A 52,512-nucleotide genomic window follows, 5' to 3' on the forward strand; every position below is an offset into this window, starting at 1 on the left:
TTCAAACGGCTTCCTCGAAGGAATCAACAGTCAGATCAAACGAATCAAAAATACAGCATACGGGTACAAGAACTGGATGAACTTCATCAACCGCATTTTCTTGGAGCGCGTCTGGTTCAAACCAAACAGCATCAAAAAGAGCGTCCGGACCAATTAAGGTCCAGACACTCTCATAAATCTGTATCAACTCCACTTGACGAAGAGCCCGGATTCTTTGATCTGGCAAACCCGTCGGCTTCTCCAAGTCGGCGGGTTTTTACGCGATTTTTACAAAACGCGCCTTAATTTTTACCTTACCGTGCAGAAAACGTTACATTGCGGCGCTATGGTGGGGGTGAAAACAGGAGGCGATGGCAATGCTGATGGGATGGCTGTTACTGGCGCTGGTGGGGCATGGCGTCACGCTGTGGGCGATGTGGGGCCGGGCCGACGCGCTGATTGCCAGGCACGGCGGCTCGCGCTGAGCATCAGGGCTTGATGTAGGCGTAGCCGGCGTGTTGGCGCAAGGCCAGCTCGAAGACGCCGGCAGGCACGACGGTCAGCCCCGGCTGAAGCGCCGCGGCGGTAATCGCGTGGCTTTTCATCGCGTTGGCGCAAACCGCCACGGTGACGCCGGCGGCGACCAGCGGAGCAAGCGGCTGGTCGCCGTCCTTAGTCGCGCCGAGGACGGCCGGGCCGTTGATCAAAAGCTCGACTTGCCCCACGCTGCCTTGCGCGGCCGCGGCCGTCAGGTAGTTGGTCACGTTGCCCAAGGCGATGGGCCACTTGCTCGGCTCATCGAGGTGAAAAATGACGTTCATGTGAAGACTCCTTTCGACAAATCGGTGGTCACCGCTATCTTAGCGCAGCCGGGGAGCGGGGGCAATCGCGAGTCGTGAGGCACAAAAAAAACGGAAAGTCGCGATGACTTTCCGTTTTTTACTGCAGAACTACTGTTATCACCCGTACGGGAGTCGAACCCGTGATTCTTGGCTGAGAACCAAGCGTCTTAACCACTTGACCAACGGGCAATGAATGCGCCTCAAGCACAAAAACTACTATACCGGGTTTTGGTGCTGGCGTCAACCGTTCTGCCAAAAAAAGTTTTACCGGCCTAAAACTAGTACTGCCCAAGCGCCGCCTTGAGCTCGGTCAAGGCAGCCGTGCCGTTCAGATTGCGGTAGGCTTGGTAGGCCTTGACCCAGTCGCCGGCCGCCACGGCCTCACGCACCCCCGCCAGCGACTGGTTGGCAAACAGCAAGGCGGAAGCCGCTTCGGCCTGCTCGCTGGACGCGCCGGTGGTCTGCTTCAAAAGCGCCGCCATGGCCGATTGGTCACCGGCCGCCTTGACGATGGTGGCCATTTTGGTGGCCTTCAGGGTGCTGGCTGCGGTGTCCAGTCGGGCGTCGACGTCGGCGTTCCCGGTTTTTTGGGCCTCGATCTGCTTGACCAGCTCGTTTTTCACCGCCGTGTCGGCGGGGGTGTCGTTGCCCGTGGTGTTGCGCCAGGTGTTGTTGATGGTGGGGAAGGCGACGACGAACACGACACCCAGCGCCACCAGCAGCAGCACAATGGCCATGACCACGCGCGGCCACTTTTTCTTTCGCTTCTTTCGCAATGCCTGTTGATGTTGTCGACGCATCTGCTCACTCCCTTTGAACCAAAAATAACACGCAATTGTGACTTTTTTAAGGCCGCCGCGACCGGACCCCGATGTGAATGACGCGGCTGAAGCGCAGGTAGGCGATGAAGTGGAAAACGACGCCGGCGACCAGCAGCAGCCCAGCCAGCGCGTTGGAGAAGCAGGTGGCGGCGGCGGAGGCCAGGTAAATCGCAACGCTGCGAGCCGGATCCAGGCGAATGCGGTTGTAGTGGCGCTCGATGCCCGTGAAGCTCTGCAGCTCGGGGTGGTGCTCGAGGTAGCGGTACACAATCAAAAACGACAGGGAAATCAAAAGCGCGACGGCGTCGTAGACGATGAAGGCCAGCTGAATGTCTCGGGCGTCGCCGTTGGTCAGCGCCTCAATCAAAAGGACCATCGCGTAGTTGACCAGCGTGACCGTGAACAAAATGAAAAGGTTCAGGATGTTCAGCGTGCGATTGGTGTGCTTGACGTACTGAAAGTAGTCGTGGTGAAACAGCCAGCTGGTGCCGACGTAAAAGTACGACAGCATGTACATCGCAAACAGCGGCGCCTGTTGCGCAACGACCTGGCCCAGCTGGCCCGGGTGGATCGTGGCCGGTTGAAACTCCAGAATCAAAATCGTCAGCAGAATCGCGAACACCCCGTCGCTCAGTGCATTGACCCGTGCCTTGCTCAATTGAATCCCTCCCAGTGGAATGTGGCCCCATTATCGTTGTTTCCGTGGTGAAAGGCAAGCGTGGAGGCTTGCGGCACGAAAAAGCCGCCTCGGTCAAAACCGAGACGGCTGAATGATTGGGTAGATAGGGATCGAACCTATGATTATGGATTCAGAGTCCACTGCGTTACCACTTCGCTACTACCCAATGACTTAACGAACGAGTATTAGTTTACGAGAAAATGGGGACGTTGTCAACGCCTGAGTCACACTTTCTCGATTTTTTTGAATCGAAGGTGTAAGAATAAAAAAATCCGCGCCAGCCGGCACGGAATGATTGGGTAGATAGGGATCGAACCTATGATTATGGATTCAGAGTCCACTGCGTTACCACTTCGCTACTACCCAATAACTTATCGAACGTTTATTAGTTTAGGTGAAAAAGGCGCGGCTGTCAACGCCTAACGCAAATTTTTTTCGGGCGGGTTCGGTTTTCTTTTCCTAGGTGAATGGCGTACACTGAAGTTACACTTTGGAAAAGAGGGGCTCACAAATGAAGAAAGAAACCGCCTGCACATCGATCTTAGTTGGGAAGGCCGCAAGCATTGATGGCAGCACCATGATCGCGCGCAACGATGACACCTTCCACGTGCTTGCACCGCACCGCTTTTACATGCACCCGGCCTGGCGGGGTGAAAAGGGGCTGAGCGTCAAGTCGCCGCTCAATGGTTTCACCGCACCGCTGCCGGAGAATGGCTACCGCTACAACGCGGTACCAAACGTCGACACGGCCAAGTTCGGCGATTACGAGGAAAGCGGCATTAACGCCAAGAACGTGGCGATGTCGGCGACGGAAAGCACCTACGGCAACGAACGCACCCTGGCCTTTGACCCCTTGGTTGAAGACGGCTTGGATGAGGATCTGATCGTCAACATGACGCTGCCGTTCGTCGAGTCGGCCCGTCACGCCGTGGAGTACCTCGGCCAGCTGATCAAGCAGTACGGCTCACCGGCCGGCAATTCCGTGCTTTTCTCCGACAAGGACAATGTCTGGTACATGGAAATCGTGACCGGACACCACTGGGTTGCCCAGCGCATTCCCGATGACGCCTACGCGATTGCGGCCAACCAGGTGGCGATTCAGCAGGTGGACTTCGACGATGCGGACAACTTCATCTGGAGCGAGGGGATTCGTGAGTTCGTCGAGGCGCATCACCTCAACCCGGACCAAAGCGGGTGGAACTTCCGCCACATTTTCGGCACGATGAACGAGAAAGACCGCCATTACAACACCCCACGGGTCTGGTACGGTCACCACATTTTGAACCCCGAGGTCCCGGAAGAGCCGGAATCCGCGGAGTTGCCGTTCATCATGCACACCGACCACAAAATCACGCGCGAGGACATTGCGCAGATTCTGGGCAGCCATTACAACGAGACGCGCTTTGATCCGTTCGGCCACGGGGCGGCGGCCGATCGCCTGCGCTACCGGCCGATTGGCTTGAACCGGACGCAAAACTCGCACATCCTGCAGCTGCGCGGTGAGGCCGACTTCGGCCACGTCGCCATCATGTGGCTGAACCTTGGAATGCCGACGTACAGCCCTTACGTGCCGTTTTACTGCAACGCCGACGACACCGACCCAAGCTACGCCAACACCCCGGAGACGCTGACTTACGGCGCCGATTCGGCCTACTGGCTGCACCGTTCCCTGGGGGCGCTGGTTGAAAGTCATTACAGCAAGTTCATCCAGCAAAACCGCGACTACCTGACGGAGCTGTCCCGTCAGTTCCGGATTCACATCGCCGAAACCGACGCGGCGACCCAAGACCTCACCGGCCAGGCGCTGACCGACGCTTTGACCCAGGCCAACTACAAGATTGTGGCGCAGGTCAAGCAGGCCACGCAGCACCAGATCGAGAGTTTGCTGATGCAGAGCATGGAGCTGTCGCGGCTGACGTTCAACATGGACAAGAACCTGTAACCGCGGCTCGGGCACCCTCACATGGGGTGCCTTTTTTGATGCCGGCGGTGCAAAAAAGGCGCCACCTTCGACCCTGAATCGAAGGTGGCGCCTGAAAATTGTCTGTCGTCGCGATAATCGTTAGCACTGATAACACAAGACAAGGGATATTATAGCGTGTATGCGGTTTCCTGTCTAGTGTAATCGGATTCTTTTTTGCCGCCTGCGCCAGCCCCACCAGCCGACTGCCCCGACGGCGACCGCAAGCAGTGCGGCCAGTCGGGTCCAGGCCCAGGTGGTGGCGGCCGCGGCCCCTCGACTTGCGGTTTGAGCCGCCGAGGTCGCCGATGCGACGCGGTGAGCGGTCACGAGCAGTCGCTTGGAGTTGATCATGTAAGGGGTACAGGTCAACAACGTGACCAGCTCGCGGCCGGGTTCGATGCGCAGCGTGTCGGTTTGATCAGGTGCAACGACCAGCCGCCGCTCGACGGCGTAGGTGCGAGCCGTGGTGCCGATCGTGACGACGAAGCGGTCGCCAATCGTCAGCCGGTCGAGGTGGGTGAACAGCTCCTTGCCCAGCAGGCCGTTGTGAGCGGCAATCACGGCGTGGGTGTTGGGATCGCCACTGGGAAAGCTGGTGCCCGGTACAATCACGGCACCTTCCTGCAACAACGCCGGACTGCTGGTGTCAAACAGGGGAACGACCAGCGCCAATTTGGGAATGGTGACCTGACCGACCAGATGGGCGGCCGCGTCACCGGTGCCTTGGCCGGTGGCGAACACATCGACATTGGGCAGCAAACCCGTGCTAGCCAGCAGGCGATTTTGGGCCGCCTTCTCTGCCTTCTCGGCGGCGGCAGTGGCCTGCAGCTGATTTTGGGCCATGGTCAAGGCGCGTTGGGTCCAAAGCGCGTTGACCGCCGGGGCCGCAAAGGCGATGGTGAGCAGCAAGAGCCCGAGTGCAATCGCGAGGCGACCGCGCTTACGCCGACGCATGGCGACGGCGGTGCAGTCCCCAGCCGGTCAATAGGGTACCCGCGATCAGCAGCACCAGCAGGCTGAGACCGCCGGTGGCCGGCAGAATACCGGTGAGTGGCGTCTGAAACACCGTTTTCACCGCGTTTTCGGCGGTGCCGGGCTGACCGGATGCGACGGTGAACGGCGTGAGTGGCGCGACGAAGCGATAGCCGTCTGCCGCGGCAAGCTGCTCAAGCTGGTAAGCGCCGGCGGCCAGGCCGGTCACGGCGAAGCTGCCATCCGCCGCGGCGCTAAAGGTCGTGGCCGCTGCCGGGTCACTGACCCAGGTCAGCGTGGTGTCTGAAAACTTGGCGTATTGCGCCGGTGTGGTGTCGGCCTTAGCGACGACGAAGGCACCCCCGGCCACGCCGTCCTTGGAGAAGGGATTGATGGCTTCGAAGCGCTGACCGCCGGTTTCAACCGCGGCGCTATCGGCGGTCAAGACACTGGGCTCGCCGCTGCCGCCCCAGGTCACGGTCAAGGTGTTCGCGAGGTCGGCCGTGGGTTGGGGATCAACGACCTGGCGCTGGTAAGTGACCGTGATGGTCTGGCCGGCCAGCGCAGCCAGGGCGTCTTTGGCTGGTTGGGGCAGGGCGGCCAGGGTGATCGGCGTATCCAGCGTGAGCCAATCAGTTGCAACGGGCTGGCCGGCGACCGTTACAGCGAGGCTGTCGGCCACGGCCTGGGTGCCGGCGGCCGACATTGCCGAGGCGACGGTCAGGCTGGTGAAGGTGCCTGAGGAGTTGGTGAGGCTTGCCGCGATGTCTGACGGAATGGTGAACTTCGCGGCGTAAGTCAAAATGGTCCCGCGGGGAACGCTGGCCACCAGGGCGGAATCAATCGGTTCTCCCGCGACGCTCACCGTCAGGCTGGCGCCGGTGCTCTTGGGATACAGTACGTAATCGCGGTCGGTGCCATCAAGCCCAAGCACCGTGGGTTGCGGTTTCAATAGCCCCGTGGGACCGGCGGTTTGGGTGAAGAGATAGACGCGGTCCAGGCTGTCTTGCGTGGTGGGCAGGTCCTCGAAGGTCACGCTGTCGTTGGTCGCCGTCGCCGTGGCGACCGGTGTGTAGCCGACCCCCAGCTGCTCCCAGTTGCTGGCGATGCTCGCCTGGGCCGCTGCGTTGCTCTGGTTGCGGCGGGTCTCGTTGAACAAGGTGGTGATGTCATAGGCGCTGTAGGTCACATCGGCTACCGCCGGCAGGGTCGCCAGCTCGGGCATTTCGGCGCCGGTGTTGGGAACGTTCAGGTTGTCAATCACCTGCCGGGGGTGTAGCACCACCGTAGTGGCGGCCTGGGCCGGCTGCGGTGACTGAATAAGCCAGAGTCCAAAAATTGCCAGTAGTGCGAGCCAGTACTTCTTCATGCGTGGTTCCTCCTTTGGATGAGACCCAAGCCGAGCAGCGACAGGCCGCCGAGAATCGCGAAGCCGCCAGCCCCGCCGGTTTCGGGCAAAACGGGGGTTGAAGCCGAACTCGGGACTTGGGTTAAGTGCAGCTGATTGGGTGCGGCACCGGTGGTCAGGGTGGCCGCAACGCTCAACGCACCGTGGTTGGTCACACTGCCGGCTTTGTCAATTGTGAAGGTGCCGCTGGTTGTCCCAATGGTGAGGACGTAGGTGCCGGGGGTCAGGCCGCCGAAGCCATCCGCGGTGGCCGCCAGCACTTTGCCGGCCGTCGTCAGCGTGGCTTGCGACCAATCTGTGTCACCGGTGAGGGTGAAGGGTTTCAAAGACACGGTGAGAGCAGCAGGCAAGGCGGCCGGGGACTGGGTCAGTTCGCTGATTTTAGTTTGCCCGGTCAGCGTGAAGAACTGGGAGGGGCCAACAAAACCGGGCGGTCCCGCGGCTGACAGCTGATAGCGACCGGCCGGCAAAGCGACGGTGAGATGGCCTGCGACCGGTTCAAAACTACGGATCAGCCGCTCATTACGAGTGATAGTGACGGGTGCGTTGCTGCCATCAGGGAGCTTGGGAACCTCCCAGCTCAGCGTAGCCAGTTTGGGGATGATTGTCGCGGTAATTCTGGGCTCAAGCAGTCCTTCGCCTATGGTTGTCGGCGTTAGCACAATGAGGTAATCGTTTTGATCACTGGCGGAAATTCTGTATTCGATTGGCCGTGTATTCTCATACGGCGCAAGACCGACCGCGGTGAAGACGTTGGTGCCTGCTGGCTTGAATGCCTGCGCCTCCCCGATTGCTCCGCTGGCCATGACGGTTCGAAAATAGTAGCTGACCGGCGGAACCGGCATCCCCCACTCGTCCAATAGTGGGGACGCGGCCTGGGTGAGCGTGAGGGTGGCCGAGACAGTTTGGGTCCTGGCCGCCACTGGCGCGTAGTACAGCGACCAGGGCGCGGGTTGGGGAATCGTCAGTTCGGTGCCGGTGTTGATGAGGTGCAAGAGATTGTCTTTGTAGGGTGGTGTGACGTCTACCGTGTACGTCACACGAACGCCATCGCGGTAAGTTGGGGTGCTGGCAAGCGTGAGATCGGGTGCAGTCAGTGTTGACCCGACGGTGGTAAGCGTCGCAGCGCTGTAGCTCGGCGGCTGCCGTGGTTGCGTCACGCCGTTGGCATCGACGCGAAGCCAGGTCAAGGTCGGTGCCGGCACGGTGAGACCTGTGATAATGCTGAAGGCCGGCGTCAGTTGGTCGTGCCAGGTCGCGTTGATGATCGGTGCAAAGGCTGGGGCGAGTAGTTGGTTCACAGCATTGCGCAACGCGTCACTGTCAGACGCAATCAGCCTTTCACCACCGCCGCCGCTCAGCCCAAGGGCGCTGGCACCGTGCAGCGCCACTACGTCGCGGCGAGGTAGTTCTGGCGTAAGCATCGGGTCGCGTTCAAGCGGTTGAGCGGCGCTGGCGCCGTTCGTGATTGGCGGCCCCGCCCGAATGCCGGTGGCTACGTCTGTCAGTGTGAGGATGCGCTTGGCTGCTAGGGGGCGAGCCCCGAGCGTCTCATCTTTCAGCAGCACCGCCGCGGCCTGAAAGGCGCTGTCGACCGCCGGCGTCTGGTTGATTGGCAGTGAAATGGCCTTCAAGGCGGCCGGACTGGCCGTGAATGTCTGACCATCGCCGGCCGTCAATCGGGTCGTGGTGAGTGTGCTAGCGTCGCTTTGCTGGCTGCTCAACACAGCCACTTGGTTGTTGGTTGTGGCTGTGAGCAGTCCATCAGCCACCTGGGCGAGTGTCGCGGCCGCCAGTTCGCGATTGCCAGGGCTGACCGCCACCACTAGGACAATGTCTTGCGGCCCGGTGGAAGCGACGGTGCCAGCCACGGTTTCGGTGGTGACTTTGAAGTGGGAACCGTCTTTCTCAACGGTGCGACGGGTCAGGCCACTCCCTACTAGTCCAGCGAACGTGTGGTAGGTGGTTGGCCCCAGAGAGGTGAGCGGAATACCTAGGCTCGCCTGCATCGACATGTTCCAGGAATCTACATTGCCGCTGGGCTTAACTGCCACGAACGGATCGTCGGCTGCCGCCCGAACCGACAGCGGTGCGACCAGCCAAAACCCGGCAGCCGCCGCAACGAGTCGTTGCCATCTTTTCGTCATGAGCACCTCCTTTGCCCGTCTCTAAAGATTACGCCGGCTCCCAACGGATACCCTCGCCACACTAAAAAAGTCCCGTTGGAAGCGAGTCTTTAAACTGGCACGTTGTCAGGTTTGGCGTATAATCTGAAGAAAACGGAGGCGACACATGGAGACCCCTACAATCAATGCCTTGCTGCGCCCGGCCTGGCAGCACTTCACCCAATCGACAGATTACCGGCGGATTGTCACCGGCTACGGCGCGGATCAAATTGAGGCCGTGGTTGCGCTGCTGGGCAACGCCCTGGCCGGGACATCGCCGCGGCCGCTTGCGCAGTGGCACGGCCTGGAGCTCTCAAAAGGCCTGGCGCGACTCGACCGCTTTCTCGCTTCGGCCGTGGTCGATGAAGAACCGGTGACCATTGCACTGGAAATTTCAGTATATTTTTTGCTGTTTGCCTGCGCGAAACGGCACATGACAGTTCCCCCCGACGAAGTCATCGCCATGTTCGATGAGCGCTTCGCCGCGCTAGCCGAGGCGACCGATGAACCGGCGCTGCCCGGCTCGCTTGACATTGAGGAGGGGGCGGGGATGCCGGCGTTTCACGAAACGACGTACCGCAAGCTCATGCAAGACGCCGAGTCGTGGACCGACCAGTTTCTCGCCACCGCTGCCGGCCAGAACACGCCACTGACGCCGGCGCTCTGTCAGCTGGCGCTGGTGACGCTGGTTGAGGCGGTGTACAAATGGCACCGCAAGACGCCCAAGACCTGGACGCAGCAGGCATTCAAGGCGACGATGATCACATTGTATGGCTGTGAACTGCCGCTGGAGCCGGCTGCTTTGACGGCGCTGACGCCGCTTGTGGCAGACTTTTTGACGTTTGGCGGGGCCAATGGCTGGCTGAAGGCGGCCACTGCGGCGGGCTGTTGCCGTGCCGTAGCGGCGGCGGCACCCGAAATGCTTGAGGCGGCCGGAGACCCGACGCGTTGGCGCGAGAACAAGCGGATGTTGATTGCGATGGGGGAAAGCGGGATCGCGCCCGATGACGAGGCGGGGCTTCGGGCCTTCATGCTGGACTACGCCGAGCAGCAGGCGGTTCGCGCCGCGTGGTTTCAGCCGGGGCTGACGCCATCACCCCTGGTTTTTGAACCAGACGCGCGGTACCTGCAGCTGGTCCATGTGACCGAGTGCGACGGCCGCAAGTGGCGCAAGGCCAATGCGACGCGACTGCACAACGCCGCGGTTGCGGTGGCGCGCGAGATCTGGAGCGATTCGGCCAACGCGCCGCTGCGGCGCCAGGTCGCCCAGGCGACCGCGGTGCTGACCGTGGCGGCCTGGTACGACGGTTTGTACGCCAGCGCCTTGCAGACGCCCAAGCGCTGGACCGTAGAAGCGGCGGCCCCGGTGCTGGCCGCACTGCAGAATCAGGGCGATTTTGCGGCGGGGCGGCTTATGCTGCAGGCGCTGATTCAGCACTTGGCCGCCGCCTCGGTACTGACGCCGGAGCAGGCCGAAGCGCTGGCCGCGCTGCTGGGTCGGGCTGAGGGCAACGCGCAATCGAAGGTCATCTCCTTGGCGGCCGCCCGAGCCGCCCGAGTTGGCGGGTGATTGTGGTCAGGCACGGCGATAGGCAAAACAAAACCGGCACGTTCTCCGCGAGGGAAAACGTGCCGGTTTTGGTGTCGGCTGGATTGTAACAGTCAGACGCTGGCGCTAGTAGACGCGATCCGAATCGCCGGTAGGACCGTCGGCGTCGGTGTTCGCGTTGTTATCGTAAACCTTGGTCATGGCCGGCACGATTTGGCCCTTGCTGGTCGTGGTCTTCATGCCGGTAATCTTGTAGGTCGGATCACCATAGTCGTCCTTGCCGGCCGACTTCACGGTCAAATCGCCGGTGAAGGTCTGAACGCGCTCGTCTTTTTCGGAATCGGTGTAATCGACGGTGTAGGTCATGTCGAAGGTCACGTCCCATTCGTCGGCATCCGTCCGACTCACCTTAACCGCGCGACCGCCGAAGCCGGAGTAGGAGACATCGTCGCGCTTGGCGTAGCTGGTGCCGACGTCGTGGAAGAACTTGTAGGCGTTGTTGGATGTGTCGGTGAAGTAGTCGGCCAGGTCTGAATCGCTGTCCGAAGACAGGCTTTGCACCCCGCTCAAGACGTTGTAGACCATGTTGTCGGCGGTGTCTTCGTCCAGGGTGCCGCTGCTGTTGAGCGTCACTTCTGCGTTGATGTTGGCACTGGTGTCGGCTTCATCCGCCGGGTTGTACTTCTGGGTGGTGACGGTGCCGGACTTGAAGGCCTTGGTGACGAAGAACTTCAGCCCTTTGACGTAGACAACCGGCCCGATTTTGGCCGTGCCGTCCTTGATGGTGCCGAGCTTGTCACCGTTGGTGTCGGTGACTTGGCCGCCTTCAAGATCCGAGGTGACGTCCAGCTTCACCGTGTTGAAGTCAAAGGCCACCGGCGCCTGGTCGCCGTTGCTGTCAACGGTGACCAGCAGCTTGGCCGTCGTTTTGGTGCCCGCAACCTGGCCGGTGGCCGAGAAGCGGTACTGACCAGGCAGAAGCGGACCGGCCTTGAGCGACTTGCTGCTGGCGCTGGTGGTGCCCAGTCGCTTGCCGTCCTGCAAAAGCGTGACGCCCTTGCGCCTGGATGTCAGCTCGACATAAGTCGGGGTGTCTGCGGCCAGCACGTACTTAGGAAAAAGCAGCCATTGCTTGCCGCGTGTGGTGAGCTTCACGCCGTAGCGCGAGGTGGCGCCACTTTGCAAGGTGCGGGTGAAGTTGGCCAGGCGTTCCTTGTCGGCTCGCAGGTAGGTGACGAACGGCCCGACCGTGGCCTGGTTGAGCTTCAGCCCGGGGTCGGTGGTCGCCATCGCCTTGGCGAAGCTGGCCTTGCTGCCGCTGGTGACCGTGGTCATCAGGCGGCTGACCTGCCGCGCCGGCGCGTAGTAGGTTTTCAGACCGAAGTAGCCGCCCAAAAGCACGACGGCGACGCCGATGCCGAGGCCGAGCTTGATCTTGCCCTGGCGACTCATCGGCTTGGCCTGCTGGCTGCGCGTGGCGGTCGGGGTGGCTGGCGCGATCGGGGGTTGGGCCGAATTTGGGGTGGCCGCAGCCGGATTGCTGGCCGACTGCGGTGCGGCGGGTTGTGGCGCCGGCGTAGGCCTTGGCGTCTCAGCCGCGGCGGCGGCCTTTGGGGCCACTTTTGGCGTCAAATCGAAGCCGCAGTTAGGACAAAAGCGGTCGTTGGCCGTGACCTTGGTTCCGCAGTTAGGACAAAACTGGGTGGCGGCACCGGCCCCGTTGTCGGCTTGAAGAAAGAACAATTGCGTCATGGAATCCTCCTAGAACAGGTGCTGCACCATGTCGACCAGCGAGCTGCCGAACACGGTGATGATGAGCAGGTTAACAACCGTCATGCCGACGTTGATCAAAACCAGGGTGTAAACGGGATCCATCCCGCCCTTTTGCGGGGTACCCAGGGCAACTTGGTAGAAGGCGACGGTTTGGAAGACAAAGTTCAGGCTGATGATCAGCGCGATCACCGTGATGGTGGCGGCGCCGGCGAAGAGGCCGAGTACGGCCGCTGCGAAGCTCAAAAAGACGCTGATGCCCACGCGCTGCTGGTAGCGGGTCATCAAGCCCCAGAAGTCGCTGGGTTGACCGGTGATGGCGCGGCGACCCAGAAAGGCACCGAGAAAGAGCACGAAGTCAACGCAGATCAGCAGAATGAACAGCCGGAAGCCGGCACCCCAGATTGCGCTGTTGGCGGTGCTGGAAACGGCACTGGACACGCTTTCGCCGAAAATGTTGGCCGCCGAGCTGACCGTGTTGGCTGCCGAAAACATCGGCTTGACGATCGACACGGTGGTGAAAAAGGCGATGAGCAGCAGGGAGACCAAGCCGTAGTACCGGCCACCGGTGAGGTCGCTTGCGGTCGGTCGCTTGACGCTAGCAATCAACCAGCTCCAGTAGTTGAGGCCGGCCTGCTTGGCGTTGGCCAGGGAATCGGATTGCGGCTGGGCTGGCTGCGGGGCAGGGGTTGGTTGCGGGGTCGGCTGTTGCGGCGCCTGCGGCCGAGCCTGCTCTGGTTGAGCCTGCGCCGGTTGGGCCTGAACCGGTGTTGGTTCGGCCGGCTGCTGGGCGGCCTGCGCAAAGTTAAAGCCGCAGTTGGTGCAGAACTTGGCGCTTTCCTCTTGTTGGGCGCCGCATTGTGGACATGTTTTCATAGGATGACTTCCTTTCGTGGGACCGAATTTTCAAAATAATGACATTATAACATTCTAGATGATACGGCAAACCCGTCGTCACCGCAATCGTTGTGTGATAAAAAAACGCTTGCGGTCAGTTTTCTCGCCGTGACGCGTCATTTTGGTTCGTTGCTAAAAATGGCACAGAACGGTCAAACTGTGCTAGAATGGGAACGCATTCAAGACTGGCATCGCCATTACTTTGAGGAGGCACACATGATTAAGATTCCAGGGGGTACGTATCAAATCGGCACCAACGACCGGACCAAGGGGTTTTTCCAGGACAACGAGACACCCAAGGTCACGGTAACCGTTCCGGACTTTGAAATCGGCGCAACGACGGTGACCAACGCCGAATTCGCCGCCTTCGTCGCCGCCACGGGCTACAAGACAGACGCGGAACGCTTTGGCGACAGCTTCGTGTTCCACCTGCTGGCCAGCCCCAAGACCTTGGCGGCTAGTCGCCAGGTTCCGGGGGTGCCGTGGTGGTACGCGGTGGCCGGTGCGGATTGGGCCCATCCCTTCGGCCCCGACTCGGATGTGTCGCAGCTAGGCGATCACCCGGTCGTTCACGTCTCGCGCGATGACGCACTGGCCTATTGCCGCTGGACTCAGGCGACGTTACCGACCGAGGTCGAGTGGGAGGTGGCGGCTCGCGGCGGTAGCACGAACGACCACTGGTACTGGGGAGATTCTTTGACCGCAGGGGACCAGTTTCACTGCAACACCTTCCAGGGGGACTTTCCCAACACGAACACCGCCGCGGATGGCTTCGTCGGGACCGCACCGGTTCGCAGCTTTGCGCCCAACGGTTACGGCCTTTTCCAGCCGATCGGTAACGTCTGGGAGTGGTGCCTCAATCCCGCTCGCATCCCGCTGACGAGCCTGGCCATGCTTTCGGCCAAGGATTTTGCGACGATGGATCAGCTGGCACCGGATCAGGTCTTCGCCACCCGCGGCGGGTCATTCCTCTGCCACGAGTCGTACTGCAAACGGTACCGACTGAGTGCTCGCAACGGCGAGGCGGGGCAGTCCGCGGCCTCAAACCTCGGCTTCCGCTGCGTTCGGCATGCCCAAGACCGGGTGACCGGTCCTGGTGAAAAGGCGACGCGGCAGACCCAGCCGATGGATTGCTGCTTGCCCCGTCGCTAGTACAGAACGTGACTGCCTAATGATACAAAAAAGATAGATTGGAGTGTGCCTACCTCTGCGGCAGCGGCGTATACTGCACTTAGCGAATCGTGCAGGAATGAGCCTGCGGATTGCGAAAGGAGTGGGAAAATGAATCAGACTTTTCTTGATGTGTTAAACCGCGAGGGGCCGGTCACCATCATTACGGTCAATGCAGCCCCGGCCCATGTGGTGAACACATGGATGTCATACGTGACACTGCAGGACGGTGAGCTGTGGATTCCGGCAGCCGGGATGCACAGCATCGAGGCCGATTTTCCAACGGATAACCGCGTCACCCTGACCTTCGGTAGCAAGGACATCACCGGAACGGTGGGCCCTGGCGCCGGGTTTCACGTCCATGGGCGGGGCCGCTTCGTCGCTTCGGGTCCGGCCTTTGACGCCAAGAAGGCGCAGTTCCCGTGGCTGACGCGGCTGTTGATTGTGACCATCGATGACGTTGAACAAAAAATCTAGCGACGGCAAAATGCCTCGCGTCACCGCAGTTGCGGTGGTGCGAGGCATTTATTTGTTTACGCGCGGCGAATCAAGGCGTCGATGTCCTGGTGCGTCAGCAGTCGCCGGGTCGCCCAGACGAAGGCCAACCAGATCAGGCCGATGGTGATCGCCGCCGTGGCCAGGCCGAAGGTCGGCCACAGGTAGACGGGGTGATCTGGGGTGCCTTGCCACAGCAGCATGCACAGGCCGTAGCTGACGCCGGCCCCCAACGCGCCACCGTAAAGCAGTCCCTGGCCCATCAAAAAGGCGTACTCCAGGCTCTTGACCGCGGTCAGCTGGCCCGGCGTCGTGCCGATTGATTGCATCATCGCGAGGCTTTGGCGCGAGGCCATCAGATCGGCGAAGGTGTGATTGACGATCGTTGCGAGGCTGACCAGCGCCAGCAGGGCGACAAAGCCGCTCATCAACACGCGCATCATGGTGGTGATGGCGTAGTTCTCCTGATCGGCCGCGACGGCGTCAGTCACGTTGACCCCGCTGACGCGGGCCTTCACGGCGGCGGCAACCTGCTTGTGCGTGTTAGCATCGTGCAGCTTGACGGCGGCGACACTAGTGGTGTTGGAAGTCTTTAACCCAAGCTTTTGTTGCCAGTGCTTGAACTGAGCCCGTGAGATGAACAGGCCGACTTCGCCGTTGGAATCCACCACCAGTGCCTCGGGCGTGTTCGCGCGGTGCGACACGATGGTTGGCGAGACGGTCACGCTTTTTTTCGACACCGGGTCGCGCAGTGTGAGCGGTCGGTGGTAGCCAGCCGGCACGGTGTCGGTCATCACCGTGCGACCCTCACTGTCCTCGGTTTGCACCCGGGTGTTCACCAGAAAAGGCAGGGGGTGCTCGAGCTGGCGAGCCAAGGGTGCATCCACCGCGTAAATCGACAGGTCAAAGCCTTTCAAAAACAGCGGCCCCTGCTTGACGTCTAGGCCGAAGTGCTGAGCGACCAGTTGCTGCTCGACGGCGCCGGTGGCTTCAAGCGTCCGGCTCATCGCCTTCAGCTGGTTGCCGCCGGTGGTCGCCGTGATGTCGGCGCCGTCGGTGGTGCCGTAATCGCGCAGGAAGTTGGCGGTGAAGCCGGTCAGGCCGACGAACAGCGCGACGGTCGCCACCAGCGTGACCATCATCGTCGCCTTGCGGTCGGTGCGGCGGTAGTTGCGCAGGGCCAGCCGCAGCGTCGGCCGCTTGACGTGACGCAGCCAAAAGCCAGGGCGCAGCCGGCGCTTGGAGATCTTGGGCGAGGCCGCCTGGGCACGAATGGCCGCAATCGGGGAGACGCGGCTGGCTCGCCAGGCCGGGCGAGCGGCGGCGACTAAGGTGACGGTGGCCATGAAGACGGCGGCCACGGTGAGCGGCAGCCAGTCGACGGTCAGGTGCAGCGCAAAGGCGAAGTCGCTGTGGGCGAACAGCCGGTTCAGCCAGCCTAGGGTCACCGCCATGCCGCCGATGCCAAAGCCAAAGCCCAGCAGCAGGGCCGGTGCCAAAAGCATCAGCGCTTCGCTCAGCACAATGTGGCGCAGCTGCTTGGGCGTGGTGCCCAGCGACCGCAGCAGGCCGTAGCGGGTGCGGTAAGCCTGCACCGTCAAGTTGATGCTGGTGTAGATGAGCAGCAAGGCGGCCACGCTGATCACGGCCAGCACTCCGGCCACCGTGCCGATGATAATCAGGCGCGTCTGCCGCTTGTTGGCTTCCCCCATCACCGCTAAGGCGTCGTCGTTCAGCTGGTAGTGTGTTGCCTTCACGCCGGCCTTGGTTGCCAGCGCCGCCACGCGAGCCCGGGCGTTGCGGGTGACAGTGAGGTCGGCCAAAAGTCCGTAACGTCCCGCGGGCAAGCGGGACTGCTGCTGAAGCAGGCCGCCGGTGGTCAGGTAACTGCGGTTGTAAGGGCTCATCGTGCCGACCACGTGAACCCGCCGGCGCTGGCCGTTTTGGCTGACCGTCAGCCAGTCGCCAAGCTTCGCGTGGCCGTCCAGCCAGTTGTCCGCCAACAGCGCCTCTGTTGCGCGTCGCGGCAAGCGGCCGCTGCTCAGCAAGGCGGGGCCCAGCTGCCGCATGGTCGCAGGGGTGACCACGACGGCCGGCAGCTTGTTTTTGCCTAGCCGCGCGGTGCCGGTGGTGACGAACTGGTGCTGGTGAACCAGCTCGGCGGAGGTGGTCAGGGACTGATACTGCTTGTCGGTCAGGTCGCTGAAGCCGACCAGCGCCTGGGTCTGATCGCGCTGGTAGCTGAACAGACTGCTCTGGGCGCTTCTCAGGCCGACCAACGAGGCGACGGCAAGCGTGGCGGCGACGCCCATGGCCAGAATGGTCAGCAGGGTGCGAGCCGGCGTCTGCCGCAGGTTTTGCCAGCTGATTTTGGCGATAATCATGACTGCGCCTTCGTCAACCGGCCGTCTTCGATGGTCAAAACGCGCTGGGCCTGGGCGGCAATTTGCGGATCGTGGGTGATAACAATCACGGTTTGCCCCTGCTTGATGTTGGCGTAGTGCAGCAGGTCCATAATTTCCTGCGAGTTGCGCTGGTCGAGGTTGCCGGTCGGCTCGTCGGCCAGCACGATCGCCGGTTGGTTAATCAGCGCCCGACCAATCGCCACGCGCTGTTGCTGGCCGCCCGACAGTTGACTCGGCAGGGCGTGGGCCTTGGCGGTCAGGCCGAGTGCCGCCAGCATCTCGGTCAGCTCCGCGTCGGGGATGTGCTTGCCGTCCAGCTCGGCCGGCAGCGTGATGTTTTCACCCACCGTCAGTGTCGGCATCAGGTTGTAAAACTGGTAGATCAGCCCTACTTGACGCCGGCGGAAAATCGCGAGTTGAGTTTCGTTCAGGCTGCCGAGGTCGGTGTCGTAAAGCGCGACGTGGCCAGCGGTCGGCCGATCGACTCCCCCGAGCATGTGCAGGAGCGTCGACTTGCCGGAGCCACTGGGTCCGACAATGGCGACGAATTCGCCGGCCTCGATGCGCAAAGACACGTCTTGCAGCGCCGGGCGTTCCTCACCGGGGTATGTTTTGGTCAGATCGGTTGCGGTTAAAATTGACATGATGAACACCTCCACGCTTAAGATACCGACCCCAAGTGACAGGCGGGTGACAGTCAGTGAAAAAGCGTGACGGTGGTCAAAACACCGGGGTGCGTGTTCGCAAGCGTCACGCGCCCGTCTGCGGCGGCAATGACGCCATGCGCGATGGCCAGCCCGATGCCCAGGCTGTTGGCGACGCTTTGGCTGCCGCGGTAGAAGCGCTCAAAAACATGGGGCAGATCTGCGGCCGGCAGCGCCTCGCCGAAGTTTTGGATGGTGATTGTGGTACTCAGGGGGGTCTGAGTGGCACCGACAATCAAGCGGCTGCCGGCCGGCGCGTGTTCCGCCGCGTTCTTCAGTAGGTTGATGAACGCCTCTTGCATCAGGCGCGGATTGACCTCAATCGTGAGGGCGGCCGGCACCTGCCAGACGACCTCTAGGTTGGCCTCGGCGATTTGGTGTAACAGGAAGTTCAGGCTTTGGCGCAGCAAGGCGTCCAGGGAGACGCTTTGACGGTTTTGGCTCAGCGTGTGGGTGTCGACGCGAGCCAGCAGAATCAGCTGCTCGACCAGGGCCTGAAGCCGCGCGTTTTGCTGGGCCAGCTCCGCTGTGGTACCGATGTCTTCGGTGGCCAGCAGCTCGATCAGGTTGGCCTGGGTGGCAATCGGGGTTCGCAGCTGGTGGGCGATGTCTTGAATCGCCACGGCGAGTTGGGCCCGGTCCTGGGCCAAGGCGGCCTTGGCCGCTGAGCTTTGGCGAACGTAGTGGTATAAGTCGTTGTGAAGCGCCGAGAACAGCCCCTCGTCGTTTTGCGTCAGCGGGTAGCTCACCTCGCCGCGAGCGGCCTGGTGCAGCTGCGTGGCGATGGCTTCAAGCGCCGCCAGCACGTGGCGCAGCCAGCGGTTGCAAGACCAGGCAATCGCCGCGACGGCGATTGCGCCTAGGACCAAAAGCGGCAGCCGCGCCGCTGGGGCCAGCGCTGCGGCGATGCCGAAACCGCCGGCGGTGAGGCCGCTAAGCCCCAGCCCAAGCCACGCGATGGCCCGGGCCTCCGGGCGTGAGAAGGCGTTAAGTCTCAATGAAATACCCCATTCCTCGGATGGTGCGAATCAGGGCCGGATGGGCCGGATCCGCCTCCAGTTTCTCCCGCAGGCGCTTGACGGTCACGGTCAGTGTGTTGTCCGACACCATCTGGTCGCGGGCATCCCAAATCACCGCCAAGAGCTGGGCCCGGGTCAGCAGCTGTCCCTGATTTTGGGCAAAATACGCCACCAGGCGCCACTCGGTGGCCGACAAGGCGATGACCTGACCGTCGCGCGACAGCTCGGCGCGGCTCAGGTTGACGGTCATGTTGCCCAGCTTCAAGGCGGTTGGCGGCACCAGCTTGGCCAGCCGGGCGACCAAGACGCGCAGGCTGACCGGTTTGACCACGTAGTCTTCGGCCAGCGCAAGCCCGGTCAGCTCGGCCTGCTCCGCATCGTTGGCGGTCAGCACCAGCACCTTGGCGGCCAACAGCGGTCGCCACTGGGTGAGCCAGGCCAAGCCGTCGCCGTCCGGCAACGCGAGGTCCAAAATCACGGCGTCCGGCGGCCGGGCGGTGACCGCGGCGCTGGCGGCGGCCAGAGTACCCACGCAGGTGACCCGGGCCACCGGGGCCAAGTACGTGGCGTAGCTGGCCGCCAGCGGTTGGGAATCTTCGACAATCAGCAGTTCCATCTGGTCCACCTCCTCAGGCTATCATAGCCCAGGCGACGGATTCGGTCACGCCAAACGCAATAAATGCAGTAAGGACTCACTCGCACTGCTATAATAGGAGCATCGCAAGTCTTCTGTAGCAAAGTACGCTGAACAACTGTGTCACAAAAAGCGCAAATGCGCCTGAAACGGGCAGTTAGCTGTTCGTGAAAGCGTTTGTTTTGGCCGCTTGAATGACGTACAATGGAGACGAAAATCAACTGGAGGCGACACTGTGAGCACACTAGAAATCAAGAACCTGCATGTCAAAGTCAAAGACGAGCCCGAACACCCGGAAATTCTGCGCGGCGTCAACCTCACCATCCGCACCGGGGAAATTCACGCGCTGATGGGGCCCAACGGTAACGGTAAGTCGACGATGGCCGAGACCATCATGGGTAACCCGCGCTATCAGGTGACCGAAGGCGACATTTTGCTCGACGGCCAAAGCCTGCTGGACCAAGGCGTCGACGCCCGGGCCCGGGCCGGCCTGTTCCTGGGAATGCAGTATCCCGCCGAAATCGCCGGGGTCACCAACGCCGAGTTCATTCGCGCCGCGGTCAACGCCAGACGGTCGCAGGACGACCCGATTTCGATCATGAGCTTCCTCAAGGAACTGGACCAGACCATGACCACGCTTGAGATGCCGGAGGACATGGCCGACCGCTACTTGAACCAGGGCTTTTCCGGTGGCGAAAAAAAGCGCAACGAAATCTTGCAGCTGATGATGATCAAGCCTAAGTTCGCGCTGCTTGACGAAATCGACTCCGGACTTGACATCGACGCCTTGCGTATCGTGGCCAAGGGCGTCAACGCCCAGCGGGGGCCGGAATTTGGCAGCTTGATCATCACGCACTACCAGCGGCTGCTCGATTACATCGTGCCCGACTTCGTGCATGTCATGAAAGACGGCGAGATCATCGAAACCGGTGGGGCCGAGCTGGCCAAGTCGCTTGAAAAAACCGGTTACACACACCTGAAGGCGGGTGAAGCCGATGCGTGAGCTGCCCAGCACCCCTAAAATTGCGCTGGCCCGGGCCCTGAAACAGGCCCCGGCCGATGCGGTGCCGGTTGGCGTGACGGCTGACGCGGTAATCACGCAGGCGGCGGGTCTGCAGGTGGCGCCAACAGACGGTCTGGAGGACTGGCTGCAAGGTGCCGGTCAAACCGGCGTCACGCTGACGGTGCCGGCCGGCTACCAAGGCGAGCCGGTGTTCATCCAAGGCCCAGCCGCGGGCAGCGGCCTGGTGCATGTGGTGGTCGAGCCCGGCGCCACGGTGACGCTGCAGGATTCGTGGCAGAGCCACGGCGAGCACCTGGCAATCGGCGTGTGGCTCGAAGTCGGTGCCGACGCGACGGTCAACTGGCTGACCTACGACGCACTGGCGGCCGGATCGGCCGTTGCGCTGCGCAAGGCGACGCTTGCCGCCGGCGCTAGCCTGAACTGGACGGTTGCAGGCTTCTCCCACAACTCAGGCGCCAGCCTCATCACCTGTGACCTGGTCGGCGAAGGCGCCCGAGCGACGGTCAACGTCGGTGTTTTGGCCAGCGGCAGTCAGCACCTGGGCTACACCACGCGCATGACCAACTACGGCCGCAAAACCGGTGGCCACATCAATCAACGCGGGGTCATCACCGGTGCCGCCCACCTGATTTTCAACGGCATCGGCCACATCGTGCAAGGGGCTCAAGGCGCCGACAACCAGCAGGAAAACCGGGTGCTAATGCTGGCGCAAGAGGCCAGAGGTGACGCCAACCCGATTCTCTTGATCGACGAGAACGACGTCACCGCCGGCCACGCCGCCAGCGTGACGCGCATCGACCAGGCTCAGCTGTACTACCTGATGAGTCGCGGCCTGAGCAAGGCCTTGGCCTCGCGCCTGGTGATTCGCGGCTTCCTGGAGGCCGGCCTGGCCGAAATCAAGGACCCACAGCTGAAGCAGACGCTGTTTGACACAATCGATGAAACGCTGGTGAATGCAGATGCGTGAGCAATTTCCATTTTTCAAGCGCCACCCCGACCTAGTTTACCTGGACTCGGCGGCGACCAGCCAAAAGCCGCAGGTCGTGCTGGATGCGCTGAATGATTACTACGTCAACGACAACGCCAATGTTCATCGCGGCTTGTACCAGCTGGCCTACAACACCACCGAAGGCTACGAGGCGGCAAGGGGGCAAGTCGCCCGATTCCTGAACGCGGCTCAGGCGTCCGAAATCGTGTTCACACGCGGCACCACCGAGTCCTTGAACCTGGTGGCAGCCAGCTTCGGACCGCTGGTGGTGCATGAAGGCGACGAGATTCTGGTCAGCGCCGCCGAGCACCACAGCAACTTCATTCCCTGGCAGCAGCTTGCCGCGAAAACCGGGGCCCGGTTCGTCGTCGCACCGGTGACGCCGCTTGGCGAAACCGACCCGCAGGCGCTGGCCAAGTTGATCACGCCCAAGACCAAGATTTTGGCCGTCGCCCAAGTGACCAACGTCGCCGGTGGCCTGGTGCCGGTGCGGCAGCTGGCCGATGCGGTTCACGCCAACGGGGGCTTTGTCGTCGTCGACGGGGCCCAAAGCGCCCCGCACATGCCGGTCGATGTGCAGGCGATGGGGGCGGATTTCTTCGCCTTTTCCGGTCACAAAATCTACGGTCCGACCGGCATCGGCGCGTTGTACGGCCGGCAGGCGCTGCTCGAGCGGATGCCCCCGGTGCAGTTTGGCGGCGAGATGATCGACTCGGTCACCGACGCGCAATCCACCTGGGCGGAGGTGCCGCTGAAGTTCGAGGCGGGAACGCCCAACATCGCCGGCGCCTTCGGGCTGGCCGCCGCCATCGACTTCCTGCAAGCGCAGGACTGGTCGACGTTTCGCGCCAGGGAGGACCAGCTGGTGCGGCGGCTGCGAGCGGGGCTTTCGGCAACGCCCGGGGTGACCGTGTACGGCTCGGCCAACAGCCTGGGCATCGTGTCGTTCAACCTGGCCGGAGTGCATCCGCACGACCTCGCGACGTTTTTGGACGAACAGCAGATTGCCGTTCGGGCCGGTCACCACTGCGCCCAGCCGCTGATGGCGCGGCTGGGGGTCCCGGCGACGGTTCGCGCAAGCTTTGGGCTTTACAACACGGCTGACGATTGCGACCGGCTGGCCACCGCCGTCGCCGCGGCAAGGGGGTATTTTCTTGGCACTGACTAAACTCGATCAGCTGTACCGCCAGGTGATTCTGGACGAGGCGTATCACCCGCGCCACCACGGGACGCTGGCGGCGCCGACCCACCAGGTGACGGTCCGCAACCCGAGCTGCGGCGATGTCTTGACGCTGGCGCTCGAGGTGAAAGACGGTGTGATCAAGGACGCGGCCTTTTCCGGCAGCGGCTGCACGATTTCACAGGCCTCAGGCAGCCTGATGACCGACCGCATCATCGGCCAGACGCCGCAGCATGTGCTGAACCTGGTGGCGACGTTTTCCGACCTGGTGATCGACGGCCAGGTCAAAGACGAGGCGGCGCTGGGCGATGCGGCCATTCTCAAGGGCGTTCACCAATTCCCGGCCCGGGTCAAATGCGCGACCCTAGCCTGGAAGGCCGCGGCCCAGGCGCTGACGAAAGGAGCGGAACATGACTGAGACCAAAAACACCAAGAACAACGAGCAGGTGGCGGCGGCCGTCGATTTTCTGCCGGAAAGCAACCCGGCCGACTTCAAAGACGACATCGCGCCGGTGTTCACCACCGGCCGCGGCCTGACCGAAGACACCGTTCGCGCGATCTCCAAGGAGAAGCACGAGCCGCAGTGGATGCTGGATTATCGGCTCAAGGCCTACCACACCTACCTGCGGATGCCGGATCCGGCATTTGGCCCCGACCTGTCCGGCCTGGATCTGGCCAACATGCGCTACTTCCAAAAGGCGACGGATCGCACCTACCGCGACTGGGCGGATGTGCCGGATGACATCAAGAACACATTCGACCGGCTCGGGGTACCGCAGGCCGAGCGCAAGTACCTGGCCGGCGCCTCGGCACAGTACGAATCCGAGGTTGTGTACCACAACATGAAAGACGAGTTTGACAAGCTCGGTATCATTTTCATGGACATGGATTCTGCGCTGAAGGAGCATCCAGACCTCGTCAAGCAGTACTTCGGCACCCTGGTTCATCCCAACGACAACAAGTTCGCCGCCTTGAACTCGGCGGTGTGGTCCGGTGGCAGCTTCATCTACGTCCCGGCCGGCGTCCAAACCGACGTGCCGATTCAGTCGTACTTCCGGATCAACGCGGAAAACACCGGGCAGTTCGAACGCACCCTGATCATCGTCGGCCCCGGGGCACACATCAATTACGTCGAGGGCTGCACGGCCCCGAGCTACTCCAGCGACTCGCTTCACGCCGCGGTGGTCGAGGTCTTCGTGCAAGACGACGCCTACTGCCGTTACACCACCATTCAAAACTGGTCCAAAAACGTCTACAGCCTGGAAACCAAACGGGCCCAGGCGCTTCAAAACGCGACCATGGAGTGGGTCGACGGCAACCTCGGCTCCAAAACCACGATGAAGTACCCCAGTGTCTACCTGGACGGGGCGGGGGCTCACGGCACGATGCTGTCCATCGCCGTCGCCGGCTCCGGCGTCGACCAGGACAATGGGGCAAGAATGATTCACAACGCGCCGAACACCTCAAGCTCGATTGTCTCCAAATCCATCGCCAAAGACGGCGGTCGCGTCGACTACCGCGGCACCGTGCGGTTCACGGATAAGGCCGACAACGCCTTTTGCCACGTGGAGTGCGACACGATCCTGATGGATGAGCAAAGCAAGTCCGACACCATTCCGTACAACGAGATTCACAACCCCACGGTGGCGATGGAGCACGAGGCCAAGGTGTCCAAGGTCTCGGAGGTCCAGCTTTACTACCTGGAAAGCCGCGGCATCCCCGAGGCCAAGGCCACCGAGATGATCATCATGGGTTTCGTCGAGCCGTTCACCAAGGAACTGCCGATGGAATACGCGGTGGAGCTCAACCGGCTGATCGGCATGGAGATGGAGGGCAGCGTCGGCTGAAGCCGAAGCGACGCGCCTGGGTGGCACTTGCTGGGGGCGGTCGTGCCACAATGTTGCCACCTGAATCTGAATTGCGGCCAAAACAGGCCCTGCATCGTTTCGATGCAGGGCCTGTTGGCGCGGCGCCAGGGCTAAAAGTCCAGCGGGTCTTGCCCGTCGCCCAGAATCCGCGCCTTTTGCTGGTCGTACTCGGCCTGGGTGATCGCGCCGTCGTCCAGCAGTGCCTTGAAGCGGCGAATCTGCTCGACCTTGGTCTGCTCCGCCGCCTCACGCTTGGCGGTCGCCGCCGCCTGCCGGGCTTCTTCGGCCGCCGCCGCTTGGGCCTTGACCTGCTTTTGGTGAACGTAGTACCAAGTGGCCGCGCCCAGCACCGCCAAGGCAACGAACACGTACCAGTAGGTGACCAGCAGGCTGATGGCGATGGCGGCGACGATCAAGGCGCCGCAGCCCCAGTTGGACTTGGTTTGCTTCATCGTGACCTCCTTGGGTTAAAAGCCGGCCTTGATGTAGCCGGCCGCGCTGAGCTTTTGGCGCAGCTGCAGCACGGCGGTGTAGGTGGCCAGCACGTAGACCTTGTCTTCCTTGAAGCCGGCCACGGCGGTGATCACGTCGTCCAGGCTCGGCCGCTCAATCAGCTCGCTTTGCGGGACACCTGCGACTTGCATGCGGAAGGCGACGTCTTTTTCCCGCTCGCCCCCGACCAGGTAGGTCGTGGCCTGACCGCTTTGGACCAGCTGCTCGAAGTTGCCGTCCCATATCCAGCTGGTGTCGGTGCCGTCGGCGTAATTGGCGTTGAGCAGCATGGCAAAGCCGAATGGCTCGGGCTGGCGCTGGATCATGTCCAGCACCTCGTTGAGGCCGACCGGATTCTTGACCAGAATCAGCGTGATCTGCTTGTCGGCAATCGCGATTTCCTCTTGGCGGCCGAAGACCTTCTCGTCGTAGCTGAAGGCCTGGGTGATTTGTGTTGGGGTGATGCCGAACTCGGCGCCGACCGCGTAGGCGGCCAGGGCGTTGTAGATGTTGTAGGTGCCGCCGATGGCCAGCTGGTAGGGGTGGCCGTCGATGGCAAAGGCCGAGCGCGTCGGGGTCTGCTCGGTGATCGCGGTCACCGTGTGGGCGAGCACCGGCCGCTTGAAGCCGCAGTTGGGGCAAAAGAAGTCGCCGAGGTTGGCGTAGGTCAGCGCGTGGTAGTGCAGGATGTGCTCGCACACCGGGCACAAGACGCCATCGGTGTTCGGTGGGGCCACCACGTCGGCGCCGTCGTCTTGGCCGAGGTCAAAGCCGAAGTAGCGCAGCGGGTTTTGCAGTTCGCGCGAGGAGAAAATCGGTGCGTCGCCGTTGGCAATCACCGTCGCGGTAGGATTGGCCCGCACCCCGGCCAGAATCTTCTCGTAGGTGGTGTAGAATTCGCCGTAGCGGTCCATCTGGTCGCGAAAGATGTTGGTCATCACGAAGGCCTTGGGGTGCAAAGCGCGGGCGACCGGGGCCACGTTGGCCTCGTCGACCTCAAGCACCGCCAGCGGCCGCTTGGCGCCGGCCACCGGCTGATGGGCGAAAAAGGCGGTGGTGATGCCTTGGACCATGTTGGAGCCGGTGGGGTTGGTCAAGACGTCTTGGTACTTTTGGCGCAGCACCTTGACGATCAAGTTGGTGGTCAGCGTCTTGCCGTTGGTGCCGGTGACGATGATCACGTCGCGGTCTTGCCCCAAGGCGGCCATGACGTTGGGGTCGATGCGCAGCGCCAGCTTGCCCGGAAACGAGCTGCCGCCGCCGCGGAATTTGTGGAGGTACCAGTAACTGAGCCGGCCCAGCGCAATCGCCAAGCGAGCTCTTACGGTGATTTTCATTGTTCAACGCGCCTTTCTGTCACACTATCTGGTTAATGATAACACACAAGGCCGCGGCGGTCGGCGAAAAAATCGCGGTCGTCGGTGTCAATTGCGCCGGCGATTCGTTATACTGGGAAGGGTATTTTCATAAAAAGGAGTGTGCAGGATGGCGCAGCTGTTTTTCCGGTACGGCGCGATGAACTCGGGCAAGTCGATCGAGATTTTGAAGGTGGCCCACAACTACGAGGAGCAAAACAAGCAGGTGATCATCCTGACCTCTGCTTTGGACGACCGCTCCGGGGTGGGGGTGGTGGCCTCGCGCATCGGCTTGAGCCGCGAAGCGCATCCGATCGACGCGGCCACCAACGTTTTTGAGCTGGTAAAGGCCCAAAACGTCAACGCCGCCTGTGTGCTGATCGACGAGGCGCAGTTCTTGCAAAAGCACCACGTGTTCGAATGTGCCCAGGTGGTCGATGAGCTGCACATTCCGGTGATGGCCTTTGGGCTGAAGAACGACTTTCGCAACGAGCTGTTCGAAGGCTCCAAGTACCTGCTGCTCTACGCCGACAAAATCGAGGAAATGAAGACCATCTGCTGGTTCTGCGCCAAAAAGGCGATCATGAACCTGCGCGTCCACGATCATCACCCGGTTTATGCCGGCGAGCAAATTCAAATCGGCGGCAACGAGGCCTACTTCCCAGTGTGCCGCCACCACTACTACTTCCCGCCTGCGAACCTGCTGGGCGAGCAACCGACCAAATAAGGAGGAGCCATGGACAAGATTTTTGAACAATTAGACGGGCTGCTGGATCGCTACGACGAGTTGCAGGAGCTGATGTCCGACCCCGAGGTGCTGGCAGACACCAAGCGCTACCTGGCACTATCTAAGGAAGAAGGCAGCATGCGCGAGGTCGTCGCCGCCTATCGCCAGTACAAGCAGGTGAAGTCAGACATTGACGAGGCCGACGAAATGCTGCGCGAAAGCCACGACCCGGACATGGAAGAGCTGGCCAAAGAGGACCTGGCCACGTTGCGGCCGCAAGTCGGTCAACTCGAAGACCAGATCAAGATCTTGATGCTGCCGAAAGACCCCAATGACGACAAGAACATCATCATGGAAATTCGCGGTGCGGCCGGCGGCGACGAGGCCAGCCTGTTTGCCGCGGATCTGCTCAGCATGTACATGAAGTACGCCGAAAAGCAGGGCTGGACCACCGAGATCATCGATGAGAACCCCACCGAAGTCGGCGGCTACAAGGAAGTTTCCGTCCTCATTCAGGGCGACTCCGTGTACTCTAAGCTCAAGTACGAAAACGGCGCCCACCGCGTCCAGCGGGTGCCGGTGACCGAATCCGCCGGCCGGGTTCACACCAGCACCGCCACCGTCGGCGTGATGCCCGAGTACGACGAGGTCGACCTTGAAATCGACCCCAAGGACATCCGTACCGACGTCTACCGCTCCAGCGGTGCCGGTGGCCAGCACATCAACAAGACCAGCTCGGCGGTGCGGATGACCCACCTGCCGACCGGGATTGTCGTGACCATGCAAGATCAGCGCTCCCAGCAGCAAAACCGCGAAAAGGCGATGCAGATCCTTCGGGCCCGGGTCTACGACTTCTACGAAAGCCAAAACGCCTCCGAATACGCCGAGCAGCGCAAGACCGCCATCGGCTCGGGCGACCGCTCGGAGCGCATTCGCACCTACAACTACCCGCAAAACCGGGTGACCGACCACCGCATTGGCCTGACGCTTAACAAGCTGGACCGCATCATGAACGGCGAGCTCGATGACATCATTGCGGCCTTGATTGTGCAGGACCAAACCGCCAAGCTGGAATCGATCAATGACTAAGACTTACGATGAGGCGCTCCGCGGGGCGTCTTCTTTGCTCACCCAGGCGGGAGTTGACCCGGATGGGGCCCGGTACGTGCTGGAGCTGCGCGGCCACTTCACGCCAAGCGGCCTGCGCCTTCACGGCCGCGAGGCGATGCCTGAGGCCTTGGCCGCCCAGTTCGACCAAGACGTCGCCCGGCTCTTGCGCCACGAGCCGGCACAGTACATCGTCGGGCTGGCCCCGTTTTACGGCGATCTGTTTGCCGTCACGCCGGCGGTGCTGATTCCGCGCTTTGAAACCGAAGAGCTGGTGGCCTGGGCCGCAAGCGAGCAGCAGGAAGCGGCCACCGGGCTTGATTTGGGCACCGGCAGCGGCGCCATCGGGTTGACCCTGGCCAAGCAGCTGAAGGCGACGATGACCCTGAGCGATGTGTCGGAGGCGGCCCTTGAAGTGGCCCAGCACAACGCCCAACGGCTCGACCGGGCCGGTCGCTTCGTTCAAAGCGACCTGTTTACCAGCCTGGGGCGCTATGACTTCATCGTGGCCAACCTGCCGTACATCAGCCCGGCGGAGGTCGGGGTGATGGATCAAAGCACCCTGGACTACGAGCCGCACCTGGCGCTGTTTGCCGAAGACTCGGGCCTGGCACTGTTCGCCCGGTTCGCCCAAGACGTTGCGGCTCACCTGAACCCAGGCGGCACGGTTTACCTCGAGTTCGGCTACCACCAGAAAAAGGCCTTGGCCGCGTTGTTCAGCCAGGCGCTGCCCGGGGCCCAGGTCATGTTTCGCCAGGACCTCGCCGGGTTGGACCGCATGGTTCGCCTGACGGGGCTTGACGAAACCAGCGATAAGGAGAGAGACAATGGAAACGCAAGTGTTTGACAAAGACACCGTGGCCGAGGCCGCGGCACTGATCAAGGCAGGGGAGGTCGTGGCCTTTCCCACCGAAACCGTCTACGGGCTCGGGGCCGACGCCACCAGTCCGACGGCGGCGCTGAAGGTCTACGCGGCCAAGCACCGGCCGGCAGACAACCCGCTGATCGTGACGGTGGCCGGCCCCGAGATGGTCGTGCAGTACGCGACCATCACGCCTGAGGCCAAGCGGCTGATGGCTGCGTTTTGGCCCGGGCCGTTGACCATCATCTTGAACATCCGGCCCAACGCGCTGTCGATGGTGGTGACCGGCGGCCTGCAGACGGCGGCCTTTCGGATGCCGCAAAACGCGCTGACGCGCCAGATGATCACGCTGGCCGGCCGGCCGATCGTCGGCCCTTCCGCCAACCTGTCGGGCAAGCCTTCCGGGACCCGGGTGGCGCATGTGCTGCACGACTTTGATGGCGCCATCGCCGGCATTCTCGACGACGGGCCGACCAGCGTGGGGGTGGAGTCGACGGTGATCGACATGACGGTTCAGCCGCCGGCAATTCTGCGACCCGGCGAGGTGACCCCGGTCATGCTGGCCCCGATCATCGGCGAGGTGGCGACCGATCGCCACAAGGTCGGGGCCAAGGAAACCCCCAAGGCCCCGGGGATGAAGTACAAGCACTACGCCCCAAGCGCCCAGGTGGTGGTTTTGGACCACCCGGCCGACCTGCAGGCAGCCTTGGCCTGGGCCAAGGCCAAGGGGCAGCCCTTTGGCGTGATGGCCACCGATGACTTGCTGACGCAGGTGCCGGCCGCTGTGCCGAGTTACAGCCTGGGCGAAGACGTTCAAAGCGCTACCCACAACTTGTTCGCCGGGCTGCGCTGGTTTGACCTGCATCCCACCATTAAGCTGATTGTGGCGGAGGCCTTCGCCCAAGATGGCCTTGGCGCCGCTTACATGAACCGGCTGTTAAAATCCGCTGGCAATACGCACTTCCAACGCGACGGGAACTGAACCCTTTGCTATACTTAAGGCAATTCGAAGGGAGTGTCGCACATGGATTTTTTGAAGATCGATCCGGAAGTGTTCACCGCAATCCGGCAAGAAGAGGAACGCCAGCAGCAAAACATTGAATTGATCGCGTCAGAAAACATCGTGAGCCCGGCGGTGCGGGCGGCGCAAGGCAGTGTGCTCACCAACAAGTACTCCGAAGGCTACCCGGGCCACCGCTACTACGGCGGCAACACCTACATCGACCAGATTGAGCAACTGGCGATTGACCGGGCCAAGACCCTGTTTGGGGCCGAGTACGTCAACGTCCAGCCGCACTCGGGTTCGCAGGCCAACATGGCCGTCTACCGCGCGTTTTTGGAAGACGGTGACAAGGTTCTGGCGATGGATCTGACCGATGGGGGGCACCTAACCCACGGCGCGGCCGTGAATTTTTCCGGCCAGGAGTACCACTTCTACCATTACGCCCTGGATCCGGCGACCGGCCGGCTGGATTACGACGCGATTCAGGCGCAGGCCGAGGCGGTTCACCCGCGGCTGATTGTCGCCGGCGCGTCGGCCTACAGCCGCGAAATCGACTTTGCGCGGTTCCGCGACATCGCCGACCGCGTCGGTGCCTACCTGATGGTCGACATGGCCCACATCGCCGGGCTGGTGGCCGGTGGCGTTCATATGAGTCCGGTGCCATACGCCGATGTGGTCACGACCACGACGCACAAAACGTTGCGCGGTCCCCGCGGCGGCATGATTTTGGCCAAGAAGCAGTACGGCAAGGCGATTAACTCGGCCCTGTTCCCCGGCATTCAAGGCGGTCCGCTCGACCACGTGATCGCGGCCAAGGCCGTCGCGCTGGGCGAGGCACTCAAGCCCGAGTTTGCGGACTACGCCAAGCAGATTGTCGCCAACATGCAGGCGATGTGTACCGGCTTTGCGGAAGATCCGCACCTCAAGATGATTTCCGGCGGCTCCGACAACCACATGGTGCTTTTGGACGTCACCGGCTACGGCGTCGTCGGGCGTGAGGTGCAGGACTTGCTGGATTCGGTGATGATCACCACCAACAAGAACCAGATTCCCGGCGAGCTCAACGGCCCGTTCAAGACCTCCGGCATTCGTGTCGGCACCGCGGCCATCACCACCCGTGGCTTCACCCCGGCCGACTGCAAGGAAGTCGCCCACCTGATCTCCCGCACACTGCAAAATCGTGAAAATCCCGAAGCTTTGGCCCAGATTCGTCAATCAGTGCTTGCACTGACCGGTCGTCATCCTGTATCATAGACAAGGTTTTGGGCAGAAATGCCAATAACGCCAAGTTCCCAGATGGGACTTGGCGTTCGCCATAAATAAAGGAGGACCATTTGCACATGGGCAAATTTACGGTTTTGAACCACCCGCTGATTCAACACAAGCTGACGCTGATTCGCGACAAGAACGCCGGCACCAAGGAGTTCCGCGAGATCGCCAACGAGATCGCCGAGCTGATGGTGTACGAGATCACCCGCGACCTGCCGCTTGAGGATGTTGAAATCGAGACGCCGATGGGGAAGACGACGCAAAAGCAGCTCGCCGGCAAGAAGCTGGCCGTCGTGCCGATTCTGCGTGCCGGGCTGGGCATGGTCGACGGTGTGCTGCGCCTGATTCCAGCGGCCAAGGTCGGCCATATCGGGATGTACCGCGATGAAGAGACGCTTTTGCCGCACGAATACTTCGTGAAGATGCCGGCCGACATCGACCAGCGCGACTTATTCATCGTCGACCCGATGCTCGCCACCGGTGGGAGTGCAAACATGGCCATCGAAGCGCTCAAAAAGCGCGGGGCCAAGTCCATGCGCCTCGTGGTGCTGGTTGCCGCGCCGGAAGGGGTCAAGGCCGTCCAGGATGCGCATCCGGATGTTGACATCTACGCCGCTGCGCTTGACGATCACCTGACGGACACCGGCTACATCTTCCCGGGCCTGGGCGATGCCGGTGACCGGCTCTTCGGTACCAAGTAACCACGCTTAACGCCTGCTTGCAGGCGTTTTTTTGTTGCGCGTGGTGGGCTTGAACCAAAAAGGACGCACCAAATCCGCCGACGGGAAGTACCCCGCCAGCGGATCTGGGCGTTGTGTTCCGGGGGTGTCGACAAGGCGTTGGGTGGCCAGGCTCCTGTCCCAGCACGACGCTGCAGCGCCGCACTGGAGCCAAAGCCAGGTCCCGCACCTGTCCGGCACCGGCCGGCAGCCTGAAGCTGCCGCGCGGTGCCGCCGTCCCAGGCCGCGCTTGTGGTTCGCGGGGGCTGGGGTCGTACCCTCCTGGCTCAGGACTGCGCCGTGCGGTGACATCCACACGCCTGAGCAGGCGGTCGTGCTTTGAATCTAAAACAGGTTACGCCGCCTGAGCCAGCACACCTTCCGGGCCGCCGGAATGGTTTGTCGTGCTGGCCGGTACGCGTCCCGGCCGCCTCGCCCGCCCGCAGCTACCTCCGTACTTGGAGTTGGGCGTTTGATAACACTGCAACCGGTTATCCACTACGATTAATGATTCCCGCCCACTCTAATGCGACGGGTTCCACTGATATCATCGATGACGGGGCCGGGCTGGGGCCTGGTCTGCGTGAGGTAGCGTGGCGCTTGCCACTGGATCGCCGCCGAAGAAGGGTTTGTCACGGTGGCCGGCCACCGACCCCTATCCTAGTGATCACTTGAGTTTAGCTTAGCAGGTAAGCGGTTACCTGGCAACTTTTAAGCTCGCCACGCGTGGGCTTTTGTGCGAGCGGTGGTGAGGCGAATTGGCAAGTTGAGGCCCGGCATGTTATGGTGGAGCTGAGCCACCAGTTTCTACCATATTAAGAAGCTGCAAGGGGGTACCCGCACGGATGTCAATGGCCGATAGACCCATTCTGGCCAAGTGGTACACACCGCCAGCACTGTTTGTTTCATGCGGCGCATCATTGCGGTCACTGACCGTTCGGATTTTGAAAAATTCGATGAAAAGTGCATGAGACCGGGACTGAAAATTCGCTGGTTTGTTTTGTTTTTTTGATTGAAAGGTGTTAAAGTGTTCAGTGTGTTTGTCGGATGGGTATCCGCCAATCCGCAATTAAGAAACATTGTGACACTGCACGCCGCCGCTTGACGTCCGTACATATTGGTGCCACCTTGCTTCGGTTAAGGAGGTGAATTCTGTGAACGAAAGTTATCCCACATTCGAACTCTTCGGACTGCGTTTCAACCCGGCCAACGACCTGGCGATTCTGGTGAGTGCGATTCTGGTGTTCCTCTTCGTCTTTGCCCTGTCGCGCAAGCCAACGCTTCGTCCCAATGGTAGGCAAAACGTATTGGAATACCTGATCGACTTCATCAATGGCATCGTCAAACAGTCGATGCCAGGGAAGGAAGGCAGTCGTTTTGGTTTGTTCGCCTTCACGCTGTTCTTGTTCATCTTTGTGAACAACCAGATTGGCCTGATTTTTCAGGTCGATGTGGGCGGGAAGACCTGGTTCCGTTCCGCGACGGCCGATCCCATCATCACCATGAGTTTGGGCATGATGGTCATGGTGCTGTCGCACTTCTTCGGCGTGGTCTTCAACGGCATGAAGGGTTACCTGAAGGGATACGTTTCGCCGGTCCCGTTCCTGCTTCCGATCACCATCCTCGAGAACTTTACGAACTTCGTCACGCTGTCGATGCGTCTTTATGGGAACATCTTCGCGGGGGAAGTGCTGTTGCTTTTGATCAAACAGCTCGCGTTCTCGGGTCATGGCGCTGTCGGCGTTGTTTCATTCGTCGGCGCCTTCCTGGTCGAGATGATTTGGCAAGGGTTCTCAGTGTTCATTGGTACGATTCAAGCGTACATTTTTGTCACCTTAGCGACGGTATACACGTCTGAAAAGGTAGTTTCTGAATAATAGGAGGAAAAATCATGCAATACATCGCTGCTGCTATCGCCGCCGCCTTTGCCGCACTCGCTGCATCTTATGGTAACGGTCAAGTTATTTCCAAGACCCTTGAAGGTATGGCACGCCAGCCGGAAGCTTCCGGTTCCCTGCGTTCCACCATGTTCATCGGCGTCGGCATGATTGAAGCGGTTCCGATCATGGCGATCGTTATCGCGTTCATGCTGCTGAGCAAGTAAGACAACACGGGCGACGCTGCCCGTGTCAATAGAAGGGAGTCTAAAATATGACTGCAGGCGATATGCTTTTCACCATCGTCACCTTCGCTGTCTTATTGGTACTTGTCGGGTTAGTGGCCTGGAAGCCGGTGACGGCGATTATGTTGGCGCGTCAAGAAAAGATCGAAGGCGATCTGGACTACGCGGACAACGCACGCAAGGAAGCCAAGGAATTGGCCGAAAAGCGCCAGGCCGAGCTGAAGAACTCCAAGGCCGATGCCGTTAAAATCGTCAACACGGCGAAGGAAAACGGCGAAAAGCAACGTCAGGAACTCGTCTCTGCCGCTAAGAGCGAGGCGGACACGCTGAAGCTCAACGCACACAAAGACATTGCCCAAGAGCGGCAAGATGCGCTGAACAACGCGAAGAATGACGTTGCGGATCTCTCCTTGGCCATTGCCAAGAAGATCATCGGCAAGGAATTGGATGCCGATACCCAGTCCGAGTTAATCGACTCGTACATCAAGGATTTAGGTGATGCCAATGGCAGTCACTGATCAGATGGTCGCACCGCGCTACGCCAAGGCCCTGTTTGAGGTTGCATCCGCAAACAACAGCCTGGAAGCGGTGCATGACGAGCTGTTAGAACTCGCAACTGTTATCGACCAAAACCCAGACCTGCTTGTTGCCCTGGCTGGCAAGGACCTGGCGACGGCTCGAAAGGACACCCTGCTTGCGCTTTTGAAGCGCGACTGCAGTGGGTTGGTCCAGAGCCTGATCGACGTGGTTTTTGTCAACGGTCGCATCGGCGGCCTGAGCCGCGTGATCGACGCCTTTGACCGCCGCTTCAACGAAGAAGCCGGCATCGTCAAGACGCAGGTCACCACGGCCCAGACGCTGAGCGAATCTCAGGTACAGGCAATGCGACAAGCGATTGCTGTGAAGTTTGCGGCCAAGGATGTGGTGTTGACCCAGGTGGTCGACGACCGCATCATCGGCGGCGTCAAGGTCGTGTCCGATGATCGCATCATCGATGGCACGATCGCGACGCGCCTCGGCAAGCTTCAAAAGCAGTTGCTCACCAATACGCAAAAGAGGTGAACCGGATGAGCATCAAGACTGAGGAAATCAGTTCTCTGATCAAAAAACAACTTGAAAGTTATCAAGATGACCTGAACGTCGAGGAAGTCGGCACCGTGACCTACGTCGGTGACGGGATCGCACGTGCGACCGGCCTCAAGAACGCGATGGCCAGTGAATTACTGGAATTCGCCAACGGCTCATACGGGATGGCCCAAAACCTTGAAAGTGATGATGTCGGCATCATCATTTTGGGGGATTTTGACAACATTCGTGAAGGCGACCAGGTCAAACGCACCGGTCGCATCATGGACGTTCCCGTAGGCGAAGCCATGATCGGGCGCGTTGTGAACGCGCTGGGTCAGCCGGTGGACGGCAAGGGTCCGATCGACACGACCAAGCACCGGCCGATCGAAGTGAAGGCCCCGGGCGTTATGCAGCGCAAGTCCGTCACGGAACCGCTGCAAACCGGGCTGAAGGCGATCGACTCGCTGGTTCCAATCGGCCGTGGTCAGCGTGAGCTGATCATCGGCGACCGCAAGACCGGTAAGACGTCGATTGCGATCGACACGATCATCAACCAAAAAGGTCAGGACATGATCTGCATCTACGTGGCCATCGGGCAAAAAGACTCGACGGTTCGCACGCAGGTCGAAACGCTGCGCAAGTACGGGGCGATGGATTACACCATCGTGCTGACCGCCGGCCCGTCCGAACCAGCGCCGATGCTTTACATCGCGCCTTACGCCGGGGCCGCCATGGGCGAGGAGTTCATGTACAACGGCAAGCACGTCTTGATTATCTACGATGATCTGACCAAGCAGGCGACCGCCTACCGTGAGCTGTCGCTGCTGCTGCGGCGGGCACCAGGCCGTGAAGCCTACCCAGGTGACGTGTTCTACACGCACTCCCGGTTGCTGGAGCGTGCGGCCAAGCTCTCCGATGAGCTCGGTGGCGGGTCGATGACCGCGCTGCCGGTCATCGAAACTCAGGCCGGGGACATCTCCGCTTACATTCCGACCAACGTGATCTCGATCACCGACGGCCAGATTTTCCTGCAAAGCGACCTGTTTTACTCCGGCACCCGTCCCGCGATTGATGCCGGGCTGTCCGTCTCCCGTGTCGGGGGCGACGCCCAGATCAAGGCGATGAAGAAGGTTGCCGGGACGCTGCGTTTGGACCTCGCCTCGTTCCGTGAGCTTGAGGCCTTCACGCAGTTCGGCTCCGACCTGGATGCCGCCACGCAGGCCAAGTTGAACCGCGGCCGTCGCACCGTTGAAGTGTTGAAGCAGCCGGTTCACAAGCCGCTGCCGGTGGCCAAGCAGGTGCTGATCCTCTACGCCCTGACCCATGGCTTCCTGGACACGGTCGGCATCGACGACATCGCGCGGTTCCAAGACGAGCTGTTCGATTACGCTGACAGCAATGGCGCCGACCTCTTGGCCCAGATTCAAGAAACCGGCAAGCTGCCGGACACCGCCAAACTCGACGAGCTGATCAAGGGCTTTGCGGATGGTTTTGCTAGCGGCACCGACAAATAAGGAGGGCGGCATGGCTGAATCATTAATGGACATCAAGCGCCAGATCGCTTCCACCAAGAAAACCGGGCAGATCACCCAGGCCATGCAGATGGTCTCGGGCTCCAAGCTCAGCCAGATTGAAAAGCGGTCCAGCGCTTACCAACTGTACGCCAACAAGGTTCGCGAAATCGTGACCCACCTCGCCGCCGCGCAGCTGCTCGAAATCGAGCGGCAGCAAAGCGAGGCGCTTCAGGCCGGGGCTGGTGTCTCGGCCGAGCGGCTGCAGGTGGCCAACCTCTTGGCGGAACGGCCGGTCAAAAAAACCGGCTACCTGGTGATCACATCCGATCGCGGCCTGGTGGGCGGGTACAACTCCACCATCTTGAAGGCCATGATGCAGATGTTCACCGACGACCACAAGGACAAAGACGACTTTGTCATTATGGCCGTCGGCGGCACCGGGGCCGACTTCTTCAAGAGCCGGGGTTTGAACCTGGCCTACGAGTACCGCGGCGTCTCGGACATTCCGACCTTCGATGAAGTGCGGGAGATTGTCAAGACGGCCGTGACGATGTTTGACAACGGCGTCTTCGACGAGTTGTACGTGTGCTACAACCACCACGTCAACTCGCTGACCTCTGCCTTCCGGGCAGAAAAGATGTTGCCGATCACTGACCTTGACGTCGCTGAGGTGGCAGATGCAAACATCGAGTACCTGACAGAGCCCGATCCAGACGCCGTGCTTGAGGCAATCTTGCCTCAGTACGCGGAGAGTCTGATTTTTGGCGCCATCATGGACGCCAAGACGGCCGAGCACGCGGCCTCCACCACCGCGATGAAAAGCGCGACCGACAACGCCAACGATCTGATTTCCCGTCTGTCCGTGACCTACAACCGGGCCCGGCAGGCGCAAATTACCACGGAAATCACCGAAATCGTCGGCGGTGCCAATGCGCTGGCGTAAGGCCAGCGCGGCGGGTGACGCCCTTGCGTCGCTCGCATCAAATCACAACAGGGAAGGACGATTTCATTGAGTAATAGCTTAGGTAAAATCGTGCAAGTGATCGGCCCTGTTGTCGATGTCGAATTCCCGATTAACGATGATTTACCCGAAATCAACAACGCGCTGAACGTCGAGAAGGGGGACGGCAAACAGCTTGTGCTGGAAGTCGCCCTCGAGCTCGGCGACGGCGTGATGCGGACCATCGCCATGGACTCAACCGATGGGTTAGTGCGTGGGATGACGGCCACCGATACCGGCGGCTCCATCTCCGTTCCCGTCGGCAAGGACACACTTGGCCGGGTATTCAACGTTTTGGGGCAGACGATCGACAATGGTCCAGCATTTGGACCCGATCACCGGCGCGACGGCATCCACAAAGATGCCCCGGCCTTCGAGGACCTGAGCACAAGCTCCGAGATTCTCGAAACCGGGATCAAAGTCATCGACCTGCTTGAACCCTACCTGCGTGGGGGGAAAGTTGGGTTGTTCGGGGGTGCCGGGGTCGGCAAAACCGTTTTGATCCAGGAACTAATCCACAATATTGCCGAAGAGCACGGCGGCATCTCGGTCTTCACCGGGGTCGGCGAACGCACCCGTGAAGGGAACGACCTGTACTTCGAAATGAAGGAATCAGGCGTGCTCCAAAACACCGCCATGGTGTTCGGACAGATGAACGAGCCGCCTGGTGCCCGGATGCGCGTCGCGCTGACCGGACTGACGATTGCGGAGTACTTCCGCGACGTCGAGGGCCAAGACGTGCTGTTGTTCATCGACAACATCTTCCGCTTCACCCAGGCGGGTTCCGAAGTTTCCGCGCTGCTCGGCCGCATCCCGTCGGCCGTTGGTTACCAGCCAACGCTGGCCACCGAAATGGGCCAGCTGCAGGAGCGGATCACCTCGACCAAGAAGGGCTCCGTCACGTCGATTCAGGCGATTTACGTGCCTGCCGATGACTACACGGATCCAGCGCCAGCCACGACCTTCGCCCACTTGGACGCCACCACCAACCTGGAACGGCGCCTGACCGAGCAAGGCATCTACCCGGCCGTAGATCCGCTGGAGTCTTCCTCCAGTGCCTTGACGCCGGACATCGTCGGCGAGGAGCACTACAAGGTTGCGACCCGCGTTCAGCAGGTCCTGCAGCGCTACAAGGAGCTGCAAGACATCATCTCGATTCTTGGGATGGATGAACTGTCCGACGACGAGAAGACCACCGTGGCTCGTGCCCGGCGGATTCAGTTCTTCCTGTCGCAATCCTTCAACGTGGCGGAACGCTTCACTGGCTTGCCAGGGAGCTACGTGCCGGTTGAAGAGACGGTCAAGGGCTTCAAGATGATCCTCGACGGTAAGATGGACGACTATCCGGAAGAAGCCTTCCGCCTGGTCGGCCGCATCGAAGACGTGGTCGAAAAGGCCAAGAGCCTGGGCTACGACCCTGAACAAGCACAAGGCGACACGCTGCAAGCGGCTGCGAACTAAGGAGGGGATTCTTCTTGGCTGAACAACCAAAAGTCATGCGGGTCAACATCGTGACCCCCAACGGGTTGGTGTACGATCACCACGCCAGCATGGTCATTGTCAAAACAACGACCGGCGACATGGGCATCATGGCCAACCACGAGCCGATCGTCGCACCGCTGACGATCGGTGAGGTGCGGGTTCGTCGCACCGACAACCCGGGGCACGAAGACGAGATCGCGGTGAACGGCGGCTTCATGGAAGTCTCCGCCAACACCGCGTCGATTGTTGCGGATTCCGCGGAACGCGCCCGTGACATCGACCTGACTCGCGCCGAGGCGGCCCGGCAACGTGCGGAACGGCGCATCCAAGAGGCGAAGGCCCAAAAGGACAGCGACGATCTGCAACGCGCCCAGGTTGCTCTGCAACGCGCGATCAACCGGATTCACGTCAAAACCGGCAAATAATTCCAGGAAGACCTGCCACGCGGCAGGCCTTTTTGGCGTGGCGGGAGAAGGCGCAACCGCGACTCCTGAAGTTTTTCTCAAAGTCGCTGGCGGTCGCGCCACGGCAGGGGGCGTTGACGTATCATGGCCTTAGACATTACACGACTGGGAGGTACCACATGTACGGAGGACTCGGCATCACCGCGGCGGTGACCATGCTTTCACACTTTGTTTTCATTCTGATCAGCTTTCGCCTGCTGACGGCGGTGCGATTTGACAAGCTGCTTCGCCCCAACCACGTGCGGGAGAGTCAGCTGCTGATGGTTTTTGTCGCGATTGCCCTGGGCTTTGCGGTCAGCGAGTTCTTCCTGTCGCTGCTGGGGGCGGCGCGGGATCTACAGTATTTGCTGTAAGCGCGGCGAAGCTGTGGTATACTTTTGTGTTAGAAATCATTGAGGAGAGAAGAAGACAATGGCAAAAGACATTGGGATCGACCTGGGGACCGCGAACGTCCTCATCAACGTGAAGGGCAAGGGCATCGTACTGAACGAGCCGTCCGTCGTTGCGATCGATACACACACGGGCAAGGTGCTGGCGGTAGGCACCGAGGCCTACAAGATGGTAGGTCGCACCCCCGGCAACATCCGCTCCATTCGCCCGCTCAAGGACGGCGTGATCGCCGATTTTGACATCACCGAGGCGATGCTTGAGTACTTCATCAACAAGCTGAACGTCAAGGGGTTCATGTCCAAGCCTAACATCTTGATCTGCGCCCCGACCAACATCACCTCGATTGAGCAAAAGGCGATTATTCAGGCCGCCGAAAAATCCGGGGGCAAGCGGGTCTACCTCGAGTTCGAGCCCAAGGTCGCCGCGGTCGGCGCCGGGCTGGACATTTTCCAGCCGCAGGGCAACATGGTGATCGACATCGGCGGTGGGACCTCCGACGTCGCCGTGCTGTCGATGGGCGAGATCGTCACCAGTCGCAGCCTGCGCCTGGCCGGCGACAAGATGGACTCGGCCATCGCCGCCTACGTCAAGAACAAGCACAAGCTGTTGATCGGTGAGCACACCGCCGAACAGCTGAAGATTCAGATTGGCGCCGTGTACGAGGCCGACCCGGAGGAGAAGATGGAGGTTCGCGGCCGCGACATCGCCACCGGCCTGCCGCGCGAGGTCGAGGTCACAAGCGTCGAGGTGCAAGAGGCGCTGAGCGACACGATGGCCGCGATTGTCAGTGCCGCCAAGGACGTCTTGGAGAAGACCCCGCCGGAGCTTTCGGCCGACATCATCGACCGCGGCGTCATGCTGACCGGCGGCGGCGCCTTGCTCAAGGGCATCAGCCACCTGTTTGCCGCCGAGCTCAAGGTGCCGGTGCTGTTGGCCGATGATCCGCTGGACGCCGTCGCACTGGGCACCGGCGTTTTGCTGGACAACATCGCGCATCACAAGCAGTACTGATTACCGGTAAAGGAGGGCAAGCGGTGAGCTCACAGTATGCAACACGCGTCTTGAAACACCTGCTGATCCTGGTGATCCTCGTGATTGCGGCGCTGGTCATCGGGGCCATGGTCGGCTACGCCATCGGCGGCGGCGACCCCTGGGCGGTGCTTGCCCCAAGCACCTGGTCGCACATCCTCGATTTTCTGAGGTAGCGGCATGAAGAGATTGCTGATGGGGTTGGTGCGGGGGTACCAGCGCTTCATCTCGCCGCTTCTGCCGCCCAGCTGCCGCTATTACCCGACCTGTTCGACCTACATGATCCAGGCGTTGGTCAAGCACGGTGCCGTCAAGGGGCTGATTATGGGCCTGGCGCGGATTCTGCGCTGCAACCCATTCATTCGCGGTGGCCTGGACCCGGTGCCCGACTTCTTCACGCTGCGGCGCAATCCGGATCCCGAGCGGAACATCGCCGAGGCCGATCAGTTCAACTTTCATCACTAGACAAGGAGCATTTCATGGCGAAGGAACAAAAAATCATGGTTCAACAAGAAGACGTGACCCGCAACGGCCACACGGTGTCGGTCCTGACCGTGGCCAAGAACGAAATCGGCTACGTTGAACCGATCGAAAACCGCTTCCTGGCGTACATCGCCGGTCAGACCAGCGCGAATCGGTTCAAGACGATGGACGACGCGGTTGCGTTTTTGATCTCGGAGTACCACTTGCACCACAGCTGAGTGGGGCAACCACCGCGCCGAGGCTCGCTTCGGCGCGGTTTTTGTTTCTGACGATAACACGGGAGGCACAGATGACACAAACGCGAACGCGCAAAAAAGAAGACCGAATCGACTACGGCATCATCCTGTCGGTGATGCTACTGGCGCTGTTCGGCATGGCAGCGATTTACATGGCGGTGTCAAGCGACGCCTCGTCGCGACCGATGCGGGCGATGATCATGCAGGCGCTGTGGTACGTGATCGGCGGCGCCGGGATATTCTTCGTCATGCAGTTCGACGCCGAGCAGCTCTGGCGGGTGGCGCCCCTGTTGTACGGCCTAGGCATCCTGCTGTTGATCGCCGTGCTGTTCCTCTACGATCCGGATGTGGCCAGAAACACCGGAGCTCACAGCTGGTTCAAGTTCGGCCCCGTGACCTTTCAGCCCTCCGAGGTGATGAAACCCGCCTACATCCTGATGCTAGCCCGGGTAGTGACCAACCACAACGTCGCGATGAAGCACAGTTGGGCCAATGACTGGCGGCTGATCGGCGAGATGCTGCTCTGGACGCTGCCGGTGTTGGTGCTGATGATCCTGCAAAAGGACTTCGGGACCTCGCTGGTGTTCGCCGCGATTTTCGCCGGGGTTGTGCTGGTGTCCGGCATCACTTGGCGCATCATCCTGCCGATCGGGCTGGGGGCGGCGGCCATCGGCACCGGCACGATTCTGCTGGTGATTGAGGACTGGGGCCGCAAGATTCTGCTGCACGTCGGCTTCAAGAACTACCAGTTCAAGCGCATCGATTCCTGGCTGGATCCGGCCGGCGCCACCAGCGGCTCGTCGTACCAGCTGTGGCAGTCGATGAAGGCAATCGGCTCCGGTGAGATGTTCGGCCGCGGCTTCAACAACCTGAAGGTCTCGGTGCCGGTGCGGGAGTCCGACATGGCCTTTTCCGCCATCGGCGAGGCCTTCGGGTTCATCGGCTGTGCGGCGCTGATTCTCCTGTACTTCCTCTTGATCTACCAGATGATTCGGGTGACCTTCGACACGCAAAACGAGTTTTACGCTTACATCGCGACCGGCGTGATCATGATGATCTTGTTTCACGTGTTCGAAAACATCGGGATGAACATCGGCCTGCTGCCCTTGACCGGGATTCCGCTGCCGTTCGTGTCGCAAGGGGGGTCATTCTTGCTCGCGAACATGCTGTCGGTGGGGATGGTGCTGTCGATGCGCTTCCACCACCAGAGCTACATGTTCTCGCGGGAGGAAGAGTCGTTCAAGTGACGGGTGCCCAGGCCCGGCCTGGGTGCTTTTTTTACGCCGCGGCGTGTGATACGATGCTTACGAAAGGCGGGAGAAGATGAGAAAAAGTAGGGTTTGGGGACTGGCGTTGACGCTGACGGCGACGCTGACGCTGGCGACCGTGCCACGCCGCGCCGTGACGGCCGCAACACCAAGCGACGCCCAGCTGGCGCAGGCCGTGGCCGACATGAGCCTGGACGAGCAGATCGGTCAGTTGTTCATCGCCAGAAAGCCGGCGAGCGATGACACGACCGCCGCAGACGTCGCCAAGTACCACCTAGGCGGGTTGATCCTGTTTGGCACGGACATGGCCAAGCCGACGGCGAGCTTGAAAGCGGGGCTTTTGCGATTTCAAAAGGCGGCGTCTTTGCCGCTTTTGATCGCGACGGATCAAGAAGGCGGCACGGTGTCGCGGCTCAACGATTCGCCGGCCTACCCGACGCGCTACCCATCGCCGCAGCAGGCCTTTGCCCAGGGCGGCCTCAACGCGGTGCTGGCGACGGCCACCGCTCAGGCCAAGCAGCTCAAGGCGCTTGGCATCAACTGGAACTACGCGCCGATTGCCGACGTCTCAAGCGACCCCAACAGCTTCATCTACGCGCGAACGCTGGGGCAAAGCGTTGACAACACCGCGGCTTACATCCGCAAGGTGGTACCAGCCATTCAAGGCACCGGCGTGGCGGCGACGCTGAAGCATTTTCCGGGCTACGGTTCGGCCGTCGACACCCACAAGCTGTTTGCGACCGTGGACCGCACCAAGGCCCAGCTGATGAGCCACGAGCTGGTGCCGTTCAAGGCCGGGATTGCCGCCGGTGTGGACTCGATCATGGTCACACACATCGTGATGCGTCAGATCGATGCCGACCTGCCGGCGTCGCTGTCGCCCAAGGTGATTACCGGGCTGCTGCGCAACGAGCTCGGCTTTGGCGGGGTCATCATCACCGACGACTTGGCGATGGGCGCCATCCAGCAGTACGATGCCGCCCACGGCCTGAAGACCCCGGATGTGCTGGCGCTGAAGGCCGGCAACGACGCGATCATGGCCGACGACTACGCGGTCGGGATCCCGGCGATCAAACAGGCGATTGAGACGCGCGACATCGACCAGTCGTTGGTGCAACACGCCGTTTTGCGGCTGCTGAAGCTCAAGCGCAAGCTTGGCCTGTTGACCACCGCCGATCTGCACCTCCCGACGCTGACGCTGGGCAAGCCGACGGTGAGCGGGACGACCGCCACGGTGGCCGGTCGGTTCACGGCCAAGCAAGTGGCCAATTATGTCGTCCAGGTTCGCCAAGGAAACAAGCCGCTCAGTCACACCACCACCGACGCGCAGGGGCGCTTCACGCTGCGACTGCCGCTGAAGGCAACCGTCCAGCACCTGACCGTCAACGTCGTGCTGAGCGGCAGGGAGTCGCGCGAGTTGCTCCAGCAGCCACTGACGCTGCAGGCCTTGGCCAAAACCGCCGGCAGCAGCGCCAGCGCCGCGCCAAGCAAGGCTGAAGCGGTCGCCGACACCAAGGCGGCTGAGGACAAGGCGACGCCACGCCACGCGGCCTGGTGGCCCTGGCTTGTGGGCGGGGTTGCCGCGGTTGCCCTCGGGGCTGCGGTCGTTTGGCTGATGAGTCGACCGCGGGGGCGCCACCACCGCTGAAAATTTTTTCCGGTCAAGGCTTGACACCGGCGGGAAAACTGAGTAATATCGAAGACAATTCAGAACGCAAACGAACGATGTGAGAGAGTAAGGCTGACACGACTGCACAGAAAACCCGGGTAGATGAGAGCGGGGTAGCAAGTCGGCACGAAGATGGCTCACGGATCGGTGCACCGAACCTTCGGGTAAGGCTGCAATGGCTGGCATCCATTATCTTGCACGCGGGTTGATTACGACCCGTTAGTGAGGGCAGACTCCCGGGAAGTCTGTCGAATTAGAATGGTACCGCGGGACACCGCTTCTAACTTTGGTTAGGAGCGGTGTTTTTGCGTCTTGGCCGACTGTTCTGAACACAATAGTTTGCAAAAATTGGGAGGATTCATCATGAAATTATGGAAAAAAGCAATCGTCGCATTGGCACTGGCGCTGCCGGTATTCGGCCTCGCCGCGTGTGGTCAGTCGGCCGACAGTAAGACGGTCAAGGTCGGCATCATGAGCAACGACAAAGACATCTGGCAGGACATCCAAAAGCGCCTGAAGAAGCAGGACGTCAACATCAAGCTGGTCGAGTTCACCGACTACAACACGCCGAACCAGGCGCTGAACGACGGCGACGTGCAGCTCAACTCCTTCCAGACCATCTCCTTCATGGACACCTGGAACAAGAAGCACAACCAGACGATTACCAGCGTCGGCGCCACCTACATCGGCCCGATGCGTGCTTACTCCAATGACCTGAAGTCGCTGGCCGGCCTGAAGAAGGGTGATAAGGTCTCTGTTCCGAACGACGCCTCCAACGAAGGCCGCGCCTTGCAGCTGCTCGAGCAGTACGGGTTGATCAAGCTCAAGAGCGGCGTCGACGCCCCGACCATCCGCGACATCACCAGCAACAAGCTGGACTTGAAGTTCGTTGAGCTGGATGCGGCCCAGACCGCGCGGAACCTGAAGGACGTCGCCGCCTCGATCGTCAACAACGACATCGCCGCCGCCGCCAACCTGAACCCCAAAGACGCGATCTACGTCGAAAAGATCAACGCTAAGTCTAAGCCTTACGTCAATGTGATTGCGGCCAAGTCGGCCAAGGACAAGTCCAACAAGACCTACAAGAAGATCGTCAAGGCCTACCAAACCGCGGCCACCGCGAAGCTTCTGAAGAAGTACTACAAGAACTCGACCGAACCGGCCTGGAACTACAAGTTCTAATTAGCGAAAGCGAGGATCATCATGGCTGAAGCGATTATCACGCTCAATCAAATCGATGTGTTGTTCAAGGAAAAGGCCCGCAGCGTCCATGCGGTCGACCACGTGGATCTCACCGTCAACCGCGGCGACATCTACGGCATCGTCGGCTACTCCGGTGCCGGCAAGTCCACGCTGGTGCGGGTCATTAACCTGCTGCAGCGGCCGACCGCCGGCCAGGTGACCGTCTTGGGCCAGGACATGCTGGCACTTGACGCCAAGGCGCTGCGCGGTGAGCGCAAGCGCATCGGGATGATTTTCCAGCACTTCAACCTGATGAATTCCCGGACGGTGGCCGACAACGTGGCCTTTCCGCTGCGCGGCCACAAGAGTAAGGCCGAGATTCAGACCAAGGTGGCGGAGCTGCTCGAGCTGGTCGGCCTGGCCGATCGCGCCGGGGCCTACCCGGCGGAGCTGTCGGGCGGCCAAAAGCAGCGCGTCGGCATCGCCCGGGCCCTGGCCTCGGATCCAGAGATTCTGATCTCGGACGAGGCGACCTCGGCGCTTGACCCCAAGACTACCAGCGCGATTTTGGACCTGCTGAAGGCGCTGAACCAAAAGCTCGGCCTGACCATCGTCTTGATCACCCACGAAATGGAGGCGGTCAAGCAGATCTGCAACAAGGTGGCCGTGATGGACGCCGGGCGGATCATCGAGCGCGGCGACCTGCTGGACATCTTCGCCAAGCCGGAGCAGAAGCTGACCAAGGACTTCATCGACACGACCTTGCAGCTGGACGCGGCAATCGCCGCGGTCAAGCAGCAGCCGGCGGTGGCCAAGCTGCAGGCACCGGATCGCCTGGTGCGGCTGACCTACCTCGGCGCCTCGACCGACCAGCCGCTGGTCGCGACCCTGTACAAGGACTTCAACGTCACCGCCAACATCTTGTTCGGGGACATTCAGATTCTGCAAGGGACGCCGTTCGGCAACCTGATTGTGGTGCTGAGCGGCACGGCGGCAGACATCGACCGGACCTTCGGCTACCTTGCGACCAACGACGTGACGGTGCAGGACTTGAATGAAAGGGAGGATGCCTAATGTCTTTGCTGAACAAAATTTTGCCGAACGTGATGCCGCTTTGGGGCGGTGACGGCGGCATTCTTCAGGCCATCTGGCAGACGCTTTACATGACCTTTTGGACCGCGGTGGTCTCCGGCATCCTCGGGTTGTTCCTCGGGTTCCTGTTGATTTTGACCGATGAAGGCGGCTTGCTGCCCAACCGGCCGGTGTACTTCATTCTCGACAAGGTGGTCAACATCTTCCGCTCGATTCCCTTCATCATCCTGTTGGCCGTGGTCTATCCCTTGACCCGCCTGCTGGTTCACACCGGCATCGGCCCGACCGCGGCCCTGGTGCCACTGATTCTCGGCACGGCGCCGTTCTTCGCCCGGCAAGTCCAAAACGCGCTGTTGACCGTTGACCCCGGCGTGATCGAGGCGGCCCAGGCGATGGGCCTTGGCCCTTGGGCCATCGTCTTTCGCGTCTACCTGCGCGAAGGCGCATCCGAGCTGGTTCGCGTCGGTGTCTTGACCATCATCAGCGCAATCGGCCTGACCGCGATGGCCGGAGCGGTCGGCGGCGGCGGCCTGGGTAACATCGCCATCGCCATCGGCTACCAGCGCTACCAAAACGATGTGATCTGGACGGCGATGATCCTGATGCTGATTCTGGTGTTCATCATTCAGTTCGTCGGCGACGTGATTGCGCGAAAGTTGCATCACTAGCGTCGCGAGGCAGGCCCGGAGACGGGCCTGCCTTTTTGCGTGGCGGGGCGGCCGTCAAACGTCAAGATTTTGGTAAAGCGACTGGCGCAACCCGAGATTTCTGGTAGACTGAACTTGAACCGCCGCAAGCGGGGGAAAGGACGACTCACGTGAAGACAATCAAAGTAACGACGGTGTTCGGCACCAGACCCGAGGCCATCAAAATGGCGCCGCTGTGCCTGGCTTTGGCCCAGCGGCCCGACCAGTTCACCCCGGTGACGGTGGTGACCGCCCAGCACCGCGAGATGCTCGATCAGGTGCTTGAGATCTTCAAGCTGACGCCGGATTACGACCTGAACATCATGCGCCAGCAGCAGAGCCTGGCGGAGATTACCAGCACCGTTTTGACCCAGCTGCAGCCGATTCTAGCGGCCGAACGCCCGGACATCGTGCTGGTTCACGGCGACACCACGACGACCCTGGCCGCCAGCCTCGCCGCTTTTTACCAGCAGATTCCCGTCGGTCACGTCGAGGCCGGGCTTCGCACCTGGCACAAGTACGATCCGTACCCCGAGGAGATGAACCGCCAGCTGACGGATGTGCTGGCGGATCTGTACTTCGCCCCGACCGCGCAGTCCAAGCACAATCTGCTGGCGGAGGGGCACGACGCGGCCAATATTTACGTCACCGGCAACACGGCGATCGACGCGCTGCAGCAAACCGTGCGGCCCGACTACCACCACGCGGTGATGGACGAGCTGGACGCCAGCAAGCGCATGATCTTGGTGACCATGCACCGCCGCGAGAACCAAGGGGCCCCGATGGCCGGGGTGCTCAAGGCGATTCGCGCCGTGGTCGACGCGCATCCAGACGTCGAGGTCGTCTACCCGGTTCACCTGAGCCCCGCGGTGCAAAAAGTCGCCCATGCTGCCTTGGACGGGGATGCTCGCATCCACCTGATCGCGCCGCTTGATGTGGTGGACTTCCACAACCTCGCCGCCAAAAGTGACTTCATCATGACCGACTCCGGTGGGGTACAGGAGGAGGCGCCGGCCCTGGGCAAGCCGGTTTTGGTGTTGCGCAACACCACCGAGCGGCCGGAAGGGGTCGCGGCGGGGACGCTCAAGCTGGTCGGCACCGACCCCGCGGCGGTCACCGCCGCGATGACCACGTTGTTGGATGACCCGGCGGCCTACGCCGCGATGGCTCAGGCCAAGAATCCTTACGGCGATGGGCAGGCGACGACGCGCATCCTGGCTGCCATCGCGCATCAATTCGCCGGTGGTCCGACGCCTCAACCGTTCGTGCCGGACGCCCAGGCTTGAGTGAACGCAAACAAAACGTGAAAAAGACGGCCTCCGCAGCGTTGCGGGGGCCGTCTTTGAATTGTCGACGGTTCGGTTAGAACAAGGCGCTGTCCTGCGCCGCCAGGTAGTCGTCTTCGACCTTCTTGTAGCTGCCGGGCTCGGTGGCCTCAAGCGCCGTGGCGATGGTGTCGGCCGCGGTTTTGTAGTCGTAGCGCCCGTACGCGGCCTTGGTTTCGGCCACGGCCTGGGCGATGTCTTCGTGGGTGGTTTTGTAGCGGTTGGCGTACTGGAGCAGCTCCTCGGTCATGCCGGCTGCCTGGATCAGCTCGCGGCTCTTTTGCTTGAGCGATTCGATGTCCTCGGCGCTTTGAATCAGCTGCTTGGCGATTGCGTCCAAGTCGATTTTGACCTGGTTGAGGTCGTGATTCAGGTCGGCCACGGCCTTGGAACAGGCATTGAAGTAATCCAGGTAGGCCTTGGGCAGACCTGGCAGGCCGTGGCGGGAGACCTCGTACTTGACGTCGCGCAGGTCCATCACGAACTGCGCGGCCTGCTTGGCGGCCTTCTCCTCGGTGGCCCGGAAGCCACCGATGCTGGCGTTGATCGCCTGCTGCTTGAGCTCAATGTCCTTGAGGTCGCCGCGCATCTTGGCGAAGGTGGCGCTGGCTTCGGAGTACACGGCCTGGTGATCCGCCAGCCGGGTGCTTTCGGCCTCGAAAATCTTGGCCTGCTCATCAAGTTGTTGCTTCAGCCCGTTCGCCTGCTTGAGTTCGTCGTGGTTGAGCTGGTAGGACTGGTTGATGTGATCCAGCTCGATCAAAAGGGCGTGATTTTGCTTGTAGGCGTGGTTGATGAACTGGCGCAGGTCGCCTTGGGCCTTGTCAACGCTTTCCTTGGCGGTCAGCTCTTTTTCCATCACGGCGTAAAGTGCGTCGATGCGATTGGCGATGGTTTCGGTGTTGGCCGTCAGCTCGGTCACCTCGAGCTGCTCGATCTGTGTGGCGGCGGCGGTCACCTGGTCTTGAATCGCCTGTGCGGTAGCCGGCACATCCTCGGTGAACTGGAAGTGGCGCTGCGCGAGCTGCTCGTAGCCGCGCGAGATTTCGGCCAGCTGCTGGGGGTACTCGTTGACCACGGCGTTGACCAAAGGCGGCAGGGACTTAACCTCCAGCTCGACTGAAGCGACGCTCAGTTTGAGCTTGCCCAGCTGCTTTTTGGCCAGGTCGTGGTCGCCGTCACTGTTGGTTTGGTTAATCTCCGACAGCTGCGCCGCAATCGCCTGCAGCGCCGACTCCAGGGCCGGCAAGGCGTCGCCGTAAGCGAAGCTCTTGGCCAGAATGGTCTTGCGAGCGGCCTGGTAGCGTTCGCGCAGGTTCATCAAAAGCCGGCGGTTGTCGGCCTCGCTTTCCTGAATCGCCAGCAGCGCCTGGCGAATCGCGTGCAGCCGCTTGGCCGAGTTCTCGCGAAGGTTGTCAATGGTGGCGAGGTCTTCTTTGACCGTGCTGAAGCGAAACTGCTTGTTGGCCTGCTCGACATCCAACAGCGCGGTTTGCAAATCGGTCAGCTCGCCTTCCGCCAGCTTCTGATACGCGGTTTGCTGCGCCTTGAACGCCGTTTCGCTGGCACCGGTGAGCCCGAGCTGGGCGATGTTGCGAATCAAGCCGGTGACCTCGCCGCTGTCCAGCGTCGAAATGCGCGTGTCCAAGTTCTGGATGGCCCGGTTGTTCCTAATCTGAAAGGCCCAAAGCCCGAGCCCCACGATAATGATGATTGCTAATACTGCGATTATGATCCACACCATGATTACACCTTCCACATCGCGCGACTTGCAATTTGCCGCCTCATCCACTAGAATTCTCGACAAACTAGTCTGCGCAAGTTCCTTGCCCCTAGTATCTCAAAAAGAACCTGAACATGAAAGGCTTTTAGCGGGAAAAAGGCCGGCATCTTGCGTTTTTTGAAAGGTGATAAGATGACAACACTCGATTCCATCGTTGTGGCTCAGGTGGATGCGCTGCTGGAGGGGGAACCCAACCCGGTGACCAACCTGGCCAATGCCAGCGCCCTTTTGTACAACACCATGGCCGACCTCAACTGGTGCGGTTTTTACCTCTATTCCAAGCAGACCCAAACGCTGGACCTCGGCCCGTTCCAGGGGCAGGTGGCCTGCATGCACATCAAGCCGGACAGCGGGGTGGTGGGGACCAGCTTTGCTTCGGGCCAGTCGCTTCTGGTGCCCGATGTTCACGCCTTTGCCGGCCACATCGCCTGCGATGCCGCCAGCAACTCAGAGGTGGTGGTGCCGGTCGTGGTCGATGGCCAATGCATCGGCATTTTGGACCTCGATTCGCCGTCCTTGAACCGCTTCACCGCCGCCGACCAGGAGGTGCTGACCGCCTTTGCCGCGGCGCTGGCAAAACACCTTGACGCCGCGGCCTTGGCTTTGGTATACTAGACCGCGAGTAATTTAATGCAGCGGCGAACGGCATGGTCGGCTCCAGTGGCGCAACTCCTTGAGAGAGAGCACAGTAACCCGGCTGCTAAGGTGAACGCTTAGCGTGACTGCCCGTGTGCTGAGTTCGCATTCATTAACTTACTCCAACAATCTTAATTCTTGGAGGAATTTCAATATGTCTCGTTATACTGGTCCTCGCTGGAAGCAGTCTCGCCGTCTCGGTCTGTCGCTTTCCGGCACTGGTAAGGAACTCGCGCGTCGTCCGTACGCTCCTGGTGACCACGGCAACAACCAACGTCGCAAGGTTTCTGAATACGGTCAGCAACTGACCGAAAAGCAGAAGCTGCGTTGGATGTACGGTCTGAACGAACGCCAATTCCAGAACCTGTTCATTCGCGCCGGCAAGATCAAGGAAGGCACCCACGGTGATAACTTCATGGTCCTGCTCGAAACCCGTCTGGACAACTTGGTATTCCGTCTTGGCCTTGCGACCACGCGTCCGCAGGCTCGCCAGCTGGTCAACCACGGTCACATCACCGTGGACGGCAAGCGCGTTGACATTCCTTCTTACGAAGTCCGTCCTGGCCAAGTGATCGCCCTGCGCGAACGCTCCCAGAACCTGGCAATCGTCAACGAAGCCCTCGAAAGCACGGTTTCCCGCCCTGCCTACGTGACCTTCGACGACAACAAGAAGGAAGGTTCCTTGGTTCGTCTGCCTCAGCGCGAAGAACTGGAACCAGATGTTGACGAAGCGCTGGTCGTTGAATACTACAACCAGAAGCTGTAATATTCAGGGCCACCAACGTTGTCAACTCAACGTTTATCGGACCTCTGCTGTTGCAGATTGTTGCAGAAGCTACAACTCGGATAGTAAGTCCATTGCACGCCCATTCTGGGCGTGCTTTTTTTCTGGCTCTTCGTCAAGTGGAGTTGATACAGATTTATGAGAGTGTCTGGACCTTAATTGGTCCGGACGCTCTTTTTGATGCCGTTTGGTTTGAACCAGACGCGCTCCAAGAAAATGCGGTTGATGAAGTT

53 protein-coding genes and 3 tRNA genes are annotated in these 52,512 nt (G+C 61.0%); 38 read left to right on the plus strand and 18 right to left on the minus strand.

The annotated features are described in order from the left end of the window. Positions 1 to 43 precede the first annotated feature (43 nt). Positions 44 to 157 (plus strand): hypothetical protein, encoded by a 114-nt coding sequence (locus ACYVRZ_RS11310; protein ID WP_461227051.1) that lies wholly within the window; start codon positions 44 to 46, stop codon positions 155 to 157. 310 nt (positions 158 to 467) lie between these two features. Here the strand turns inward: ACYVRZ_RS11310 and ACYVRZ_RS11315 are convergent, their stop codons facing one another. From ACYVRZ_RS11315 to ACYVRZ_RS11340, 6 genes are all read right to left on the minus strand, one after another. Beyond that, a complete protein-coding gene (locus ACYVRZ_RS11315) occupies positions 468 to 800 on the minus strand; it encodes a DsrE family protein (protein WP_461226968.1) in 333 nt (110 codons plus the stop codon). 138 nt (positions 801 to 938) lie between these two features. Next, positions 939 to 1,010 (minus strand) — tRNA-Glu (locus ACYVRZ_RS11320). An 89-nt stretch (positions 1,011 to 1,099) separates the two neighbouring features. Continuing rightward, on the minus strand, positions 1,100 to 1,621 hold the full coding sequence (locus ACYVRZ_RS11325; RefSeq protein ID WP_461226970.1) for a hypothetical protein: 522 nt from the start codon (positions 1,619 to 1,621) through the stop codon (positions 1,100 to 1,102). A gap of 46 nt (positions 1,622 to 1,667) precedes the next feature. Next, the gene (locus ACYVRZ_RS11330; protein WP_461226972.1) at positions 1,668 to 2,300 is read right to left on the minus strand and encodes a TMEM175 family protein; all 633 of its coding nucleotides are present in this window, start codon (positions 2,298 to 2,300) and stop codon (positions 1,668 to 1,670) included. Between the two features lie 116 nt (positions 2,301 to 2,416). Then, positions 2,417 to 2,487: transfer RNA gene (locus tag ACYVRZ_RS11335), tRNA-Gln, on the minus strand. A gap of 129 nt (positions 2,488 to 2,616) precedes the next feature. Beyond that, positions 2,617 to 2,687: transfer RNA gene (locus ACYVRZ_RS11340), tRNA-Gln, on the minus strand. Between the two features lie 145 nt (positions 2,688 to 2,832). On the opposite strand from ACYVRZ_RS11340, the gene ACYVRZ_RS11345 reads away from it, so the two are divergent. Next, positions 2,833 to 4,263 carry a C69 family dipeptidase gene (locus ACYVRZ_RS11345; protein WP_461226974.1) on the plus strand — a complete coding sequence of 477 codons (1,431 nt, stop codon included), beginning with the start codon at positions 2,833 to 2,835 and terminating at the stop codon, positions 4,261 to 4,263. 174 nt (positions 4,264 to 4,437) lie between these two features. On the opposite strand, the gene ACYVRZ_RS11350 is transcribed toward ACYVRZ_RS11345, so the two are convergent. From ACYVRZ_RS11350 to ACYVRZ_RS11360, 3 genes are read right to left on the minus strand one after another with little or no spacing between them, the layout of a single operon-like run. Beyond that, on the minus strand, positions 4,438 to 5,238 hold the full coding sequence (locus tag ACYVRZ_RS11350; RefSeq protein WP_461226976.1) for a class C sortase: 801 nt from the start codon (positions 5,236 to 5,238) through the stop codon (positions 4,438 to 4,440). Further along, positions 5,225 to 6,625 carry a pilin N-terminal domain-containing protein gene (locus ACYVRZ_RS11355; protein WP_461226978.1) on the minus strand — a complete coding sequence of 467 codons (1,401 nt, stop codon included), beginning with the start codon at positions 6,623 to 6,625 and terminating at the stop codon, positions 5,225 to 5,227. Before ACYVRZ_RS11355 ends, ACYVRZ_RS11350 begins: the two co-directional genes overlap by 14 nt. After that, positions 6,622 to 8,811 carry a vWA domain-containing protein gene (locus ACYVRZ_RS11360; RefSeq protein WP_461226980.1) on the minus strand — a complete coding sequence of 730 codons (2,190 nt, stop codon included), beginning with the start codon at positions 8,809 to 8,811 and terminating at the stop codon, positions 6,622 to 6,624. The genes ACYVRZ_RS11355 and ACYVRZ_RS11360 overlap by 4 nt, the downstream gene beginning before the upstream one ends. 145 nt (positions 8,812 to 8,956) lie before the next feature. Here ACYVRZ_RS11360 and ACYVRZ_RS11365 point away from each other — a divergent pair, with 145 nt between their 5' ends. After that, positions 8,957 to 10,399, plus strand: coding sequence for a hypothetical protein (locus ACYVRZ_RS11365; RefSeq protein WP_461226982.1), 1,443 nt, complete (start codon positions 8,957 to 8,959; stop codon positions 10,397 to 10,399). Positions 10,400 to 10,504: 105 nt separating this feature from the next. On the opposite strand, the gene ACYVRZ_RS11370 is transcribed toward ACYVRZ_RS11365, so the two are convergent. Then, on the minus strand, positions 10,505 to 12,130 hold the full coding sequence (locus ACYVRZ_RS11370) for a zinc ribbon domain-containing protein (protein ID WP_461226984.1): 1,626 nt from the start codon (positions 12,128 to 12,130) through the stop codon (positions 10,505 to 10,507). A gap of 9 nt (positions 12,131 to 12,139) precedes the next feature. Beyond that, entirely contained in the window at positions 12,140 to 13,024 is an 885-nt protein-coding gene (locus tag ACYVRZ_RS11375) for a DUF6574 domain-containing protein (protein ID WP_461226986.1), read from the minus strand. A gap of 237 nt (positions 13,025 to 13,261) precedes the next feature. Between ACYVRZ_RS11375 and ACYVRZ_RS11380 the strand changes: the two genes are divergently transcribed. Together ACYVRZ_RS11380 and ACYVRZ_RS11385 are read left to right on the plus strand one after the other, a co-directional pair. Continuing rightward, the gene (locus tag ACYVRZ_RS11380) at positions 13,262 to 14,197 is read left to right on the plus strand and encodes a formylglycine-generating enzyme family protein (RefSeq protein WP_461226988.1); all 936 of its coding nucleotides are present in this window, start codon (positions 13,262 to 13,264) and stop codon (positions 14,195 to 14,197) included. A gap of 129 nt (positions 14,198 to 14,326) precedes the next feature. Next, positions 14,327 to 14,692, plus strand: coding sequence for a pyridoxamine 5'-phosphate oxidase family protein (locus ACYVRZ_RS11385; RefSeq protein WP_461226990.1), 366 nt, complete (start codon positions 14,327 to 14,329; stop codon positions 14,690 to 14,692). 56 nt (positions 14,693 to 14,748) lie between these two features. Here the strand turns inward: ACYVRZ_RS11385 and ACYVRZ_RS11390 are convergent, their stop codons facing one another. Genes ACYVRZ_RS11390 through ACYVRZ_RS11405 form a run of 4 tightly spaced genes read right to left on the minus strand, consistent with a single transcriptional unit; the run spans position 14,749 to position 19,454 of the window. Continuing rightward, positions 14,749 to 17,094, minus strand: a complete 2,346-nt coding sequence (locus tag ACYVRZ_RS11390; protein ID WP_461226992.1) for an ABC transporter permease — start codon at positions 17,092 to 17,094, stop codon at positions 14,749 to 14,751. After that, entirely contained in the window at positions 17,091 to 17,759 is a 669-nt protein-coding gene (locus tag ACYVRZ_RS11395) for an ABC transporter ATP-binding protein (RefSeq protein ID WP_461226994.1), read from the minus strand. The genes ACYVRZ_RS11390 and ACYVRZ_RS11395 overlap by 4 nt, the downstream gene beginning before the upstream one ends. 53 nt (positions 17,760 to 17,812) lie before the next feature. Next, complete coding sequence (locus tag ACYVRZ_RS11400; protein ID WP_461226996.1) at positions 17,813 to 18,817, minus strand: sensor histidine kinase; 1,005 nt, start codon at positions 18,815 to 18,817, stop codon at positions 17,813 to 17,815. After that, positions 18,807 to 19,454, minus strand: coding sequence for a response regulator transcription factor (locus ACYVRZ_RS11405; protein ID WP_461226998.1), 648 nt, complete (start codon positions 19,452 to 19,454; stop codon positions 18,807 to 18,809). Before ACYVRZ_RS11405 ends, ACYVRZ_RS11400 begins: the two co-directional genes overlap by 11 nt. A gap of 253 nt (positions 19,455 to 19,707) precedes the next feature. Here ACYVRZ_RS11405 and sufC point away from each other — a divergent pair, with 253 nt between their 5' ends. The 5 genes from sufC to sufB are packed head-to-tail and all read left to right on the plus strand — an operon-like array spanning position 19,708 to position 24,511. Then, entirely contained in the window at positions 19,708 to 20,475 is a 768-nt protein-coding gene (gene sufC, locus ACYVRZ_RS11410; protein WP_461227000.1) for a Fe-S cluster assembly ATPase SufC, read from the plus strand. Next, positions 20,468 to 21,463 carry a SufD family Fe-S cluster assembly protein gene (locus ACYVRZ_RS11415; protein WP_461227002.1) on the plus strand — a complete coding sequence of 332 codons (996 nt, stop codon included), beginning with the start codon at positions 20,468 to 20,470 and terminating at the stop codon, positions 21,461 to 21,463. The genes sufC and ACYVRZ_RS11415 overlap by 8 nt, the downstream gene beginning before the upstream one ends. Then, positions 21,456 to 22,652 (plus strand): aminotransferase class V-fold PLP-dependent enzyme, encoded by a 1,197-nt coding sequence (locus ACYVRZ_RS11420; RefSeq protein ID WP_461227004.1) that lies wholly within the window; start codon positions 21,456 to 21,458, stop codon positions 22,650 to 22,652. Before ACYVRZ_RS11415 ends, ACYVRZ_RS11420 begins: the two co-directional genes overlap by 8 nt. Next, positions 22,639 to 23,082 (plus strand): Fe-S cluster assembly sulfur transfer protein SufU, encoded by a 444-nt coding sequence (gene sufU, locus ACYVRZ_RS11425; RefSeq protein WP_262314778.1) that lies wholly within the window; start codon positions 22,639 to 22,641, stop codon positions 23,080 to 23,082. The genes ACYVRZ_RS11420 and sufU overlap by 14 nt, the downstream gene beginning before the upstream one ends. Beyond that, positions 23,075 to 24,511 (plus strand): Fe-S cluster assembly protein SufB, encoded by a 1,437-nt coding sequence (gene sufB, locus ACYVRZ_RS11430; protein WP_461227006.1) that lies wholly within the window; start codon positions 23,075 to 23,077, stop codon positions 24,509 to 24,511. Before sufU ends, sufB begins: the two co-directional genes overlap by 8 nt. Before the next feature lie 131 nt (positions 24,512 to 24,642). Here sufB and ACYVRZ_RS11435 read toward each other — a convergent pair whose 3' ends face one another. Both ACYVRZ_RS11435 and ACYVRZ_RS11440 read right to left on the minus strand, forming a co-directional pair. Further along, positions 24,643 to 24,984: an SHOCT domain-containing protein gene (locus ACYVRZ_RS11435; protein ID WP_461227008.1), complete on the minus strand. Its 342-nt coding sequence runs from the start codon at positions 24,982 to 24,984 to the stop codon at positions 24,643 to 24,645. Between the two features lie 15 nt (positions 24,985 to 24,999). Then, complete coding sequence (locus ACYVRZ_RS11440; RefSeq protein WP_461227010.1) at positions 25,000 to 26,361, minus strand: MurT ligase domain-containing protein; 1,362 nt, start codon at positions 26,359 to 26,361, stop codon at positions 25,000 to 25,002. A gap of 148 nt (positions 26,362 to 26,509) precedes the next feature. On the opposite strand from ACYVRZ_RS11440, the gene ACYVRZ_RS11445 reads away from it, so the two are divergent. From ACYVRZ_RS11445 to wecB, 25 genes are all read left to right on the plus strand, one after another. Then, a complete protein-coding gene (locus tag ACYVRZ_RS11445) occupies positions 26,510 to 27,106 on the plus strand; it encodes a thymidine kinase (RefSeq protein ID WP_461227012.1) in 597 nt (198 codons plus the stop codon). Between the two features lie 9 nt (positions 27,107 to 27,115). Then, positions 27,116 to 28,195, plus strand: a complete 1,080-nt coding sequence (gene prfA, locus ACYVRZ_RS11450; protein WP_461227014.1) for a peptide chain release factor 1 — start codon at positions 27,116 to 27,118, stop codon at positions 28,193 to 28,195. After that, entirely contained in the window at positions 28,188 to 29,060 is an 873-nt protein-coding gene (prmC, locus tag ACYVRZ_RS11455) for a peptide chain release factor N(5)-glutamine methyltransferase (RefSeq protein WP_461227016.1), read from the plus strand. Before prfA ends, prmC begins: the two co-directional genes overlap by 8 nt. Beyond that, on the plus strand, positions 29,041 to 30,057 hold the full coding sequence (locus tag ACYVRZ_RS11460) for an L-threonylcarbamoyladenylate synthase (protein ID WP_461227018.1): 1,017 nt from the start codon (positions 29,041 to 29,043) through the stop codon (positions 30,055 to 30,057). The genes prmC and ACYVRZ_RS11460 overlap by 20 nt, the downstream gene beginning before the upstream one ends. 42 nt (positions 30,058 to 30,099) lie before the next feature. After that, positions 30,100 to 31,332, plus strand: coding sequence for a serine hydroxymethyltransferase (locus ACYVRZ_RS11465; protein WP_461227020.1), 1,233 nt, complete (start codon positions 30,100 to 30,102; stop codon positions 31,330 to 31,332). Positions 31,333 to 31,418: 86 nt separating this feature from the next. Then, the gene (gene upp / locus ACYVRZ_RS11470; RefSeq protein ID WP_225047091.1) at positions 31,419 to 32,048 is read left to right on the plus strand and encodes a uracil phosphoribosyltransferase; all 630 of its coding nucleotides are present in this window, start codon (positions 31,419 to 31,421) and stop codon (positions 32,046 to 32,048) included. A 1,172-nt stretch (positions 32,049 to 33,220) separates the two neighbouring features. Continuing rightward, on the plus strand, positions 33,221 to 33,943 hold the full coding sequence (gene atpB / locus ACYVRZ_RS11475) for a F0F1 ATP synthase subunit A (RefSeq protein ID WP_262314769.1): 723 nt from the start codon (positions 33,221 to 33,223) through the stop codon (positions 33,941 to 33,943). Between the two features lie 14 nt (positions 33,944 to 33,957). Continuing rightward, positions 33,958 to 34,170, plus strand: coding sequence for a F0F1 ATP synthase subunit C (atpE, locus tag ACYVRZ_RS11480; protein WP_125702956.1), 213 nt, complete (start codon positions 33,958 to 33,960; stop codon positions 34,168 to 34,170). 47 nt (positions 34,171 to 34,217) lie between these two features. Next, on the plus strand, positions 34,218 to 34,706 hold the full coding sequence (gene atpF, locus ACYVRZ_RS11485; RefSeq protein WP_262314768.1) for a F0F1 ATP synthase subunit B: 489 nt from the start codon (positions 34,218 to 34,220) through the stop codon (positions 34,704 to 34,706). After that, positions 34,693 to 35,250 (plus strand): ATP synthase F1 subunit delta, encoded by a 558-nt coding sequence (atpH, locus tag ACYVRZ_RS11490; protein WP_461227023.1) that lies wholly within the window; start codon positions 34,693 to 34,695, stop codon positions 35,248 to 35,250. Before atpF ends, atpH begins: the two co-directional genes overlap by 14 nt. A gap of 5 nt (positions 35,251 to 35,255) precedes the next feature. Beyond that, complete coding sequence (gene atpA, locus ACYVRZ_RS11495; RefSeq protein WP_461227025.1) at positions 35,256 to 36,770, plus strand: F0F1 ATP synthase subunit alpha; 1,515 nt, start codon at positions 35,256 to 35,258, stop codon at positions 36,768 to 36,770. A 10-nt stretch (positions 36,771 to 36,780) separates the two neighbouring features. Further along, positions 36,781 to 37,713 carry a F0F1 ATP synthase subunit gamma gene (locus ACYVRZ_RS11500; protein WP_262314765.1) on the plus strand — a complete coding sequence of 311 codons (933 nt, stop codon included), beginning with the start codon at positions 36,781 to 36,783 and terminating at the stop codon, positions 37,711 to 37,713. 66 nt (positions 37,714 to 37,779) lie between these two features. Beyond that, entirely contained in the window at positions 37,780 to 39,231 is a 1,452-nt protein-coding gene (atpD, locus tag ACYVRZ_RS11505; protein ID WP_262314764.1) for a F0F1 ATP synthase subunit beta, read from the plus strand. A 35-nt stretch (positions 39,232 to 39,266) separates the two neighbouring features. Next, entirely contained in the window at positions 39,267 to 39,677 is a 411-nt protein-coding gene (locus ACYVRZ_RS11510) for a F0F1 ATP synthase subunit epsilon (protein WP_262314902.1), read from the plus strand. Between the two features lie 158 nt (positions 39,678 to 39,835). Further along, positions 39,836 to 40,069, plus strand: a complete 234-nt coding sequence (locus ACYVRZ_RS11515; protein WP_262314763.1) for a DUF1146 family protein — start codon at positions 39,836 to 39,838, stop codon at positions 40,067 to 40,069. Between the two features lie 58 nt (positions 40,070 to 40,127). Beyond that, positions 40,128 to 41,117, plus strand: coding sequence for a rod shape-determining protein MreB (mreB, locus tag ACYVRZ_RS11520; RefSeq protein WP_461227027.1), 990 nt, complete (start codon positions 40,128 to 40,130; stop codon positions 41,115 to 41,117). A gap of 23 nt (positions 41,118 to 41,140) precedes the next feature. Further along, entirely contained in the window at positions 41,141 to 41,311 is a 171-nt protein-coding gene (locus tag ACYVRZ_RS11525; RefSeq protein WP_262314761.1) for a DNA-directed RNA polymerase subunit beta, read from the plus strand. Positions 41,312 to 41,315: 4 nt separating this feature from the next. Next, positions 41,316 to 41,600 carry a membrane protein insertion efficiency factor YidD gene (gene yidD / locus ACYVRZ_RS11530; RefSeq protein WP_461227029.1) on the plus strand — a complete coding sequence of 95 codons (285 nt, stop codon included), beginning with the start codon at positions 41,316 to 41,318 and terminating at the stop codon, positions 41,598 to 41,600. A gap of 14 nt (positions 41,601 to 41,614) precedes the next feature. After that, positions 41,615 to 41,836: a DUF2969 family protein gene (locus ACYVRZ_RS11535; RefSeq protein ID WP_461227031.1), complete on the plus strand. Its 222-nt coding sequence runs from the start codon at positions 41,615 to 41,617 to the stop codon at positions 41,834 to 41,836. A gap of 71 nt (positions 41,837 to 41,907) precedes the next feature. After that, entirely contained in the window at positions 41,908 to 43,101 is a 1,194-nt protein-coding gene (locus tag ACYVRZ_RS11540) for an FtsW/RodA/SpoVE family cell cycle protein (protein WP_461227033.1), read from the plus strand. Between the two features lie 76 nt (positions 43,102 to 43,177). Further along, entirely contained in the window at positions 43,178 to 44,770 is a 1,593-nt protein-coding gene (locus ACYVRZ_RS11545) for a glycoside hydrolase family 3 N-terminal domain-containing protein (protein ID WP_461227035.1), read from the plus strand. Positions 44,771 to 45,154: 384 nt separating this feature from the next. Further along, positions 45,155 to 45,973, plus strand: a complete 819-nt coding sequence (locus ACYVRZ_RS11550; RefSeq protein WP_262314756.1) for a MetQ/NlpA family ABC transporter substrate-binding protein — start codon at positions 45,155 to 45,157, stop codon at positions 45,971 to 45,973. Between the two features lie 21 nt (positions 45,974 to 45,994). Further along, entirely contained in the window at positions 45,995 to 47,047 is a 1,053-nt protein-coding gene (locus ACYVRZ_RS11555) for a methionine ABC transporter ATP-binding protein (protein WP_461227037.1), read from the plus strand. Further along, complete coding sequence (locus ACYVRZ_RS11560; RefSeq protein ID WP_461227039.1) at positions 47,047 to 47,733, plus strand: methionine ABC transporter permease; 687 nt, start codon at positions 47,047 to 47,049, stop codon at positions 47,731 to 47,733. The genes ACYVRZ_RS11555 and ACYVRZ_RS11560 overlap by 1 nt, the downstream gene beginning before the upstream one ends. A 149-nt stretch (positions 47,734 to 47,882) precedes the next feature. Then, positions 47,883 to 49,037, plus strand: a complete 1,155-nt coding sequence (gene wecB, locus ACYVRZ_RS11565; RefSeq protein ID WP_461227041.1) for a non-hydrolyzing UDP-N-acetylglucosamine 2-epimerase — start codon at positions 47,883 to 47,885, stop codon at positions 49,035 to 49,037. Between the two features lie 76 nt (positions 49,038 to 49,113). Here wecB and ACYVRZ_RS11570 read toward each other — a convergent pair whose 3' ends face one another. Further along, a complete protein-coding gene (locus ACYVRZ_RS11570) occupies positions 49,114 to 50,820 on the minus strand; it encodes a septation ring formation regulator EzrA (protein WP_461227043.1) in 1,707 nt (568 codons plus the stop codon). Positions 50,821 to 50,991: 171 nt separating this feature from the next. Here ACYVRZ_RS11570 and ACYVRZ_RS11575 point away from each other — a divergent pair, with 171 nt between their 5' ends. The 3 genes from ACYVRZ_RS11575 to ACYVRZ_RS11585 all read left to right on the plus strand — a co-directional run. Next, the gene (locus tag ACYVRZ_RS11575; RefSeq protein WP_461227045.1) at positions 50,992 to 51,474 is read left to right on the plus strand and encodes a GAF domain-containing protein; all 483 of its coding nucleotides are present in this window, start codon (positions 50,992 to 50,994) and stop codon (positions 51,472 to 51,474) included. Between the two features lie 175 nt (positions 51,475 to 51,649). Then, positions 51,650 to 52,261: a 30S ribosomal protein S4 gene (gene rpsD, locus ACYVRZ_RS11580; protein ID WP_461227047.1), complete on the plus strand. Its 612-nt coding sequence runs from the start codon at positions 51,650 to 51,652 to the stop codon at positions 52,259 to 52,261. A 50-nt stretch (positions 52,262 to 52,311) separates the two neighbouring features. After that, a partial coding sequence (locus ACYVRZ_RS11585; protein ID WP_461227049.1) for a hypothetical protein occupies positions 52,312 to 52,512 on the plus strand: 201 nt, incomplete at its 3' end.

It is taken from the genome of Lacticaseibacillus suihuaensis (assembly GCF_054785075.1).

Excerpts from the sequence above, each read along its gene's own strand:
- ACYVRZ_RS11465 (WP_461227020.1), top strand. The coding sequence starts at position 30,100 with ATGGATTTTTTGAAGATCGATCCGGAAGTGTTCACCGCAATCCGGCAA.
- ACYVRZ_RS11460 (WP_461227018.1), top strand. The coding sequence starts at position 29,041 with ATGGAAACGCAAGTGTTTGACAAAGACACCGTGGCCGAGGCCGCGGCA.
- ACYVRZ_RS11555 (WP_461227037.1), top strand. The coding sequence starts at position 45,995 with ATGGCTGAAGCGATTATCACGCTCAATCAAATCGATGTGTTGTTCAAG.
- upp (WP_225047091.1), top strand. The coding sequence starts at position 31,419 with ATGGGCAAATTTACGGTTTTGAACCACCCGCTGATTCAACACAAGCTG.
- ACYVRZ_RS11420 (WP_461227004.1), top strand. The coding sequence starts at position 21,456 with ATGCGTGAGCAATTTCCATTTTTCAAGCGCCACCCCGACCTAGTTTAC.
- ACYVRZ_RS11535 (WP_461227031.1), top strand. The coding sequence starts at position 41,615 with ATGGCGAAGGAACAAAAAATCATGGTTCAACAAGAAGACGTGACCCGC.
- atpH (WP_461227023.1), top strand. The coding sequence starts at position 34,693 with ATGGCAGTCACTGATCAGATGGTCGCACCGCGCTACGCCAAGGCCCTG.
- atpA (WP_461227025.1), top strand. The coding sequence starts at position 35,256 with ATGAGCATCAAGACTGAGGAAATCAGTTCTCTGATCAAAAAACAACTT.
- ACYVRZ_RS11445 (WP_461227012.1), top strand. The coding sequence starts at position 26,510 with ATGGCGCAGCTGTTTTTCCGGTACGGCGCGATGAACTCGGGCAAGTCG.
- ACYVRZ_RS11415 (WP_461227002.1), top strand. The coding sequence starts at position 20,468 with ATGCGTGAGCTGCCCAGCACCCCTAAAATTGCGCTGGCCCGGGCCCTG.
- rpsD (WP_461227047.1), top strand. The coding sequence starts at position 51,650 with ATGTCTCGTTATACTGGTCCTCGCTGGAAGCAGTCTCGCCGTCTCGGT.
- ACYVRZ_RS11365 (WP_461226982.1), top strand. The coding sequence starts at position 8,957 with ATGGAGACCCCTACAATCAATGCCTTGCTGCGCCCGGCCTGGCAGCAC.
- yidD (WP_461227029.1), top strand. The coding sequence starts at position 41,316 with ATGAAGAGATTGCTGATGGGGTTGGTGCGGGGGTACCAGCGCTTCATC.
- ACYVRZ_RS11390 (WP_461226992.1), bottom strand. The coding sequence starts at position 17,094 with ATGATTATCGCCAAAATCAGCTGGCAAAACCTGCGGCAGACGCCGGCT.
- ACYVRZ_RS11395 (WP_461226994.1), bottom strand. The coding sequence starts at position 17,759 with ATGTCAATTTTAACCGCAACCGATCTGACCAAAACATACCCCGGTGAG.
- ACYVRZ_RS11345 (WP_461226974.1), top strand. The coding sequence starts at position 2,833 with ATGAAGAAAGAAACCGCCTGCACATCGATCTTAGTTGGGAAGGCCGCA.
- ACYVRZ_RS11355 (WP_461226978.1), bottom strand. The coding sequence starts at position 6,625 with ATGAAGAAGTACTGGCTCGCACTACTGGCAATTTTTGGACTCTGGCTT.
- ACYVRZ_RS11560 (WP_461227039.1), top strand. The coding sequence starts at position 47,047 with ATGTCTTTGCTGAACAAAATTTTGCCGAACGTGATGCCGCTTTGGGGC.
- atpF (WP_262314768.1), top strand. The coding sequence starts at position 34,218 with ATGACTGCAGGCGATATGCTTTTCACCATCGTCACCTTCGCTGTCTTA.
- ACYVRZ_RS11350 (WP_461226976.1), bottom strand. The coding sequence starts at position 5,238 with ATGCGTCGGCGTAAGCGCGGTCGCCTCGCGATTGCACTCGGGCTCTTG.
- prmC (WP_461227016.1), top strand. The coding sequence starts at position 28,188 with ATGACTAAGACTTACGATGAGGCGCTCCGCGGGGCGTCTTCTTTGCTC.
- ACYVRZ_RS11405 (WP_461226998.1), bottom strand. The coding sequence starts at position 19,454 with ATGGAACTGCTGATTGTCGAAGATTCCCAACCGCTGGCGGCCAGCTAC.
- prfA (WP_461227014.1), top strand. The coding sequence starts at position 27,116 with ATGGACAAGATTTTTGAACAATTAGACGGGCTGCTGGATCGCTACGAC.
- ACYVRZ_RS11325 (WP_461226970.1), bottom strand. The coding sequence starts at position 1,621 with ATGCGTCGACAACATCAACAGGCATTGCGAAAGAAGCGAAAGAAAAAG.
- mreB (WP_461227027.1), top strand. The coding sequence starts at position 40,128 with ATGGCAAAAGACATTGGGATCGACCTGGGGACCGCGAACGTCCTCATC.
- ACYVRZ_RS11510 (WP_262314902.1), top strand. The coding sequence starts at position 39,267 with ATGCGGGTCAACATCGTGACCCCCAACGGGTTGGTGTACGATCACCAC.
- ACYVRZ_RS11315 (WP_461226968.1), bottom strand. The coding sequence starts at position 800 with ATGAACGTCATTTTTCACCTCGATGAGCCGAGCAAGTGGCCCATCGCC.
- ACYVRZ_RS11360 (WP_461226980.1), bottom strand. The coding sequence starts at position 8,811 with ATGACGAAAAGATGGCAACGACTCGTTGCGGCGGCTGCCGGGTTTTGG.
- atpE (WP_125702956.1), top strand. The coding sequence starts at position 33,958 with ATGCAATACATCGCTGCTGCTATCGCCGCCGCCTTTGCCGCACTCGCT.
- ACYVRZ_RS11545 (WP_461227035.1), top strand. The coding sequence starts at position 43,178 with ATGAGAAAAAGTAGGGTTTGGGGACTGGCGTTGACGCTGACGGCGACG.
- ACYVRZ_RS11385 (WP_461226990.1), top strand. The coding sequence starts at position 14,327 with ATGAATCAGACTTTTCTTGATGTGTTAAACCGCGAGGGGCCGGTCACC.
- ACYVRZ_RS11550 (WP_262314756.1), top strand. The coding sequence starts at position 45,155 with ATGAAATTATGGAAAAAAGCAATCGTCGCATTGGCACTGGCGCTGCCG.
- ACYVRZ_RS11515 (WP_262314763.1), top strand. The coding sequence starts at position 39,836 with ATGTACGGAGGACTCGGCATCACCGCGGCGGTGACCATGCTTTCACAC.
- ACYVRZ_RS11435 (WP_461227008.1), bottom strand. The coding sequence starts at position 24,984 with ATGAAGCAAACCAAGTCCAACTGGGGCTGCGGCGCCTTGATCGTCGCC.
- ACYVRZ_RS11380 (WP_461226988.1), top strand. The coding sequence starts at position 13,262 with ATGATTAAGATTCCAGGGGGTACGTATCAAATCGGCACCAACGACCGG.
- ACYVRZ_RS11540 (WP_461227033.1), top strand. The coding sequence starts at position 41,908 with ATGACACAAACGCGAACGCGCAAAAAAGAAGACCGAATCGACTACGGC.
- ACYVRZ_RS11500 (WP_262314765.1), top strand. The coding sequence starts at position 36,781 with ATGGCTGAATCATTAATGGACATCAAGCGCCAGATCGCTTCCACCAAG.
- ACYVRZ_RS11370 (WP_461226984.1), bottom strand. The coding sequence starts at position 12,130 with ATGACGCAATTGTTCTTTCTTCAAGCCGACAACGGGGCCGGTGCCGCC.
- ACYVRZ_RS11575 (WP_461227045.1), top strand. The coding sequence starts at position 50,992 with ATGACAACACTCGATTCCATCGTTGTGGCTCAGGTGGATGCGCTGCTG.
- ACYVRZ_RS11440 (WP_461227010.1), bottom strand. The coding sequence starts at position 26,361 with ATGAAAATCACCGTAAGAGCTCGCTTGGCGATTGCGCTGGGCCGGCTC.
- ACYVRZ_RS11570 (WP_461227043.1), bottom strand. The coding sequence starts at position 50,820 with ATGGTGTGGATCATAATCGCAGTATTAGCAATCATCATTATCGTGGGG.
- sufB (WP_461227006.1), top strand. The coding sequence starts at position 23,075 with ATGACTGAGACCAAAAACACCAAGAACAACGAGCAGGTGGCGGCGGCC.
- ACYVRZ_RS11375 (WP_461226986.1), bottom strand. The coding sequence starts at position 13,024 with ATGAAAACATGTCCACAATGCGGCGCCCAACAAGAGGAAAGCGCCAAG.